At 67.4% G+C, this 57,671-nt stretch carries 45 protein-coding genes and 3 tRNA genes (2 of these 48 running past the window's edge); 28 read left to right on the plus strand and 20 right to left on the minus strand.

What is annotated here, in order from left to right:
* Together VEC57_16285 and VEC57_16290 are read right to left on the minus strand one after the other, a co-directional pair.
* On the minus strand, positions 1 to 1,080 hold the start of the coding sequence (locus tag VEC57_16285; protein HYC00695.1) for a hypothetical protein. 1,431 nt of this gene lie to the left of the window's left edge; 1,080 of the gene's 2,511 nt are visible here — the first part of the coding sequence; its start codon is at positions 1,078 to 1,080; its stop codon lies off the left edge, out of view.
* A 178-nt stretch (positions 1,081 to 1,258) separates the two neighbouring features.
* Positions 1,259 to 2,320 carry a glutathione S-transferase gene (locus VEC57_16290; GenBank protein ID HYC00696.1) on the minus strand — a complete coding sequence of 354 codons (1,062 nt, stop codon included), beginning with the start codon at positions 2,318 to 2,320 and terminating at the stop codon, positions 1,259 to 1,261.
* A gap of 50 nt (positions 2,321 to 2,370) precedes the next feature.
* Between VEC57_16290 and VEC57_16295 the strand changes: the two genes are divergently transcribed.
* Positions 2,371 to 2,460: transfer RNA gene (locus VEC57_16295), tRNA-Ser, on the plus strand.
* Between the two features lie 593 nt (positions 2,461 to 3,053).
* On the opposite strand, the gene VEC57_16300 is transcribed toward VEC57_16295, so the two are convergent.
* Positions 3,054 to 3,857 (minus strand): hypothetical protein, encoded by an 804-nt coding sequence (locus VEC57_16300; protein HYC00697.1) that lies wholly within the window; start codon positions 3,855 to 3,857, stop codon positions 3,054 to 3,056.
* A gap of 298 nt (positions 3,858 to 4,155) precedes the next feature.
* On the opposite strand from VEC57_16300, the gene VEC57_16305 reads away from it, so the two are divergent.
* From VEC57_16305 to VEC57_16340, 8 genes are all read left to right on the plus strand, one after another.
* Positions 4,156 to 4,794: a TetR/AcrR family transcriptional regulator gene (locus tag VEC57_16305; GenBank protein ID HYC00698.1), complete on the plus strand. Its 639-nt coding sequence runs from the start codon at positions 4,156 to 4,158 to the stop codon at positions 4,792 to 4,794.
* 142 nt (positions 4,795 to 4,936) lie between these two features.
* Positions 4,937 to 5,031: transfer RNA gene (locus tag VEC57_16310), tRNA-Ser, on the plus strand.
* Positions 5,032 to 5,085: 54 nt separating this feature from the next.
* Positions 5,086 to 5,907 (plus strand): hypothetical protein, encoded by an 822-nt coding sequence (locus VEC57_16315; GenBank protein ID HYC00699.1) that lies wholly within the window; start codon positions 5,086 to 5,088, stop codon positions 5,905 to 5,907.
* A gap of 111 nt (positions 5,908 to 6,018) precedes the next feature.
* A tRNA-Arg gene (locus VEC57_16320) sits at positions 6,019 to 6,091 on the plus strand.
* Between the two features lie 62 nt (positions 6,092 to 6,153).
* Positions 6,154 to 6,528 (plus strand): hypothetical protein, encoded by a 375-nt coding sequence (locus tag VEC57_16325; protein ID HYC00700.1) that lies wholly within the window; start codon positions 6,154 to 6,156, stop codon positions 6,526 to 6,528.
* A gap of 41 nt (positions 6,529 to 6,569) precedes the next feature.
* Positions 6,570 to 7,142 (plus strand): hypothetical protein, encoded by a 573-nt coding sequence (locus VEC57_16330; protein HYC00701.1) that lies wholly within the window; start codon positions 6,570 to 6,572, stop codon positions 7,140 to 7,142.
* Between the two features lie 87 nt (positions 7,143 to 7,229).
* Positions 7,230 to 8,870, plus strand: coding sequence for a fumarate hydratase (locus VEC57_16335; protein HYC00702.1), 1,641 nt, complete (start codon positions 7,230 to 7,232; stop codon positions 8,868 to 8,870).
* Positions 8,871 to 9,190: 320 nt separating this feature from the next.
* Positions 9,191 to 10,210 (plus strand): bifunctional methionine sulfoxide reductase B/A protein, encoded by a 1,020-nt coding sequence (locus VEC57_16340; protein ID HYC00703.1) that lies wholly within the window; start codon positions 9,191 to 9,193, stop codon positions 10,208 to 10,210.
* Between the two features lie 34 nt (positions 10,211 to 10,244).
* Here the strand turns inward: VEC57_16340 and VEC57_16345 are convergent, their stop codons facing one another.
* Positions 10,245 to 11,492 carry a sugar ABC transporter substrate-binding protein gene (locus VEC57_16345; protein HYC00704.1) on the minus strand — a complete coding sequence of 416 codons (1,248 nt, stop codon included), beginning with the start codon at positions 11,490 to 11,492 and terminating at the stop codon, positions 10,245 to 10,247.
* A gap of 211 nt (positions 11,493 to 11,703) precedes the next feature.
* Between VEC57_16345 and VEC57_16350 the strand changes: the two genes are divergently transcribed.
* The 6 genes from VEC57_16350 to VEC57_16375 all read left to right on the plus strand — a co-directional run bounded on the left by VEC57_16350 (position 11,704) and on the right by VEC57_16375 (position 23,117).
* Entirely contained in the window at positions 11,704 to 12,765 is a 1,062-nt protein-coding gene (locus tag VEC57_16350; protein ID HYC00705.1) for an MBL fold metallo-hydrolase, read from the plus strand.
* Positions 12,766 to 13,056: 291 nt separating this feature from the next.
* Positions 13,057 to 14,190 carry an ATP-binding protein gene (locus VEC57_16355; GenBank protein HYC00706.1) on the plus strand — a complete coding sequence of 378 codons (1,134 nt, stop codon included), beginning with the start codon at positions 13,057 to 13,059 and terminating at the stop codon, positions 14,188 to 14,190.
* Between the two features lie 44 nt (positions 14,191 to 14,234).
* Complete coding sequence (locus tag VEC57_16360; GenBank protein ID HYC00707.1) at positions 14,235 to 15,128, plus strand: sugar ABC transporter permease; 894 nt, start codon at positions 14,235 to 14,237, stop codon at positions 15,126 to 15,128.
* On the plus strand, positions 15,125 to 15,952 hold the full coding sequence (locus VEC57_16365; GenBank protein ID HYC00708.1) for a carbohydrate ABC transporter permease: 828 nt from the start codon (positions 15,125 to 15,127) through the stop codon (positions 15,950 to 15,952). Before VEC57_16360 ends, VEC57_16365 begins: the two co-directional genes overlap by 4 nt.
* Positions 15,953 to 16,014: 62 nt before the next feature.
* The gene (locus VEC57_16370) at positions 16,015 to 19,215 is read left to right on the plus strand and encodes a discoidin domain-containing protein (protein HYC00709.1); all 3,201 of its coding nucleotides are present in this window, start codon (positions 16,015 to 16,017) and stop codon (positions 19,213 to 19,215) included.
* Positions 19,212 to 23,117 carry a hypothetical protein gene (locus VEC57_16375; protein ID HYC00710.1) on the plus strand — a complete coding sequence of 1,302 codons (3,906 nt, stop codon included), beginning with the start codon at positions 19,212 to 19,214 and terminating at the stop codon, positions 23,115 to 23,117. Before VEC57_16370 ends, VEC57_16375 begins: the two co-directional genes overlap by 4 nt.
* Before the next feature lie 66 nt (positions 23,118 to 23,183).
* Here VEC57_16375 and VEC57_16380 read toward each other — a convergent pair whose 3' ends face one another.
* The 3 genes from VEC57_16380 to VEC57_16390 form a co-directional block, all read right to left on the minus strand.
* Complete coding sequence (locus VEC57_16380) at positions 23,184 to 24,917, minus strand: hypothetical protein (GenBank protein ID HYC00711.1); 1,734 nt, start codon at positions 24,915 to 24,917, stop codon at positions 23,184 to 23,186.
* 149 nt (positions 24,918 to 25,066) lie between these two features.
* Complete coding sequence (gene ugpC / locus VEC57_16385) at positions 25,067 to 26,170, minus strand: sn-glycerol-3-phosphate ABC transporter ATP-binding protein UgpC (protein ID HYC00712.1); 1,104 nt, start codon at positions 26,168 to 26,170, stop codon at positions 25,067 to 25,069.
* A gap of 3 nt (positions 26,171 to 26,173) precedes the next feature.
* Complete coding sequence (locus VEC57_16390) at positions 26,174 to 27,913, minus strand: glucoamylase family protein (protein HYC00713.1); 1,740 nt, start codon at positions 27,911 to 27,913, stop codon at positions 26,174 to 26,176.
* A 367-nt stretch (positions 27,914 to 28,280) separates the two neighbouring features.
* Between VEC57_16390 and VEC57_16395 the strand changes: the two genes are divergently transcribed.
* Entirely contained in the window at positions 28,281 to 29,387 is a 1,107-nt protein-coding gene (locus VEC57_16395) for a hypothetical protein (GenBank protein ID HYC00714.1), read from the plus strand.
* A gap of 90 nt (positions 29,388 to 29,477) precedes the next feature.
* Here the strand turns inward: VEC57_16395 and VEC57_16400 are convergent, their stop codons facing one another.
* Positions 29,478 to 30,512: a hypothetical protein gene (locus tag VEC57_16400; GenBank protein HYC00715.1), complete on the minus strand. Its 1,035-nt coding sequence runs from the start codon at positions 30,510 to 30,512 to the stop codon at positions 29,478 to 29,480.
* A gap of 130 nt (positions 30,513 to 30,642) precedes the next feature.
* Between VEC57_16400 and VEC57_16405 the strand changes: the two genes are divergently transcribed.
* Positions 30,643 to 31,071, plus strand: a complete 429-nt coding sequence (locus VEC57_16405; protein HYC00716.1) for an HIT family protein — start codon at positions 30,643 to 30,645, stop codon at positions 31,069 to 31,071.
* On the opposite strand, the gene VEC57_16410 is transcribed toward VEC57_16405, so the two are convergent.
* The 4 genes from VEC57_16410 to VEC57_16425 form a co-directional block, all read right to left on the minus strand.
* Positions 31,072 to 31,728: an HAD family phosphatase gene (locus VEC57_16410; protein HYC00717.1), complete on the minus strand. Its 657-nt coding sequence runs from the start codon at positions 31,726 to 31,728 to the stop codon at positions 31,072 to 31,074. It abuts the gene before it with no gap.
* On the minus strand, positions 31,725 to 32,483 hold the full coding sequence (locus tag VEC57_16415) for an SDR family oxidoreductase (GenBank protein HYC00718.1): 759 nt from the start codon (positions 32,481 to 32,483) through the stop codon (positions 31,725 to 31,727). Before VEC57_16415 ends, VEC57_16410 begins: the two co-directional genes overlap by 4 nt.
* Positions 32,484 to 32,546: 63 nt before the next feature.
* The gene (locus VEC57_16420; protein ID HYC00719.1) at positions 32,547 to 32,987 is read right to left on the minus strand and encodes a hypothetical protein; all 441 of its coding nucleotides are present in this window, start codon (positions 32,985 to 32,987) and stop codon (positions 32,547 to 32,549) included.
* 31 nt (positions 32,988 to 33,018) lie between these two features.
* Positions 33,019 to 33,498, minus strand: a complete 480-nt coding sequence (locus VEC57_16425) for a YkgJ family cysteine cluster protein (protein HYC00720.1) — start codon at positions 33,496 to 33,498, stop codon at positions 33,019 to 33,021.
* Between the two features lie 199 nt (positions 33,499 to 33,697).
* On the opposite strand from VEC57_16425, the gene VEC57_16430 reads away from it, so the two are divergent.
* From VEC57_16430 to VEC57_16465, 8 genes are all read left to right on the plus strand, one after another.
* Complete coding sequence (locus VEC57_16430; GenBank protein ID HYC00721.1) at positions 33,698 to 34,132, plus strand: Zn-ribbon domain-containing OB-fold protein; 435 nt, start codon at positions 33,698 to 33,700, stop codon at positions 34,130 to 34,132.
* Positions 34,133 to 34,144: 12 nt separating this feature from the next.
* Positions 34,145 to 35,287: a beta-ketoacyl synthase N-terminal-like domain-containing protein gene (locus tag VEC57_16435; GenBank protein ID HYC00722.1), complete on the plus strand. Its 1,143-nt coding sequence runs from the start codon at positions 34,145 to 34,147 to the stop codon at positions 35,285 to 35,287.
* Between the two features lie 284 nt (positions 35,288 to 35,571).
* The gene (locus tag VEC57_16440; GenBank protein ID HYC00723.1) at positions 35,572 to 36,645 is read left to right on the plus strand and encodes a glycosyltransferase family 2 protein; all 1,074 of its coding nucleotides are present in this window, start codon (positions 35,572 to 35,574) and stop codon (positions 36,643 to 36,645) included.
* Positions 36,646 to 36,651: 6 nt separating this feature from the next.
* Positions 36,652 to 38,523 carry a sulfatase-like hydrolase/transferase gene (locus VEC57_16445; GenBank protein HYC00724.1) on the plus strand — a complete coding sequence of 624 codons (1,872 nt, stop codon included), beginning with the start codon at positions 36,652 to 36,654 and terminating at the stop codon, positions 38,521 to 38,523.
* Positions 38,524 to 38,688: 165 nt separating this feature from the next.
* A complete protein-coding gene (locus VEC57_16450) occupies positions 38,689 to 41,757 on the plus strand; it encodes a hypothetical protein (GenBank protein ID HYC00725.1) in 3,069 nt (1,022 codons plus the stop codon).
* A 461-nt stretch (positions 41,758 to 42,218) separates the two neighbouring features.
* Positions 42,219 to 43,052 carry an SDR family oxidoreductase gene (locus tag VEC57_16455; GenBank protein HYC00726.1) on the plus strand — a complete coding sequence of 278 codons (834 nt, stop codon included), beginning with the start codon at positions 42,219 to 42,221 and terminating at the stop codon, positions 43,050 to 43,052.
* A gap of 47 nt (positions 43,053 to 43,099) precedes the next feature.
* Complete coding sequence (locus VEC57_16460) at positions 43,100 to 44,074, plus strand: quinone oxidoreductase (protein HYC00727.1); 975 nt, start codon at positions 43,100 to 43,102, stop codon at positions 44,072 to 44,074.
* Positions 44,075 to 44,224: 150 nt separating this feature from the next.
* Positions 44,225 to 44,611, plus strand: a complete 387-nt coding sequence (locus tag VEC57_16465; GenBank protein HYC00728.1) for a cupin domain-containing protein — start codon at positions 44,225 to 44,227, stop codon at positions 44,609 to 44,611.
* A 54-nt stretch (positions 44,612 to 44,665) separates the two neighbouring features.
* Here VEC57_16465 and VEC57_16470 read toward each other — a convergent pair whose 3' ends face one another.
* Positions 44,666 to 46,327, minus strand: a complete 1,662-nt coding sequence (locus VEC57_16470) for a winged helix-turn-helix domain-containing protein (GenBank protein HYC00729.1) — start codon at positions 46,325 to 46,327, stop codon at positions 44,666 to 44,668.
* A 149-nt stretch (positions 46,328 to 46,476) separates the two neighbouring features.
* Here VEC57_16470 and VEC57_16475 point away from each other — a divergent pair, with 149 nt between their 5' ends.
* Together VEC57_16475 and VEC57_16480 are read left to right on the plus strand one after the other, a co-directional pair.
* Entirely contained in the window at positions 46,477 to 46,845 is a 369-nt protein-coding gene (locus tag VEC57_16475) for a hypothetical protein (GenBank protein HYC00730.1), read from the plus strand.
* A 93-nt stretch (positions 46,846 to 46,938) separates the two neighbouring features.
* Complete coding sequence (locus tag VEC57_16480; protein HYC00731.1) at positions 46,939 to 47,163, plus strand: tautomerase family protein; 225 nt, start codon at positions 46,939 to 46,941, stop codon at positions 47,161 to 47,163.
* A 27-nt stretch (positions 47,164 to 47,190) separates the two neighbouring features.
* Here VEC57_16480 and VEC57_16485 read toward each other — a convergent pair whose 3' ends face one another.
* From VEC57_16485 to VEC57_16500, 4 genes are all read right to left on the minus strand, one after another.
* On the minus strand, positions 47,191 to 48,264 hold the full coding sequence (locus VEC57_16485; protein HYC00732.1) for a metal ABC transporter substrate-binding protein: 1,074 nt from the start codon (positions 48,262 to 48,264) through the stop codon (positions 47,191 to 47,193).
* Between the two features lie 11 nt (positions 48,265 to 48,275).
* Positions 48,276 to 49,946 (minus strand): hypothetical protein, encoded by a 1,671-nt coding sequence (locus VEC57_16490; GenBank protein ID HYC00733.1) that lies wholly within the window; start codon positions 49,944 to 49,946, stop codon positions 48,276 to 48,278.
* Between the two features lie 105 nt (positions 49,947 to 50,051).
* Positions 50,052 to 50,435 (minus strand): hypothetical protein, encoded by a 384-nt coding sequence (locus VEC57_16495; protein HYC00734.1) that lies wholly within the window; start codon positions 50,433 to 50,435, stop codon positions 50,052 to 50,054.
* Positions 50,436 to 50,511: 76 nt separating this feature from the next.
* Complete coding sequence (locus VEC57_16500) at positions 50,512 to 51,759, minus strand: LLM class flavin-dependent oxidoreductase (GenBank protein ID HYC00735.1); 1,248 nt, start codon at positions 51,757 to 51,759, stop codon at positions 50,512 to 50,514.
* Between the two features lie 703 nt (positions 51,760 to 52,462).
* Between VEC57_16500 and VEC57_16505 the strand changes: the two genes are divergently transcribed.
* A complete protein-coding gene (locus VEC57_16505; protein HYC00736.1) occupies positions 52,463 to 53,311 on the plus strand; it encodes a PDZ domain-containing protein in 849 nt (282 codons plus the stop codon).
* Between the two features lie 32 nt (positions 53,312 to 53,343).
* On the opposite strand, the gene VEC57_16510 is transcribed toward VEC57_16505, so the two are convergent.
* The 3 genes from VEC57_16510 to VEC57_16520 form a co-directional block, all read right to left on the minus strand.
* Complete coding sequence (locus VEC57_16510; GenBank protein ID HYC00737.1) at positions 53,344 to 55,125, minus strand: DUF3631 domain-containing protein; 1,782 nt, start codon at positions 55,123 to 55,125, stop codon at positions 53,344 to 53,346.
* Positions 55,126 to 55,921: 796 nt separating this feature from the next.
* Positions 55,922 to 56,647: a hypothetical protein gene (locus VEC57_16515; protein HYC00738.1), complete on the minus strand. Its 726-nt coding sequence runs from the start codon at positions 56,645 to 56,647 to the stop codon at positions 55,922 to 55,924.
* Positions 56,644 to 57,671, minus strand: partial view of a tyrosine-type recombinase/integrase gene (locus VEC57_16520; GenBank protein HYC00739.1) — the 3' portion only. Its footprint extends 181 nt past the window's final position; only the last 1,028 of its 1,209 coding nucleotides appear in the window; its start codon lies beyond the right edge, outside the window — the gene reads right to left on this strand; it ends in the stop codon at positions 56,644 to 56,646. Before VEC57_16520 ends, VEC57_16515 begins: the two co-directional genes overlap by 4 nt.

Genomic DNA, 57,671 nt, shown 5'->3' on the forward strand with positions numbered 1-57,671 from the left:
CACGCCGTCGTTGTCGTCGCACTCTTCGCAATCGTCGTCGTTGTGGCAGCGGGGATTGCAGATGCCGTCGTGCGGGCTGCAGCTCTGGTTGCAGTCGTCGTCATCGTCGCAGTCGGGGTTGCAATCGCCGTCGTCGTCGTCGCAGTCCTCGTCGTCGCAATCGTCGTCGTGCGCGCACTGCTCGTCGCAGACGCCGTCGTTCGGATCGCAGGCTGGGTCGCAGTCCGCGTCGTGGTCGCAGTCCTCGTTGCACTCGCCGTCGTTGTCGTCGCAATCCTCGTCGTCGCAGTCGTCGTCGTGCTTGCAGTTCGGATTGCAGTAGCCGTCGTGCGGGTTGCAGCTCCCGTGGCACTCGCGATCGTCTTCGCAGTGCGGATTGCAGTCGCCGTTGTGGCTGTCGCAGTTCTGGTGGCACTGCGCCTCGTTGTCGTTGTCCTCGGTGTCGCCGTCGCAGTCCTCGTCGCCCTGAACCTTGCAGCGGCACTGCTCGGACGTGTCGTTTGCCGCTGCCGCGCCGGCATCATTGCCGCCGTCGACCGGGCAGTCGAAACCCTGCGGATTATCGGCGTCGTTGCCTTCGAAGATGATGAAGTCGCGGTCGTTGATCGGGTTGCCGTCGTTGAACGTCACGACGAGAGAGGCGCCATTGCCCTCGTGCCCCGCCTTCGCCGCAAGCCCGCCGATCGAGTAGCTGCCGTTGCCGTCGACCAGATTCGTCACGTCCGCGAAGTACGCGCGGCTCGAACCGGCGCCCCAGCAGTTGGAGGAAGTGTCGCCGATGGAGGTGCCGACGACCGGCTGTCCTGCGAACAGGATCGTCGCGTTGTCATACACACCGTCGCCGCCTTCCTCGATGAGATCGACGCCGTGCCAGTAGAGGTAGGCCTTGCGAACCGTTCCGCTGACGCCGGTCAGATTGATGCTGGCCGTCTCATTGCCGATGCCGCCTACACCAGCCGAGACGAGGTCGACGGACTGTTCGGTGCGAGCGAATGTGACGGGTGTGGCCGCGGCCACCGTCGCGTAGCTGGTCAAAATTAGGCAAACGAGTGCGCCGAGTCCGTTCTTGAAGCGAACCATCGCGAAATCCTCCTTTCGAGATCGAGGGCGCTCGCGGCGCAGGATGCTGTTCGCGAGTCCCGATGCAGGGCGAGCCTGCTTATGAATCAATGTTGAGCGACGGTAGAAACCTAGCAATAAGGTTCACACGCGTTCGCCACCCGGACGGAGGCCCGGAACGAAGACAAATGTTGCTTTTCTACAAGTGCGCGTGCAGCGACGCCCGATTCGTCACGAGCGGCGAACCGGCGTCGCGAAGCGAAGAAAGCTCCGAGCGAAGTGGTGCGAACAGCACATCGGGGAATTCCGTACCTGCGGCAAATACCCTGTCGAGCAGGTCGAGGTTGTTGCCGAGCAGCTTCGCGTTGTACCGGGCGGGTGCCGCGCGGAAGGAGAGGCCGTCGACCAACTCGGCTTCGACGAGCGTCGCGCCTGCTTCGACGGCCAGCGCATTGGCTACCTGCATGCGAAGGTAGGTTCCCGCCATCTGCCGCAACAGCGGCTCGAGCGACGTGACGTCCGACAACGGCGAAACGACGGGTTCTTCTCCTGCGCACGCCGCCTCGAGTCTTTGCATCCATTCCCGTACGCGTTCAGGCCCACGGTTGATCCAATCGTGCCCCGTCGGGTCCCGTCTGATCTGGTTGAGCTGCCCGTAGAACGCGAAATCGCACTGATGAGGTGAAGCACCGGTGATGAACAGCGATCGCGCGAGCGCGTGATCGAGTGCGTCGAGAATGCGCGGAAAGGTTGCGTACCAGGTCTCCGCGTTCTCCGGCGTAGCCCCCATTTTCGGCAATGTCGCAATGATGCTGGGCGGGAAGTCGCGTGCGGCCGTCTGAAAATCGAGTCCGTAGACACCGTGGGTCATGTTGGCCGCGATGATCGCGGCATTCTGGGCGGCGTCAGCCGGATGGTACCAGCGCGAGCTCAGCATGATCCGAACGAGCCACTCATCGGCGTAGTCCTCGAGCAGCATCGCCAGGCAATCGACGACCGGCTGCTTCCAACGCGTGGGCGGTGTGGGTGCGGCCTCCTCCAGATGGGCAGCAATCGTCGTCGAGTCGTTGATCGCGCGGTCGTCGGGAGTGATGACGACGGGCACCATCGTCTTGCCCGTGCGTGCCTGGAGCACGGTGAAGCGCGTTTCTCCGTTCTCGATGCGCTCGTCGAAAGGGAGACGCTTGTAGCGGAGCAGCGCGCGGATCTTATCCGAGTACGGGCTGTTCTGCATCGTGTAGAGGGTGTAGGTGCCGCTCATCGCGGCCGGTTTTGTAGACCTGCGGCTGCGGGGTTACAACGACGGGAAGCGGAGGGGTGGCCGAGTGGTTGAAGGCGCCGGTCTTGAAAACCGGAGACTCCTGACGGGGTCCGGGGGTTCGAATCCCTCCCCCTCCGCCATCCAAAGCGTGCGTTGTTGCAGGCTCGTGTGGCGCGGACGCGGCTAGCGGCGCCTCCGCTACGTTGGATGGCTCGCCGCTCGCTCTGGCTGGCCTCCAGCCCGCCGCCGCTCGCTTCTCGCCATCCGCCTTGCGGCTGCACCACTATCCGCGCCCGCGGTCGGTGCGGGCAGGGTTGCAGTGGTCTGGGGCGCGGACGCGGCTAGCGGCGCATCCGCTGCGTTGATGGCTCGCCGCTCGCTCTGGCGGGCCTCCAGCCCGCCGCCGCGCTTCTCGCCATCCGCCTTGCGGCTGCACCACTATCCGCGCCCGCGGTCGGTGCGGGCAGGGTTGCAGTGGTCTGGGGCGCGGACCCGCCGGCGAGCGCGGATCGTGAGGCTCCCTGGCTGCTAACAGCAGCGTAAGCGGTTCATCCAATGCGTGGCTGCACGGTTTTGGCGTTCGAGGAAGAGGGTTGCGCGAAGGAAAAAGAAACGGCGGCCTGTGGGGGACTACAGGCCGCCGTAGAAGCTTGCGTGTTGGGGGGACGCAAGCTGTAGCCCGGGCTTCAGGGTGGGGGACCAAAGCCCGGACCGCGGGGACTAGTGCAGGCGGTCAGGCCGCCGTGCCAGCTCTCTCCTCGTAGGCGAGGTCGTCCAGACTGATGTGCTCGACACCATTCCAGTCCTCGCTCTCGTCGCCCGAGGAAAATCCAAGGTCGGAGTCCTGATCCAGGTCCACATCCACGTCGATTTCGGACTCGAGGCCAGTCCGCTCGAGGCCGTCGAGGTCGATCGGCGCGGGGAAGGGGCTGCGGCCGTTCTGACGGCTGGACTTGTCGCCGGTCAGCTCGCGGCGCTTCAGCTCGGCGTCCTTCCAGCCAAGTAGGCGTCCGCGCAGGCATTCGGCGTCGATACCGAGCGTGTCGCAGATGACGCGGAACGAGAACGGATAGTCCCAGCAATCCTCGGCGATCCATTCTTCGGCTTCGGCGCAGATCTTCTTGTACTTGCGGCGAGTCGCGCCCACGTTCTTGTAGAAGCAGCGGATGCCGTCTTTGAGGACGGCGTACATGAGAGCTCGTTCGGGCCCCATGCCGTCATCCGCCTGCTGGCGGAGGAAGTATTGCTCCGGAAGCGTGAGGTCAGGGGCCAGGTAATCCATCAAGGAAGGCGTCAGGATGAAGTTGCCGCCATAGGGGTTGGCCTCGCGACGGTGCGTCGGAGTGGTGGTCTTGATCATCGAGTCGCCGGTCTGATTCTGCATGGGTGTAATCCCTCCGGCCTTGTCAGTAACAAGAAGCGTGCCGGCAGTGTCCGCCCTGGGACATGTCTCAGGTTGAAGCGCCTGCAAGCCGGCTTCGCCGCCTCCATTGCGCCTCACGGTCTTCGTCCGAACCGTCAACAAAGCGTCGATCACGCTGAAATCGTTACTTTTTTATCGGCATCAAAAATGACGGCGAAGTCCGCAGTCTAGCTGCAAAATCCACCATGTTGCGCTCGCTGGGACAGCCGCGGGAGAAGGCCCGGCAAGTCTGGTCCAGCCGTGCGGCCCTGCAATAGGCACCCATTGCATTGCAGACACGCGACTATCCCGGAGCCCGACACCCCCGAGCAGCCGGAGTTTCAACCTTCGTCACCGTCGGCGGTTTGACTCATCTCACGTGGGAAGACTATAGGACGTGCAGCGTCGTTCATTTTTTTGAGTTGGAGGGACCTTGGCGGGAGTCGTTGAAGAGAAGAAGCTCAGCCGCAAGGAACGCGAGCTTCAGTTTCGCCTCAATCTCGTGCTGGATGCGGCGGAGGAGATTTTCGCCGACACGTCCTTTGCGGGCGCTTCGGTCGAGGACATCGCTCAGCGAGCCGAGATCTCGGTCGGCACGCTGTACAATTTGTTTCGCTCCAAAGAGGACTTGTACCGGGCGATGGTCTCACGCGCCCAGAACATGTTCTTCGACCGGATGGTCGAGCGTCTGGACGAAGCGCGGGGACCTCGCGACAAGATCGTCGCGTCGGTCTCGTACTACTTCGAGCACTTCCACCGCTACGCCCGCCATTTCCGCCTCTACATGTCGGCCACCAACGGCTTTCAGTGGGAGCTGCGCAACAAGCTGGTCGGTGAGGCGCTGGAGCGCCAGAACCAGTTCGTCCGCCGCATCACCGATGTCTGCCAGGAGGGGCTCGACAAGGGCATCTTCAAGCGCGGCGTTTCGGCGGAGCTGCTGGCGGCGGTCATCCTCGGTGTACCGCATCCGTTCCTGAACGCCTGGCTGGAGCGAGAGAACATCGACTTGATGAGCCTGCTTCCGCACGCGTTGACCATCGTCGATCGCATTCTCGGCACCGACGAACACTAGAGAGGTCGCCTCCGGCGACGACCCGAGGACGCCGGCGGACCGGCGCCGTCGGGCGCGCGTCCCGCCTCCACGGCCTGCGGACAGGCTGTTACGGCGGGTTGAGGCGGCGCGGCGGACGGGACATCCTAGGCGACCTTTGAACGGAGAGGTGACCGAGAGGCCGAAGGTGCTCGCCTGCTAAGCGAGTGTGGGAGCTTTAAACTTCCACCGAGGGTTCGAATCCCTCCCTCTCCGCCATTAGAATACGGACGGCGCCGCCGCCGGACTCCAATCGAACCGAGGAAAGACGGCTTGAAACAGCGAACCCTCGCCCGTTGGGGCCTTGCCGGTCTTCTGTTGGTGGCGGGCTGTTCAGCGTCCCAGGACCACGAGATGTTGCCGGGTTCGCGCCGTACGGGCACGTCGGACGCTCCGGCCTTCTTCTCCCAATCGACCGACTACGGCTACAGGTACGCGCATAACTGGGTGAACCGTCCCTGCTTCACCATCGACCTGCCGGGACATAACTGGAAGCTGCAGTCGGCCACTCCGGATTTCGTCATGTGGAACCGTGGCGACCACACGCTCAAGGTCTACCTGACCGACAACCGCGTTTCGGCTTTTGCCGTTGCCGGCATGGATGCCGAGCAGGCGCTGCGCGCGTTCATCGGCTTCGAGCTCGACTACATCAAGCCCAAGTTTGATCACGACTACTCGCCGCCGCCGATCATCAACGTCGGCGCCAACGGCATGTATGCGCTGTGGCAATGGGAAGGCCGCGGCGGCCGCCGCGCCGGCGTCGGCCGCGCGCAGCCTGCCGACCAGCGACACACCATCATCAGCCTCTGGATCGATCCGTTTGTGCTCAGCTTCGACTGGGCCACCGCCAACATCACCAAGCCCGACACCAGCATTGAGGTCCAGGAGATCCTGGAGACGCTGCAGTTCTATCCGGAGTGCTTCGCCTCCATGCGCAGCGGCGAGACGTGGGTGGCGCCGCCCGAGGAAGAGCCGGTGATGTCGCCGCCGGATGCGCTGCCGTCGACCGACGATGCCGGCACCGCGCCGCCATCGCTGCCGCCGCCGTCTCCGATGCCGAGCACACCACCGCCGAGCACGTACCAGAACTACTGACGCCCGCATCGGGGTCAGGTCTTGCATCTGAGCATTTGAGACATGGCCGCGCAGGCGGAGCGGAAGTTGCGCCTCTGCTCCTCCGTCGTTATAAACCGGCGTCTTTCTTACGCGCCCGTAGCTCAATGGATAGAGCACCAGACTACGGATCTGGGGGTTACAAGTTCGACTCTTGTCGGGCGCGCTCTCTTTCTTCCCACGAATAATCCCGCAGCTTGGGCGTCTGCTCCTCGACCATCGGGGGCGTTGACAGCGTCGCTGCCGGCGGCACAGTGGAAATGCGGCGTTGACGCGCTGCTGGAGATTTCGAGCATGATTGCACTCCGTCCAAGTGGCGCGACGCTCGCCGTCGCGATGACGTTTCTGATCGCGGGCCTCATCAGCCCGGCGCAGGCCGCCGATCCCAAGCTCGATGCCGCCAACGAGCAGGTCGCGGCCGCCATCGCGAATCTCGAGTCCACCGATCTTCCCGACACAAAGGGACAGCGCTGCCGCAAGCAGGCCGACAAGGCCGTACGGCAGCTGAAAAAAGCTCAGGCGACCATTGCCAAGGCGAAGGCCTGCCAGGACGGCACGGCACCGGCTGAGAAATCGAACAGGAAAGGGCGCCGCGCGCGATAGCCACGCGCCGCGCCGCGAGCCCGCCCGATCAGGAGCCCATCATGCAAAGCATCAACATCTTTCTGACGCTCCTCCCATCGCTTCTCGCGCTGACGCTGGTCGTCGCTCCGGCAAGTGCGGAGAAGGGCGGCAAGGGCGCGGACAAGCACGCCGAGAAGCAGCGTCAGAAGGCTCAGCACGAGCATCAGAAGCGCGAGCAGAAGCTGGATCACGAATACCAGAAGCGCGAGCACAAGGCCGAGCACGAGTATCAGAAACGCGAGCAGAAGGCCGAGCACGAGTACATGAAGCGCGAGCAGAAGGCGGCCAAATTCCGCGACGACCAGCGCTCGCGCGTGGTCAGCTACTACCGCGAGCGCTACGCCGACGGCCGCGACTGCCCGCCAGGCCTGCGCAAGAAGAACAACGGCTGCCAGCCGCCCGGACATGCCAAGCGCTACTCGGTCGGCCGTGCACTCAGCGGCGACGTCTCGCTGTATCCGCTGCCGCAGGATCTGATCGTCGGCCTGTCGCCGCCGCCTCCCGGCTTCGCCTACGGCTTCATCGACGGAGACGTGGTGCTGTACGAGGTGCCGACGCGAGTCGTCGTCGACGTCGTCGTCGTGCCGTTCTGACCCGGCCGGCAGCCGAGGATCCCGCGACGGCGTCCGAGGATCCCGGGACGACGTGCCTTCCCTGACGAGGCTGGTATACACGCGCCGATGAAGGCGCCCGACTTCGTGTACCAGGATCCGTTCCCGCTCGGCCAGGACACCACCGAGTATCGTCTGCTCACGCACGAGTTCGTCTCGCAGTCGCAGCTCGACGGCGAGCCGGTGCTCAAGGTCGAGCCGGAGGCGCTCAGCTACCTTGCGCACCAGGCGCTGCGCGACTGCTCGTTCCTGCTGCGCGAAAAGCACCTCCGACAGGTCGCGGCCATCCTCGAGGACGGGCAGGCCTCCGACAACGACCGCTACGTGGCGCTGACGATGCTGCGCAACGCCGAGGTAGCCGCGGAAGGCATCCTGCCGTTTTGCCAGGACACCGGCACCGCCACGATCATCGGCAAGAAAGGGCAGCGCGTCTGGACCGGCGCCGACGATGCCGAGCATCTGTCGCGCGGCGTCTACCGCACCTACGCGGAGGAAAACCTGCGCTACTCGCAGAACGCGCCGCTCGACATGTTCCAGGAGGTCAACACCGGGACCAATCTGCCGGCGCAGATCGACCTGTATGCCACGCCCGGAGACAGCTACGACTTCCTCTTCGTGGCCAAGGGCGGCGGCTCGGCCAACAAGACGTTCCTGTTCCAGGAGACGCGCGCGCTGCTGACGCCCGAGGGCCTGGCGCGGTTCTTCGAAGACAAGGTTCGCATGCTCGGCACCGCGGCGTGCCCGCCGTACCACCTCGTCTTCGTCATCGGCGGAACCTCGGCGGAGGCGTGTCTGAAGACGGTCAAGCTCGCGTCGGCCAAATACCTCGACTCACTGCCGACCACCGGCAACGAGCATGGCCGCGCCTTCCGCGACCTCGAGGTCGAAAAGCTCGTCCTCGACATCGCGCAGCGCTCGGGCATCGGCGCGCAGTTCGGAGGCAAGTACTTCGCGCTCGACGTGCGCGTGGTGCGTCTGCCGCGTCACGGTGCCTCCTGCCCGGTGGGCGTGGGCGTGTCGTGCTCGGCGGATCGCAACATCAAGGGCCGCATCGACGCGCGAGGCGTCTGGCTCGAGCGTTTGGAGACGAATCCGGGCCGCTTCATCCCCGAGCACCTTCGCGTCATCAAGGAAGAAGGCACCGTCGCCATCGACCTCGACCGGCCGATGAAGGAAGTCCTGGCGCAACTGACCCGCCATCCGGTCACGACGCGCCTGTCGCTCACAGGAACGCTGATCGTCGCGCGCGACATCGCGCACGCCAGGCTCAAGGAGCGGCTCGACCGCGGCGAGGATCTGCCTTCCTACTTCAAAGACCATCCGATCTACTACGCGGGTCCGGCCAAGACGCCCAAGGGTATGCCGTCGGGATCGTTCGGGCCGACCACCGCCGGACGCATGGATTCCTACGTCGATGCGTTCCAGCGCTGCGGCGCCTCGCTGGTCATGCTGGCCAAGGGCAATCGCAGTCCGGCGGTGACCGAGGCGTGCAGGAAGCATGGGGGCTTCTACCTCGGCTCCATCGGCGGCCCGGCCGCCATCCTGGCCAAGGAGAACATCAAGAAGGTGGAGGTGGTCGACTTCGCCGAGCTCGGGATGGAGGCGGTCTGGAAGATCCAGGTCGAGGACTTTCCCGCGTTCATTCTCATCGATGACAAGGGCAACGACTTCTTCCGCTGCCAGCCGCAGGCCGTTCCCAAGCCGTCCTGAAAACCGATTCCGGCCGCGAAGACGGCAACTTTCGCGGCGCGTCGGCGTCTAACCGTGAATCACGCACTGCTCCACCTCGGAAGGGGAGCGGGCAAGGACGATCGGCCGGGGCGCTTGGAGCCAATGGTGCCGGCCCTCGGTTCCTGGCATTCAGGAGGATGTAAGAGGAGATGAAGCGCTGCAGTCGATTCGCGCGCATGGCCGCCGCCGGCATCGCTCTGTTTGCATCGCTGTCGGTCGGTGCCTGCGACCAGACGCGTGCGGAGCCCGCGGCTCGACATGAAGCTGCCGTGGCGGCAGCCGCTCCAAGGACGGACCGCATGAAAGAGTTCAAGAAGCCTTCCGATCAAGAGCTGAAGTCCCAGCTCGACCCGCTTCAGTACAAGGTCACGCAGCACGAAGGCACAGAGCCGCCGTTCCGCAACGAGTATTGGGACAACAAGCAGGACGGGATCTACGTCGACGTGGTTTCGGGCGAACCGCTGTTCAGCTCGCTCGACAAGTTCGATTCGGGCACGGGCTGGCCGAGCTTCACCAAGCCGCTGGAGCCGGCCAACATCACCGAGAACACCGACTACAAGCTGCTCTACCCGCGCACCGAAATCCGCTCCAAGCACGCCGACTCGCATCTCGGCCACGTCTTCAACGACGGGCCTGCGCCCACGGGCCTGCGCTACTGCATGAACTCGGCGGCGCTGCGCTTCATTCCCGTCGAGAAGCTCGAAGAGGAGGGCTACGCCGAGTACCTGCCGCTGTTCGGCAAGACGGCTAGCGCCGGCGCCTCGGCGGCAACCGCCGCGGGTGATGCTGCCCCGGCCGCCTCAGCCGCGGCCAGCGCCGGCGGCAAGAGCGCCGCCTACGACGGCGAGTACGAGATCGCCACGGTCGCCGGCGGATGTTTCTGGGGTGTCGAGGAGCTCGTCCGGGCGCTGCCGGGCGTGGTGGAGACCGACGTCGGCTACACCGGCGGCACCGTTCCCAACGCCACCTATCGCAATCACGAGGGCCACGCCGAGGCGGTGCGGATCAAGTTCGATCCGAACAAGATCAGCTACGAGGAGATTCTGCGCTTCTTCTTCCGCCTGCACGACCCGACCACCAGGAACCGCCAGGGCAACGACATCGGCACCTCCTATCGGTCGGCGATCTTCTACCACGACGAGCGCCAGCGAGAGATCGCCGAGCGCGTCAAGAAGGAAGTGGACGCGTCGGGCAAGTGGAAGAACCCCGTGGTCACGGAGATCACCGCGGCCAGCGACTGGTGGACGGCCGAGGAGTACCACCAGGACTACCTGCAAAAGAACCCGGGCGGATACACCTGCCACTGGGTCAGGGACTGAGCGAGCAGCAACGGCCATGCTCGCCGGCGCGCGATCAACGCGCGCGCCGCTCCATCATCCAGCGTCGTTTCTCCAGCACGGCATCCACGTCGGCATCGAGCTCGGCCAGTCCCTGCTCGAGAGTGACGTCCTTTCGCACCATGCGCTCGGTGTGCAGCGTGATCTTGGAGGCGATGCGCTCCCACTCCGGGATCTTCGGCGTGGGCACCACGTGCTCGAGCTGGCGACGGAACGCGTCGGCCCTGGCATCGCCGGCAAGCACCGGGTCGCTCCATGCGCTGCGCCGTGCGGGCAGGCTGCCGCTGGCACGGTAGAACTGTGCCTGCTGGGCCGGCTCCGCCAGGAACTCGAGCAGCTTCCAGGCCTGCTCCTTGCGCCTGCTGCTTGCGGCGATGCCGAGGCTGGCACCGCCTGCGAGCGAGATTGCGGGGGTGGCCGGATGCGGCGCCGGCATCGGAGCCGTCGACCATGCCTCGCTCAGCGCCGCGGGCAGGCGCTTCTCGAGCTCACGCAGGTTCCAGGGGCCGGTGATGAAGAACGTGAAGTAGCCGGCGGCGAATTCCTGGTACAGGTTGGCGATCTGCGCCGCGGCGCGCTGCGGCGCCAGGCCTTCCTCGTAGAGCGCGAGGTAGAACGCCATCGCGTCCTTCGTCTCGGCGCTGGAGAAGTTGCCGCGGCCGTCGTGGTCGCGCAGCAGGCGGGCACCGCGCTGCAGCGCCAGGATGACGGGCGTCTGCCATTCATCGACGGGAAGGAAGATCGCATAGGAGGAGGCGCCGGCACTGGCCCGCACCCGCCTCATCGCATCGAGCCACTGCCCCCACGTCGCCGGCGGCCCCGATACGCCGGAGCGTTGCAGCAGGTCGCGGCGGTAGAAGAGCAGGCGCGTGTCCACGTACCACGGCAGCGACCACAGCCGGCCCTCCACCACGTTGGTGTCCAGGATCCCGGCAAAGAAATCGTCGCGCGCCACCGACGCCGACGTTGCCGAGCGGTCATCGAGCGGCTCCAGAGCACCGAGCGCGACCATCTCGGGAATCCAGGTGTTCCCGATCTGGAAAACGTCGGGCATCGTGCCGCCGACGTACGCCGTCAGCAGCTTCTCGTGCGCCGCGCTCCAGGGCAGGCGCTGCACGCGCACGTCGATGTCGGGATGGCGCTGCCGGAACGCGGGCAGCATCGCCTCCACGACCTCCCCCTCGCTGCCCATCGCCCACAGCTCGACCGCACCGGCGCGCGAGCCGTCGGCGCAGCCGACGAGGATGGTTGCAGCCGCCGTCACTACGCAGCAAAGGGCGCGGCCGGCGCTGCAGAAGGAGCGACAGGAACGCATGTGCCGATTAGAGCCGCCGGCGGCACGCCGCACAATGTTCCGCCGCACATGGGTACGCTCCCACCGTGTAACGAGCGGCAAGGTCCGCGCCCGCCGACCTGTCGGCCGTTGCGCGTTCGATCCGCCGCGCTGCCCGGCGCACTCTGTCGCGATGCGTCGCGTGATTGCCGTTGTCGTGCTGACCAGTCTCGGCTTCCTTGCCTGCACGATGGCGACGGACCTGAAGCCGCCGCCGCCGGCATCCTCCGACCCCGCTTCGCTGTACGCCGAGCACTACGAGGACGGCGAGTTCTTCAATCCCTGGAACCGCTTCGACTACGATTTCACGCGCTTCGTCCGAATGGTCTTCAGCCGCAACCCGTTCGACGACGGGCACGAGCCGCAGATTCCGTTTCATGCGAACGACGGCGCCGAGCTGTCGGGCGTGCAGAGCTCGACAAAAATCACGTGGGTCGGCCACGCCACTGCCGCCATCCACGATGGCGACGACGTCGTGCTCACCGATCCCAACTGGGCGCCGCGCATGCTCGTGGTGCGGCGGCATCATCCGCCCGGAATTCCGCTCGAAGCCGTGCCAGCGGATGCGATGGCGGTCATCTCGCACAATCACAACGATCACCTCGACGCCGGCACCGTCGACCGACTGCCGGACACGGTGAAATGGTTCGTGCCCATGGGCATGGCCGAGTGGTTCCGCGAGCGCGGCCGAAACAACGTCGTGGAGCTGGACTGGTGGCAGAGCGCGCGCCACGGCCGCTGGACCATGACATGCCTGCCGGCGCAGCACTGGTCGCGGCGGGTCGGACAGGGCTTCAACGAGGCGCTGTGGTGCTCGTGGCTGATGGATTCAGGGACGATGCGCTACTACTTCGGCGGCGATACCGGCTATTTCCACGGCTTTGCCGAATACGGACGGCGCTTCGGTCCCATCGACGTCGCGCTGCTACCCATCGGCGCCTACGAGCCTCGCTGGTTCATGGGCTACCAGCACGTCAACCCGGCCGAGGCATATCGCGCGTTCCGCGATCTGCGCGCGCGTTACATGATTCCAGTCCACTGGGGCACCTTCGATCTGGCGATGGAGGCGCTCGATCAGCCGCCGAAGGAACTGATGACGGCCGTCGCCGAAGACGGAGGCGATCCGCGCCAGATCCGCATCCTCGGGATCGGCGAAGGCTGGCACGTTCCGCCTCGCGGAGCGCCGGACCCCAAACCCGAGTAGGACCGCCAACCAGGCCGGGTCCGCCGATGGTTTCGTGCCGCTGCTGGCGCGATTTCCGCCGTGCTCGCTCCGTACGAAACTGTACGCGCGCGCACCGCCTGGTGCCGGCGCGGTGGTTTCTCTCGCCAATTCTTCCTTAGAAATGCCTAAGCGCAGAAACCGCGGTCGTGGCCCGTGCTTTGCACGATGGGTGTCGACACACCTTCTGGCGTGTCGAATCGTCGGAGAACGAGCGACGTTTTTGCCATGGCTGATCGAATGCGCGAACGAATGGAAACCGCTGCGGCCCCGGTGAGCAAAGCCGCCCGCGGCCTCTCCCTCACGCACACCACGGCGGCGCTGGTCGTCATCTCGCTGACGTTGGGAGGCATGCTCGCGCACCGGCTGTCGCTGTTCACGGACACGTGGAGCCCCGACAGCTTCGGCGTCATCGCACGGCTGTCGGTGTTCCTGTCTTTCCTGTTCGCGGTGTGGTGGCGCGCGCCGTGGCCCGCAATGCTCTCGATTCTGGGGCTGCTCTACGTGCTCGGCGGCGCGGCCGTCGATCCGCTCAGCGTGCCGGCGCTTGCCACGGTGGCGATCGCGGTGATCACCGGCGGCATGCTCGATCGGCTTCAGAAGGCACAGGTGGCCGTGACGGGCGCCGACGGGGTCGATGCGGAAGGTTGGCCGATCCTGCTGTCGGGTGCGCGCCTGGTACAGCTCGAGCGCGAGAACGAGCGCCTGCTCGCGCACAACCGTGAGCTGATCGGCCGCAATCGCGAGCTCGAAGATTTCACCTACACCGCCTCTCATGACCTCAAGTCGCCGCTTCGCGCCATCCACGGCTTCGGCCAGGCGCTGATCGACGAATACGCCGGCGCGCTGGACGCGCACGGCGTCAACTACGTGCAGCGCATGCAGACGGCCGCACACCGCCTCGAGGACACGGTGGATGCGCTGCTCGAGCTGTCGCGTGTGGCGCAGTGCTCGCTTTCGAAAGCCGAGGTCGACGTGGCGCACCTGGCGCGCGAGATCGTCGCCGATCTGTCGGCCGGCGAGCGCGACCGACAGGTGGAGCTGCGCGTGCCCGAGAGTCTGGTCGTGGTCGGAGATCCGGCGCTCATCCGCATCGTGATCACCAACATCCTCGCCAACGCCTGGAAGTTCACGCGGCGGCGCCCCGATGCTCGCATCGAGATCGGCCGCTCGCAGACGGCGCGCGGCCCGGCCATCTATGTCCGCGACAACGGCATCGGCTTCGATTCCAAGCAGGCGGGCGACATCTTCCGCCCCTTCGAGCGCCTGCACGCTTCGCATGAGTTCGAAGGCAGCGGAATCGGCCTGGCCACCGTCGAGCGGATCGTCCTTCGCCACGGCGGCTCGGTCTGGGCCGAGGGCCATCCCGGCCGCGGCGCGGCCATCTTCCTGCAACTGGAGCCGTAGCCGGTCTCGCGCCGAGCGGGTGAGGATGTTAGTCGTCGGCCGGCATGACTGCTGAGCGACGCATCGCCCTGCTCTGGCTGCTCGGTCCGGCGCTTGCCGTCATCCTCCTGTTCTTCGTGGTTCCGGTCCTGGCCTCGCTGGCGCTGAGCCTGACCGACTTCGACATCTACGCTCTGGCCGACGCTTCGGCGCTGCGCCTGGTGTGGCTGCGCAACTACACCGACCTCCTGTCCGACCCTTTGTTCTGGCGCGCATTGCGAAACACCCTCTACTTCGTCGTGGTCGGAGGGCCCCTTTCGATCGCCGTGTCGCTGGCGGCGGCGCTTCTGGTGCACTCGCGGCTGCTCTACGCGAAGGCCTTCTTCCGCACGGTCTTCTTCCTGCCGGTGACGACCACCATCGTCGCCGTCGCGGTGGTGTGGCGTTATCTGTACCACCCCCGCTTCGGGCTGCTGAACCAGGCGCTGGCCGCGATCGGCATCGAGCCGGTGGACTGGCTGGGCGATCCGCGCTGGTCGATGCCGGCCATCATCCTGATGTCGGTGTGGAAGGGCTTCGGCTTCAACATGATCGTGTTCCTGGCCGGGCTGCAAAGCGTGCCCGTGCGGCTCTACGAAGCTGCCAGCCTCGACGGCGCCGGCGCCTGGCGCCAGTTCCGTCACGTGACGCTGCCGATGCTGGCCCCCACCATCGTATTCGTGACGATGCTGACGGCCATCGGATACTTCCAGCTGTTTGCCGAGCCCTACGTGATGACGCAGGGCGGCCCGGCCGGCAGCACGCGCAGCGTGGTGCTGCTGATGTACGAGGAAGGCTTCCGGTGGTGGAACATCGGGCGCGCCGCGGCCATCGCGTTCGTGCTGTTCGGCATCATTCTCGTCGCGACGCTGCTGCAGCTGCGGCTTCGCCGCGCCGCCGATGCAGGAGCGATCGCATGAGCCGACGCTCCTTGCTCTGGCGTGTGGCGTTGCACGCGGCCGCGCTGACGGCGGCGGCGCTGACGCTGCTGCCGCTGGTGTGGATGATCGGCGCTTCGCTGATGCCGGCAGGCGAGGCCACCTCCGTGCCGCCGCGGCTGGTTCCGAGCAAGCCCACCCTGGAGCATTACAGCGTCCTGCTGCAGCGCCTCGACCTCATGCGCTACCTCTTCTCGAGCGCGACCATCGCCGCCGGCGCCACCGCGCTGGCCGTCACGCTCAACTCGATGGCCGGCTATGCGATGGCCAAGCTCCCGTTCCATGGCCGCGAGCGATTGCAGCGCGTGATGCTGGCGGCGCTGGTGATACCGGGACAGGTCGGAATGCTGCCGCTGTTCCTCATGCTGCGCGAGATGGGTCTGATCAACACGTACTGGGGCGTCATGGTGCCGAGCATGGCCAGCATCTTCGGCATCTTCCTGGTGCGCCAGTACGCGCTGTCGATTCCCGATGCGCTGCTGGATGCCGCACGCGTGGACGGCGCGGGGGAGCTGCGGGTATTCTTCAGCATCGCGCTGCCTCTATGCCGGCCGATCCTCGTGACCCTGGCCGTGGCCACGTTCATGGGCGCATGGAACGACTTCCTGTGGCCGCTGATCGTTCTGACCGACGACCGCCGCTACACGCTGCCGGTGGCGCTGGCCAATCTGTTCGGGGAGCACGTGCAGGACACCGAGCTCATGATGGCCGGCGCGGTGGTGACGATCGTGCCGGTGATGCTCGTCTTTCTGGCCCTGCAGCGTTACTACATCGCCGGCATGACGGCCGGCAGCCTCAAGGGCTGATCCGCCCGCGCGGTTCGACTCCGGTGCTGCCTCTCTTGCGACGAACATCCGCAGCGTTGGCGATGGCGTGGGCCGTCGCCTCCACCATCGCTCCCGCCTCGCCGGCCGCGGCCGCGATGGAGCCCGTGGTCGTCGACTCCGGCGAGAACGCCGGGGCCTGGGAGGCCATCGCCTCTCCGGGTGCGCGCGGCGCTCTTCGGGAGGAACACGGTTCGCTGCGCGTCGACTTCGATCTCGGGCACGGGCGCGGGCACGTGATCGCGCGGCGCCGCCTCTCGCTCGATCTGCCCGCCGACTACATGCTGGTCTTTCGCGTGCGCGGCAGCGGCGCGCCGAACAACCTCGAGATCAAGCTGATCTCGGGCGAGAACGTGTGGTGGCGGCGCCTTCCGCTCTATTCGTTGCCGGCCGAAACCAAGGAGCTGCGCGTCGCCAGGTCGCGGCTTCAGTTCGCGTGGGGGCCAGCCGGTGGGGGAACGCCGCAGCGTCTGGATGCCATCGAGCTTGCCGTCACGGCCGGCAAGGGCGGCGCCGGCTCGCTCTTCATCGACGACATCGTGCTCGAGCCTCGCATCGACACCGGCGGAGTGCTGCCGCGCCCGACCATTACGGCCAGCAGCGGCGCCGAGAACGTTCAAGCCATGCTCGATGGCGATGCGGCGACGGCATGGCGCAGCGAGGCGCCGGATGGCTCACCCATGCTCACGCTGGATTTCGGACAGCCCTTCGAGCAGGGCGGCTTCATCCTGGAACAGGACGAACGCGACTTTGCCGCGGCCTACGTCGTCGAGGCTTCACGCGATGCCCGGACGTGGGAGACGGTGCAGCGGCTGACGCGCAGCGACGGCGGCCGCGACTATCTCTACACGCCCGACGTCTATGCGCGCTACGTGCGTTTCCGCTTCACGCCGGGCGCCGCCGGCGTAACCATCGCCGAGATCCGCGTGCAGCCGTTCGAGTTCTCCTCGTCACTGAATGCGTTTTTCGCCGGCGTGGCGGCCGATGCGCCTGCCGGGCACTTCCCGCGCTACTTCTCGCGCGAGCAGAGCTACTGGACCGTGATTGGCGTCCAGGGCGATGCAAGGGAAGCGCTGCTGAACGAGGACGGCGCGCTCGAGGTCGACGCAGGGTCGTTCACGATCGAGCCGTTCCTCTACGACGGGCATCGCCTGCACACCTGGCGCGACGCGCAGCCGGCCGTGAGCCTGGCCGACCAGGAGCTGCCGATCCCGAGCGTGGAGCGGGTCTTCGACGACGTCGCGCTGACGGTTACGGCTTTCGCTCACGGCGAGGCCGGCGCCTCCACCGCCGCCGCCAGGTATCGCGTGCACAATCGCAGCGGCCGCGACTGGTCGGGAAAGCTGTTCCTGGCCGTTCGCCCGTTTCAGGTCCTGCCGCCGTGGCAAAGCCTGAACATGGTCGGCGGCGTGACGCGCATCCGCACTGTCGCCCGGAAGAGCCTGTCGTCGGTCCTGGTCAACGAGGACAAGGTCGTCAAGGTTTCGCCGCCGCCGGCGGCGTTCGGCGCGGCGGCGTTCGAGCAGGGCAGCATCATCGCCGCGTTGGAGCGCGGGCAGGTCCCGCCGCAGGAGGCCGTCGAAGATGGGTTCGAGCATGCCTCCGCCGTCTTCGCGTACGATCTGACGCTGCGGCCTGGTGAGAGCAGCGACGCCTGGCTCGAAGTGCCGTTTCACGCAGCGCCTCCCGAGGTCTTTGCCGACGTCTGGGCCCTTGGCGGCGCCGACAAGCTCGAGCAGGCCGCGCGCGAGTGGGCCTCGGTCCTGCGTCGCGTTTCCATCGAGCTGCCGCGCAAGGCGGGCGATCTGCTCGCCTCGCTGCGCAGCAACCTGGCCTACATCCTGATCAACCGCGACGGCGATGCCATCCAGCCCGGCTCGCGCACGTATCAGCGATCGTGGATCCGCGACGGCGCGATGACGTCGCAGGCGCTGCTCGAGCTGGGCTTCGCCGAGGAGGCGCGCGCGTTCGTCCGCTGGTTCGCCACCTACCAGGGCAGCGACGGCTACGTTCCGTGCTGCGTGGACGCCGGCGGCGCCGACACCGTGCCCGAGCACGACAGCTTCGGGCAGTTCCTGTGGGCAGTGGCCGACGTCTACCGCTACACCGGCGACGTCGCGTTCGTACGCGAGATGTGGCCGCGCGCGGCGGCGGCCGCCGACTGCATGATCCGGCTGCGCGCCACGCGCATGACCGAAGAGTATCGCATGGCGATGCGCGAGGCGTACTTCGGCCTGCTGCCCGAATCGATCAGCCACGAAGGCTACAGCGCGCGTCCCGTGCACTCGTACTGGGACGATGCCTTCGCGCTGCGTGGCCTGATGGACGCCGCGATGATGGCAGCGTTGGTGGGGGACGGGGAGAGGGCGGAGAAGTACGCGGCCGAGCGCGACTCCTTCCGCGTCACGTTCACGCGATCGGTGGAGCTGACCATGCTCGCGCACAAGCTCGAGACCGTGCCGGCATCGGTGGAGCTGGGCGACTTCGACCCGACCTCCACCGCCGTCGCCTTCACGCTCGGCATCGAGGACGTCTATCCGCGCGCGGCGCTGGAGCGAACCTTCGACAAGTACGCGCGCGAGATCGGCGCCCGCCACAGCGAGGCCAGGCAAGGGGTGGGCTACACCGCGTACGAGCTGCGCAACATCAACGCCTTGCTGCTGCTCGGCCGCAAGGCCGAGGCGCTGGACGTGCTGACGTCGATGACGCGCGACCAGCGGCCGCCGGCGTGGAACCAGTGGCCCGAGATCAGCTGGCTCGAGCCGCGCGAGGGGAACTTTCTCGGCGACCTCCCACACACCTGGATCGGCTCCACGTTCGTCCACGCCGTCCGCACCATGCTGGCGCACGAACGCGAGCGCGACCGGTCGCTGCTGGTGGCTGCCGGCATCCCCTACGCGTGGCTCGAAGACGGCGAGGCGGTGGCCGTCCGGGACCTCCCCACGCACTACGGTCCGCTGACCTACCGGCTGCGGCGCCGCGAAGGTGGGGCGGTCGCCGTGGAGATTGCCGCTGGCACGCGTATACCGGAGGGCGGAATCGTCGTTGCGGCGCCTACCTGCTTCCAGAGCGGGGAGGGACGCTGCGGCGCCCGCGTGGTGCAGGCCCGGATCCAAGGGGCCGCGGGCGAAGTACGACACCACGAGCCACGCAAAGGCGAGTTTTTCCAAGCCGAGGCCGTCGTCCGGGCTCTGCCGGCCACGGTCGTCTTCGAATACGCAACGGGAGAGAGGCCCAAACCATGAAAGAGCCCGCGCGCACCTCCGAAGGCGTTCTTGCCGCCACCGCGCCGCCTCTTGCGCGTACCAACGACGTGGCGCCGCACGGTCGCGTGCTCTCCAACGGGCGCTATTGGACGCTGGTGACCGGCGCCGGCACCGGCCTGTCGCAGTGTGGACCCATCGCGGTCACACGCTGGAGCGGCGACCGCACCTGCGACCGCGACGGCGTGGCCATCTACCTGCGCGATCTCGACACCGGCGAGCTGTGGTCGCTCGGGGTGCAGCCGATTCCCGACGCCACCGGCGCCACCACCGCCAAGGCGGGCATCGGCAGCGTCGTCCTGGGGCGGCGCGCCTATGGGATCGACGCGCAGTGCCGCATCGGCGTGGCCACGGGCAGCGATGCCGAGGTTCGGTTGCTGTCGGTCAAGAACCGCTCGCAGCGCATGCGCCGCATCGAGCTCACCGCCTATGCCGAGATCGTCAACGGCTGGCGCGGCGCCGATCTTGCCCATCCGGCCTTCGCCAAGCTGTTCGTGCAGACCGAGTACGAGTCGGCGGCCGAGACGCTGCTGGCGCGGCGCCGTCCGCGCGGCAGCGACGAGGTGCCGACGTGGGTGGGCGGCGCGCTGTTCGGCGCGGGCAACTTCGACTTCGACACCGATCGCAGCCGCTTTCTCGGCCGCGGGGCCAGCCTTGCGGCGCCGGCCATGATCGCCGAGGGCGCCCTGGCCAAGACCACGGGCAGCGTGCTCGATCCGGTCTTCGCGATGCGCCGGCGCATGACGATCCGGCAGGACCAGGAGATCTCTCTCGCGCTGGTGCTGGCCGCCGGCTACGACCGCGCCGCCGTGCTGTCGACGATCGCGGCGCTGCGCACCACGCAGGCGCAGGAGGCCGCGCTCAAGGAAGCCGAGCAGACCGAGCGCGAGCGGCGCAAGCGCAACAACCTGACGCCGGCGCAGGCCGAGATCGCGCAGGCGATCGGCGCGGCCATGCTCTACCAGCATCCCTCGCTCCGCGCCGCGGCCGAGGACCTGTCGCAGGCGCGCGGCGACAAGAGCCCCCTTGCCGCACTGAACGTCGGCGCCGACTCGCTGCTCGTGGTCATGCCCGCGCGCCACGCCGACCTCATGGGACGCGTGCGCGACGTGTCCTCGCGCGTTCGCTATCTGCGCGACCTCGGGCTGCCGGTGACGCTCGTGGTGCTGTGCGAGGACGCGGCATGCTCGGCCGAGGCCTGTCGCCTGGCCGGCGTGCTCGCCAATGCCGCCATCGTGCGCCGTCTGGCCGATCTCGGCGCCGAGGCCGCGCGTGCGCTTCGCGCGAGCGCGCACTGGCTGGCCGACGTCGAGCCGCGCGAGCTGGCGCGCGAAGCGGGGCAGGAAGCTCCGGCAAAGGCCAGGCTCGCGCGCGTTCGTGCCGGCGCGCGCGGCGAAGCGGCGGCGGGCGCGGATACGGCCGATGCCGGAGCGGCACCCAGCAAGCTGCTTTTCGACAACGGCTACGGCGGCTTTTCGGCCGACGGCAGCGAGTATGGGATTCGCGTCGGTGACGGAGCCGGCGCGGGCCTGCCTCCGGCGCCGTGGGTGAACGTCGTGGCCAACGACATGGTCGGCTTCATCGCCAGCGAGAGCGGAGCCGGCTACACCTGGGCGCGCAACAGCCGCCAGAACAAGCTGACGCCGTGGAGCAACGATCCCATCCTCGACCCTCACGGGCAGGCGCTCTACATTCGCGATCACGACAGCGATCGCTACTGGTCGCCGCTGCCGGGGCCGGCAGCCTCGGGCGCGCCGTGCGAGGTGCGCCATGGCTTCGGCTACACGATCTGGCGCCAGCGCTGCGAGAGCATCGATCAGGAGGTGTGCGCGTTCGTTGCGGCCGACGACCCCGTGCGCCTGCTTCGCATCCGGCTCAAGAACCGCGGCACCAAGCCGCGACGCCTGAGCCTGTATTCCTATGATCACCTCGTGCTCGGCGTCTCGCCTTTCGAGCACTCGCGCTTCGTGGTCACCGAGCGGGACGAAGCTACGGGCGCCCTGCTGGCGCGCAATCCCCTCAGCGAGGATCACGGCGTCGCTCTTGCGTTCGGCGCCGTCGTCGTCTCGCCCTCGCCGGCAAGCTGGACGGCCGACCGCCTCGAGTTCCTCGGCCGCAACGGGTCGGTCGCGGCGCCGCGTGCCGTGACGACGGCGCAACCGCTCGCAGCCGCGGCCGGCGCGGGCCTGGACCCATGCTTCGCGTTCGAAACGCACATCAAGCTTGCTGCGCGTGCAGAAGCCGAAGTCGTCGTGGCGCTCGGGCAGGTGCGCGCGCGCGAGCAGGTCGCCGAGCTTCTGGCACGCCTGAACAGCCCGGAGGCCGTCGAGCAGGCTTTCGCCGAGGCGCGGCAGGCCTGGCGCGACATCCTGACGAGCGTGCGCGTGGAGACGCCGTCCAAGCCGATGGATCTGCTGCTCAACGGCTGGCTGCTCTACCAGACGCTGTCTTGCCGGATGCGTGCGCGGGCGGCGTTCTACCAGTGCGGCGGCGCCTACGGGTTCCGCGATCAGCTGCAGGACTCGGCGGCGCTGGTTCATGCGCGGCCGGCGCTGTCGCGTGCGCAGCTGCTGCTGCACGCGGCGCACCAGTTCGCCGAAGGCGACGTCCTGCACTGGTGGCATCCGCCGGCCGATCGCGGCACGCGCACGCGCTTCTCCGACGATCTGCTGTGGCTTCCGTACCTGACGGCCACCTACGTCCACGCCACCGGCGACCGCGCGTTGCTGGACGAGAGCGTCCCGTTCGTGACCGGACACCTGCTGGCGGACGGGCAGGACGAGGCCTATCTGGACGCGGATCGCAGCGACCAGACCGCCTCGGTCTACGATCACTGCGTGCTCGCGCTCGACCGTTCGCTGGTTGTCGGGGCGCACGGCCTTCCGCTCATGGGCACCGGCGACTGGAACGACGGCATGAACCGCGTCGGGCGCGAGGGCCGCGGCGAAAGCGTGTGGATGGGATTCTTCCTGTCGGTGATCCTGCAGGCCTTCGCGCCGATCTGCCGCGCGCGCGGCGACGAGGAGCGCGCGGCGCGCTACGAGTCGCACCGCCAACATCTTGCCGACGCGCTCAACGACGGCGGCTGGGACGGAAGCTGGTACCGGCGCGCCTACTATGACGACGGCTCACCGCTCGGCTCGGCCGCCGACGAGGAGTGCCGCATCGACGTGCTCGCGCAGGCGTGGGCCGTGCTTTCCAAAGTCGCTCCTCCCGAGCGCGCACAATCCGCCATCGCCGCAGCCGAAGAGATGCTCGTGGACCGCAACGCCGGCATCATCCGCCTGCTCACCCCGCCTTTCGACAAGACGGCGCGCGATCCCGGCTACATCAAGGGATACGTGCCCGGTATCCGCGAGAACGGCGGGCAGTACACACACGGCGCACTGTGGCTCGTGCGCGCGCTGGCCGAGATGGGCCGGCGCGAAACGGCGCTCGAGCTGTTCGAGATGATCTCGCCGGTGGCGCACGCTGCCAGCGCCGAGGCGGCCCGCCTTTACAAGGTGGAGCCATACGTCGTAGCCGCCGACATCTACGGAGTCGCTCCGCATCTCGGGCGCGGCGGCTGGACCTGGTACACCGGGTCCGCCGGCTGGATGTACCGCATCGGCCTGGAGACGATCCTCGGACTTACCATCGAAGGCGGTGATACCCTGGTTCTGCGGCCGGCGGTGCCGGATTCGTGGCCGGGCTACAAGATCAGCTACCGCACCGTCGGCGCCGGCTCACGCTACGAGATCGAGGTGGATGCGTCCTCGGGCAGCGCCGCCGCGGTCGTGTCGGTGACCGCCGACGGGCGCGAGCTCGCGCCGCAGGACGGCGCCGCGCGCATTCCGCTCAAGCAGGATGGGAAGCGGCACAAGGTGAAAGTCGTGCTGGGGTGAGAACGAGGGATGGGGTCGGGCACCGGTTTCACGGAAAGGCCGTGAAAACGTGCCAGACCCCGATGCCTACTCCTCGATCTGGCAGGGATCGAGCGTGGGGTCGAGGATTCGCACCGCCTTCGGCGAGACGTTGCCCATCAGGCGCGGCTTCTTGTCGTCGCTGCGATAGGTGATCTCGTTGACGCCCTTGTCGGTGCGGATGAGGCCGCCGGAGGCCAGCGTCATCTGCTCACGCACCTTGAAGAGGTTGTCTCCGCCGACCGAGTTGTTGTCGATCTCGGCGTCAGGCCCGATTTTCAGGTTGCACGTCCGGAAGTCGAAAGTGGTGTTGTTGCCGGGCTCGTTGCCGCGGCTCTGAATCAGGCCGTTCAGCTCGAGATCGGCTTCCACGTCCATGATCAGGCGCCCGCCCGCGCTCTCGGCCGTTCCGGAGACGTCGATCTCCGAATCGTCGGTGAACAGCGTCGGACCGTCTCCGAACAGGAAGAACCCGCCGCCGGTGACCTGGAAGGCCTGGTGTCCGGAGACGCGCGCGCTGACGGTGCCTTCGAACAGCGTCTGGCCGCGCACGCCGAACTCCACGACCCCGCCGTTGCCGTTGGGGCCGCCGTTGGCGACGAAGTGGGCGCTCTCCTGCACGTTCAGGTTGCGTCGCGTCTCATAGGTCTGGCGGCCGCCGAAGCCGGAGAAGTTGTTGTTGTCGAGGATGCCCGTCGTTTCGATCTGCGGACCGTCGCCGGGGCCGCTGATGCGAAGGTCGCGCTTGGCCACCATGTGCACGTAGCCGCCGAAGCGGGCGCCCTCCATGCCGTTGACCTGGATGGTTCCATCGACGTCGATGTCGCGCCCGCTTCGCACGGTGACGCCTCGCATGCTGGAGGTGATGCCGGTGGCGGTCGTGGCGATGTCGATGAGGCCGCCGCCGCAGTCGATGTGCCCGCCGAGGTCCACGTCGAGCCGTGAACGCAGCTGCACCCGGCCGCCCGGCGTGCCGGTGCAGACCACGTCCGACTCGAAGTCGATGCCGCCGGCGCGCGAGCGCAGGCTCAGCGTTCCTCCGCCGGTGCGTCCGGTGCTGTGCAGGTCGACGTCGCCGGTGAACGTGATGTCGCCGTAGGCTTCCATGCGCACGACTGCCGGCTTGTCGGAGCTGCCGGCGATCTCGCCGTTCATGACGATGACGCCCTCGCCGACCGAGCAGGAGCCGAGCTGGCAGTCGGCGTTCTCGTCGCAATAGAAAGGCTCATCGCCGCTGCCCTCGCAGGTGAAGCCGGGAGCGCAGGTGTCGGCATTGCAGTCGGCGTCACTGTCGCAGCGCTGTTCGAGGTTGAGCGAGCAGCGGTGGTGGTTGCAGGTGCCGTTGCTGCAGTCGCCATCGGCTTCGCAAAGGCGAAGCGGGTTGGCGGCACAGCGGCGCGAGCCGCAGTCGCCGAGGTCGCAGCCTGCGTCGCCCATGCACTGGCGCTCGCCCAGCTCGCACTCACGGAACGCACGGATGTTGACGGTCCCGCTGCGCGAGTGGCTGGCCCCGCGGCCGCGCGAATGGATCGCCGGCCCGTCGCCGGCGTCGACGATGAAGGAGCCGCTCTCGATGGTGGCCTCGCCCAGCCCGAAGGCGAACTGGCCGGCGCCGGTGACGTGAACCGTGCGGGTGCCGAAGTCGAGCTTGCTGCCGCGCGCCACCTCGACCCTCTCGTCGACCACGCACGGATCGGCGGAGATCGGACAGACGTCGTCGGCCGAGTTGGCCAGGATGTCGGCTGCGGATGCTCGAGGAGCGGCGGCGGGTGCCGCAGCCACCAGAGCAATGAGACAGAAACGAGCCAGATTCCCCTTCGCGCGCGTCAGCATGCCGCACGCTACTACTCGGTTCGCCAGGGCGTCAAGCGTGCAAGCACGTGCACGCGCAAAGAAACGCACGTCGTGCAGCGATGCCAGCTCGCACGAAGCTAGCGGATGGCCGTTCCGTCCTCGCCGAAGAAGTGCAGCGCATCCTGCTGCATCGCCAGACCGACTCGCTGCCCGTGCCCCGGTGCGTGCGCTCCGGACATCCGTGCGATCACGCGAAATGGCGGTTTTCCCCTGGAATCCGCAGCGATCGCTGCATGCACGAGAGTCTCGTGTCCGAGCAGCTCGACGTGCTCGACCACCGCTTCGACGGGCGCGCCAGCGGCGTCGACGACTTCGAGCGCTTCGGGACGCACGCCCAAAGTTTTCGTACGTCTTAAATCTTCAGCGACGGGGCGGCCACCGCCATCGAGCGTGAATGCGCAGCCGCCGACCTGCACGCGCAGGCTGCCGCCGTCGGCGCCGACGGCGGCCGGCAGCAGGTTCATCGGCGGATTGCCGATGAAGCCGGCGACGAAGGCGTTGGCCGGCTTCTCGTACAGCTCGGCCGGCGGCGCCACCTGCTGGACGCGGCCGCGGTCGAGCACGCACACGCGATGGCCGAGCGTCATCGCCTCGACCTGATCGTGCGTGACGTAGACCATGGTGGTGGCGGTGCGCTTCTGCAGCTCGCCGATCTCGGCGCGCACCTGCACGCGCAGCTTGGCGTCCAGGTTCGAGAGCGGCTCGTCCAGCAGCGAGACGCTGGGCTCACGAACCAGCGCCCGCCCCATCGCCACGCGCTGGCGCTGGCCGCCCGAGAGCTGGCGCGGCAGGCGGTCCATGAGCTGGCCGAGACCGAGCAGCTCGGCGATGCGGTCGACGCGCTCGGTCATCTCCGTCCTGTCCATGCGTCGCATCCGAAGCGGGAACTCGAGGTTACGCCTCACCGTCATGTGCGGGTACAGCGCGTAGTCCTGGAAGACCATCGCCACGTTGCGCTCCTGCGGCGACAGGCGCCCGACGTCGCGTCCGCCGATGACCACGCTTCCGCTGGTGGCCTGCTCCAGGCCGGCGATCACGCGCAGCAGCGTGGACTTGCCGCACCCCGAGGGCCCCACCAGCACCATCAGCTCGCCGTCCTCGATGGTCAGGCTGACATCGTCGAGGCCGCGAACCGAGTCCGCGTACTCCTTGACCAGATTTGCGCAGGCGACGTCGGCCACCGCCTACTCGAAGAATCGCTCCTCGCCGAGCAGGGCCAGCGCGGGCTTGATGTAGGGATCGGCCGCGAACAGGCGCGGAACGGCGTTCTGGGAGAGATGGTTGGCGACGGACAGGAACAGCATGGCCTGGTCGAGCTGGAGCAGGGAATATCCGACCTGACCATTGCCGGGGTCGACGGCGTCGTAGAAGCCGTATTCGCCGTAGATGTCGTAGCGGCGGGCCATGTCCATGAGGTTGTCGGCAGCATCGTCCGGAGCAACCGCAAGCGCCAGCGCCGCGGCGTGCGGAGTGACGATGCCCGCGGCATACCCGTGGGAGCCGAGCACCGGCACGCCGAACTCGCCGTAGCGCCCATCGCTCGGCGTCGACGACGGGGACATTCCCCAGACCGGAAAGCCGAGGACCTCGCGCGCGTACTCCTGCTGGATCATCGCGTGCGCCTCGCCGTTGGGACCGAGGCTCCTGGGCGCGTAGCGCTCTTCGTCGAGGACGAGGCGCGGCATGAGGGCCTCGAACATGCTGCCGCCCCAGGAAGGCACGTACTGTCGCCCCTGCCAGCGGAAGGTCGTCACGCGCATGGTCCGCCCGTCGCGCGCTGTGTAGGCCAGCTCGTGCGTGGTGGGGCAGTTGCCGTCGCTGCAGCGCGGCTTCATCGCCCGCTTCATGGCGTACCAGTGGTTGACCGGGGCATCGCCCTTGCCGATGGCGATGAGGCTGCCCAGGCGCGCCTCCGTATAAAAGGCGCCGTAGGTGTAGACCGACAGGACACCCTTGTTGACGTAGTAGCCGTGCGACATCTGCCGGGTGGTGCGGTCGTAGAAGTAGCCGAGGTCGATGCTGTCCAGGATCTCGTTGACGACCGGCGCCAGCTCCGGAAAGGCCTGCCGCGTCACGATGAGGCCCGCGACGAGCCAGGCCGTGTCGACGAAGGAGAGGAACGTGCTGGTCGCCTCGAGCGAGGTCGTGTCGTAGTAGTTGTAGAACTGGCCTTCGTGGCGCTCGAGGTGCCCGAGGGTGTCGAGGATCTTGGCGGCCTCGAACTGTGCGGCTTCGGTGCCGATCAGGTCGATGGCGCGCGCCGCGGCGATGCACGCCAGCTGCAGCCCGATCGAAGTCACGTTGACGTAGTCGCCGATGTGCGCGGCCAGCGGAGGCAGCGGCGAGCCCTCGAAGCGCACGTGATCGACGGGAAGCCCGCTCTCGTAGTCGGTCAAAGCCATCAGGCCGCGCCAGGTGTCTTCGGCAGTGCGGCGCAGGAACGCGCGCATCTGTCGCGGCAGGCCGCTGCGCGGCACGAGCAGGCGAGTCGGGTAGTCGCGCAGCCGTCGCTGGATGGCCAGGCGCGAGGCCGTGAAGCCGCCGTTCTGCTGTTCCCAGATCTTCTTCTGCGTCGGCTCCTGCTCGGTCAGCAGCCGTGGCGCGTTCGTGTCGATGATCTCGTGCGCGTCCGGACGCGCCGGGACCGTGGTGGAGGGCGTGGCGTTGGCGTCGTCGGGTACGTCGTCGGCCGAAACGGCCGAGGGATCCGCAGGCGCCTCCTCCTGCGCCTGTGTCGGTTCAGCCGGCGCAGGCTCGGCTGCCGCACCGATGGCCGGCTCCGCCTTCGGCGACGCCGGATCGATGGCTGGCTCGGAGGGCGCGAGCGGCTGGCTCTCGGCGATGCGGAGGAAATCGATGGCAAGCTGACGGGAGGCCTGGGCGGGCCGCGCCGCGACACCGGCAGCAAGCGAGCGAGGTACCACTGCCGACGCCGTCACGGTGTCGGCGGCCCCTGCCCTCGACGCACCGGCGCATACCAGTGCGATGGCAAGAATCCACTGCCTGATCATCCCGATGGACCGGCATGCGGTCCTCGTTTCTGATGCCCCCCGCACCGACGGTGTCCCCACCGACCGCAACCCGAACGATCCCGCCATGGCCACTCCATGAGGAGATGGCGAGATATCGGATAGGTGACACAGCGAGCCGCGCCGCGCAATGGACGAAAACCCCTGCCACGCCGCTCATGTGCGGAGCTGGGGCACATGAGGTGCCGCGCAGCGCGGCATTCGCCGCGCCATCGCCGCGCTGCCTGCTTCCGCAGCCTCGTCAGGGGTGTTATGCGAGGCCATGGGGCTGGAGCACGCGACCGTTCACGAAGACGCCGCACGCATCGCGCTGCGGCTTCCGCTGGGCGACGAACTGGCGCGTCTTCATCCAGGCGGATGCTTTCCGCTGATCGAGGACCCGTCGGCATCCAGCCGTTCCATCATCATCGGAATGTTCGTCCTGCGACCGGCGCGTCGCGGCTGGACCGCGCCGCTTCTGGAAGATGGCGAGCCGCGCAGCATGTACGAGGTCGAGGACTGGACGTTCAACGTCCGCGGCGTCGATGGCGGCTGGCTGATCGCGGGCGGCAATCCTTTGGACGCGTTTCGTCTGGCGCTGCAGTACGGGCTCGCGGATGCGGTCATCGTCGGCAGCAACACCGTCAGCAAGGAAGGCGTAGACCACGGACCGTATCGCGGCTACCTGTGGCAGCCCTACGGGCCGGTCCGGTGGCCGCAGGTTGCCAGAGCCGATCCGCACGTGCTCGACAAGATCCTCCGGCTGCGGCGGCTGTGGCAGGAGCGCGGCGTGCTGTCGCGGCGGCCGTACCCGGCGCAGATCGTCGTCTCCCAATCGGGCGAGCACAAGATGGGAACCGCCGACATCTTCGACGCACGCATCTTTCACGACCGCCATCCCGACGGCAGCGCCATCGAGGTGCTGGTGCTGACGAGCGAGGCAGGTGCCGAGAAGATGGCGGCGCGTGCACGCGGGCGCGGCCTCGGCGGCCGCTGCCACGACATGTTCGTTGCAGTCTCTCCCGAGGGCCGGCCTGCGGAGCTGGACATTGCCGCCGCCGCGCAGGTTCTGCGCTCACGCCACGACATCCGAATCGCCAACCACGACGGAGGCGCCACCGTGCTGTCGAAGTTCAGCGAAGCGGGCGTCCTGCCGCAGATGAACCTGACGTTGATGCGCGGCCGCTCGGTCTACGACGTCCTTTCCACCACCGACCGCCTTCCGCTGAACGAGCGCGAGCGATTCGCTGCCGAGTTCGATCAGCGGCGCCAGCTGTTCTGGTCGGGCGATCACAAGCTGCCGGCTGCGCTTCGTCCGGCGTATGTGGTCACCGACGGCGGGGACGCGGCGGTGGTGACGTTCGACGCGCGCGCCATCCGCGGCCTCTGAGGCGGCGCCGCGCTTCGCCGGCGCGTTGCGCCGGCACGCCGCAGCGCTGCCGCGTCGCCCGAGCCGGCAGCCGGCGCACGGCCGCAGGCGTCAGCTCCCGGCCCACACCGGGTCGTTGCGCATCGAGGCCATGAGGTCGACAAAGCACGCCTCGAGCACGCGCGCGAGGTCGGCTTCGCTCGGTGTGCCGCCGAGCTTCATCGTCTTGCTGCAAGCGTGCCGCTCGGGCTTTCGGCGCTTGGCGCCGGCGGGCGGTGCCACTTCGAAATCCACTTCGATGCGAGCCGTGACGTTCCATCCGGTCGACGTCTGCGAAGCATCGATCCAGAACGTTTCGAGTTCCGTGCCCACCAGGCGTCCGTCCATCGCCGGAACGATGACGTGCCCGACCGCGCGTAGCTCGTCGCCGATCGCTTCGGTCAGGTAGTCGGTGGGCCGTCTGGTCATACGGATCGGAAACGCCTTGCCGTCGCGGGAGGTCATCACGCCGACGCGGGCCGTGTCGGCGCGCGTGTCGCTGACGACGGGGACGTGGAAGGCCTGCGGCGCCGAGACGCGCTCGAGCCTGGCATCGTGCGCCGCCCAGGACGGCAGGCTGATGACCGCCGAGTCACCGCGCGAGCGGATCGACAGCTCGCGCACGAGATCGGTCGCCAGCTGATCGGCCACGCGCATCCAGGTTGCCGTCGACATGTCGCCGGTGACGGCAACGGTGCGCTGGTGGACCATCGAGCCTGCGCCGGCGCCGTCGCGCACCGACGAGACCAGTTCCACCACGCGAATGGGCATGCCGGCCGATGCATGACGGAAGGCCGGGGCCGGAGCGCGCAGCGTCGCGCGCACGTCGAGGGTGGCGCAGCCGGCGGTGCCCGCGGTGCACGACAGCTTCGCCGCGGCGATGGAATCGCGCAGCGCCTCGTTCAGGATTTCCCTGGCGTCGCCCTGCACGCGGAAGTCGGCGTCCACGCGCGCGAGCGACAGCTTGCTTCCGCTGATGGCCGGCGGCGGGCCGGTGACGGTGGCCGTCTTCTGCGGCGCGCACGCGGCAGCCGCCGCCATGACGACGAGCACCGCCGCGGCCCCTCGCAGGTGGCCGGCGTGTTCCCTTGCGGTCGGTCCCATCATCCTCGCTGCCTCCTCTCCGAACGTAAGAGAACTCCGGTTTTGTGCCCGCGAGCCGCGGCGTGCAAACTCCGCGTCTGCACAACGTCGCCGCTGCCGCGGCAGCAGAGCCGCGCTCGGAGGAGCCCCGACCATGGCCGACTACGACGACACCATCTTCGGCAAGATCATCCGCGGCGAGGTCCCGTGTCACCGGGTCTACGAGGACGACCACGTCCTGTCGTTCCTCGACGTCAACCCGATCTCCTTCGGGCACACGCTGGTGATTCCGAAGGAGGCCAAGCCGTTCCTGCACGAGCTCGGGGATGAATCGGCCGCCGCCATCGGCCGCGTGCTGCCGCGCCTCTGCCGCGCGGTGATGAAGGCGACCGGGGCGATGGCCTACAACATCCTGCAGAACAACGGGCACATGGCGCACCAGGCCGTCATGCACGTGCACTTCCACATCATTCCGCGCTACGAGGAAGCCGGGCTCGGCATCGGCTGGTCGCCGAGCAAGCTGTCGGCCGAAAAAGCAGGAGAGCTGGTCGCTGCGCTCAGCGCGGCGCTTGCCGCCGAGTGATCAGGCGCCGAGGGTGACGAGGACCTGATCGAGCTCCGCCAGCGCGGCCGCCGGATCGGGCTCGACCAGATGCGCGCGAATACCGAGCTCGCGCGCCGCGCGCACATTGCCCTCGAAGTCGTCGAAGAACATCGCTTGATGCGGCTCGATGCCGAGCCTCTCGAGCGCATGGCGGAAGATGCGCGGGTCGGGCTTGCGATAGCCGACGAACGAGGAGTCGACGACGAAGTCGAACAACTCATCGACCGGCACCATCGCCCGCCACGCGTCCTGGAACTCGCGGGCGTTGTTGGTGATGACGGCGGTGGGAATGCCGGCGGCGCGCAGCCGCCGGGCGCGGGACGAGAACGTTTCGCGCGGCCCCGTCTTGCTCCCCAGCGCCGCGAGCACCTTGAACAGATCGGCCTCGAAACCGTGCTGCTGGCCGAGATCGAGAATCTGGCTGCGTGCGTCGGTCAGCAGGATCTCGCCGCGCTCGAGCCTGTGCCAGGGATGGTCGGTGTCCTGATCGTAGGGACCGAAGACCGTGGTGAGCATCAGGTGCGGGTCCACACCGATCTCGCGTCCGAACTCGCGCGCGGCCTCGAACGGCGATTCGGTGAAGACGCCGCCGAAGTCGAACAGCACGGCCCTGGTCTGCGGTGCCGCGTCGGTCACGTGTTCATCCCGCCGTCGACCACCAGAGTCGAGCCCGTAGTGTAGGGCGACAGATCGCTGACGAGGTACAGCACGGATCCGACGATCTCTTCGGGCTCGGAGATGCGCTTCATCGCCGTGGCCTCGCTCATCAGGCGATGGAAGTCGGTGCCCTCGGTGGCCTTGACCATGTCGGTGTTGACCGGCCCGGGCGCCAGCGCGTTGACGCGCACGCCGAGCGGCGCCCACTCCAGCGCCATCACCCGAGTCAGCGCATGCAGCGCCGACTTGCTCGAGCAGTACAGGCCGATGGTGGGACCGGGACGGAACGCGCCGACCGAGACGACGTTGACGATCGCCCCACCGCCGTGGTCGGCCATCCACGCAGCCGCCCGGCAGGCCAGATGCAGCGGGCCGCGCACGTTGATGGCGTAGATGCGGTCGAACAACTCGGGCGTGCCGGCAATGAGCGGGCGCGCGGCGGGACTCGTCGCGGCGTTGTTGATGACGATGTCGACGCGGCCAAGCTCGGCGATGGTCCGCTCGAACAGCGCGTCGATCTCTTCGGTCCGGCCCATGTGGCAGGACGCGGCCAGCGCACGGCGGCCGAGGCTGCGAACGTCGCGCGCCGCGTCCTCGCAGCTCTCGATCTTGCGCCCGGCCAGCGCGACGTCGGCGCCCGCACGCGCCAGCCCCAGCGCAATCGAACGGCCGAGCCCGCGGCCGCCCCCGGTGACGATGGCGACCCTGCCGGAAAGATCGATGCCGATGCTCATGGGTTCTTCCACGGTCGCCGCCGCCGCCGGCCCGACAGAGCAGGCCGGCGGCGTGCGCAGCGATCAGGGAACCAGCCCCGGCTCGCTGGCGCAGTCCACGACGGTGACGACGCAGTCGCTGCCGACGTCGAAGCTGCCGTAGTTGGCGTCACCGGTGTGCACCGATCCCAGCGTCGCCGCCGTTTCCGGGTTCAGCGTCGCGTTGATGTTGCCGTTGGTCGCATCGCAGTTGAAGGTTGCATGGATGTTGATCACGGTGCCTTCGGCGTTGACGGCGGCTGCGCCCTGGACGACGCCGGTGCCGCAGGCACGGCCATGCAGGCCTTCGGACTTCTTGGCCTTCTTCGGCAGCTTGCCGCTGAAGCGGAAGAATCCGAGGTCACCGGAGAGGTCGCACGATCCGCCCGAGAACTGCAGGCAGAAGTCGCCGGCCAACGCGGAGGCCGGAGCGAGGACGGCCGCGCTGAGCGCGGCCGAGGCCACGACGGAGAGAATTTTTTTCATGATGTTTCCCCAAGCTTGAATGTCGCGGGCATTACCCGCGCGCTGGCTTCCTAGCCTTCGGCTGTCTCTGCCGCAACGCGATGACTGCACCGTCCCTTAACGCTCGTGTAAGGGGACGGGATCCGCGCGCGTCGCTGCCCAGCTCTTCGTCGAGCTGAGCGAGGCGACGCAAACTGTCGCGCAATTCACGGGCCGGAACGGCGCCGCCGGCCGCACGGCAGAAGTGCGTGCGGCAGCCGAACGGCCGCGCATCGTAGACCGTGCACGTCGTCTCGTCGGCGGCCAGGAACGGGCACGCACCATCGCTGCGATGAGGCGGGATGCGCCGGCCGCTTGCAGCCACGTGCTCGAGGAGCAGGTCGAGCTCCGCCTGCGTCACGTGCGGCTCACGGCCCGTCAGCGAGAACCGACAGCAGCCGGTCGAGCGCGTGCAGTCGCGCGGCGGCAGCGACCGCTCGGCTTGCGCGTAGATCGCCAGCAGCTCGTCGCGTCGCTCGCGGGCGGTCCTCATGCGCGTGCCGGGACGGAGCGCAACAACGGTGTCATCGGCGATTTCATGGCCCTGGTTTGGCGATGACGGGCGCTGTGAGCAACCGCACGGCGCGCCGGTGGCAGCTGCGGCCTTGCGGCAGCGTTGACACCGCGAAGCGGCGGCGAAACAAACGCCCGCGGCCGCACCGGTCCCACACGCGGCCTCCAGGAGCGCGCTCATGAGCGAGGTCCCAGCGTCCGGACACCCCCTGCCTGTCGTCGAGTTCCTCAAGCTCGGCAAAGGCGGCGAGCCGTATCTGGAGGGCCAGCGCTGCGGGGCATGCGGCGCCGTCTTCCTCGGCACGCGCACCGTATGCTCGAAGTGCGGAGCGCGCGGGAAGCTGGAAGCCAGACGGCTTGCGGAGCGGGGCACGCTCTACGCCTACTCCATCGTCCACCGCTCCTTCCCCGGAGTCGCCGTTCCCTACGTCTCGGCCATCGTCGATCTGGAAGGAGGCGGCACCGTCAAGGGCAACCTGGTCGATGTCGAGCCCGACCCGTCCAGGATCCGCTTCGGAATGCCGGTCAAGGTCGTCTTCCGCGACGCGCTCGGCCGCAAGGACAAGGATGGCAATTCGTATCTGAGCTACTTCTTCGTTCCCGATGCGGCCTGAAGGGGAAACACGATGAGCGACGTCTACGTAATCGGCACCGACATGATCCGCTTCGGCCGCTATCCCGAGCGCAGCGTTCCCGAGCTCGGCGCCGAGGCGGCCCTGCTTGCGCTCGACGATGCCGGGCTGACCATCCAGGACATGCAGGCGCTGTATTGCGGCAACCTCTATCAGGCCAACGCGATGGTCGGGCAGCGCATTCTCCAGCAGATCGGCCAGACCGGCATTCCCGTCGTCAACTGCGCCAACGCTTGCGCCACCGGCGCGACGGCATTTCGCGAGGCGTGGATGTCGATCAAGGCCGGTCTTCACGACGCCGTCCTGGCCGTAGGCGTCGAGCAGATGGGAAAGGGCCTTCTCGGCGGCGGAGGCGGCGGCAGCGGCATCTCCAAGGAAGGCCTGCTCGGCTCGGGCACGATGCCGGCCGTCTTTGCCGAGGCCGGCATGGAGCACGCGCGCAAGTACGGCACGACTTTCGAGCAGTTCGCCAAGGTCTCGGTCAAGAACCATCACCACTCCACGCTCAATCCCAAGGCGATGTATCAGATGGAAACGCCGCTCGAGCAGGTGATGAACGCGGAAATGATCGCCTATCCGAACACCAAGCTGATGTGCTCGGTCAACGTCGACGGCGCCGCCGCCGCGGTTCTGGTCTCGGAGAAGAAGGCGCGCGAGCTCGGCATGAAGCGGGCGGTGCGGGTGCGTGCGTCGGCGCTGACCAGCGACCCGTGGAGCGAGCGCGACCTGGTCATGCCCGACGTCAACACGTGCACGCGTCTCGCTGCCAGGACCGCCTACGAGATGGCCGGCGTCGGGCCGCAGGACATCGACCTGGTGGAGCTGCACGACTGCTTCGCCACCGCCGAGATCCTTCACTACGAGAACCTCGGCCTCTGCGGCGAGGGCGAGGCCGGCCGCATGATCGACAGCGGCGAGACCGCCAACGGTGGCCGCATTCCGGTCAATGTCTCGGGCGGCCTGCTCTCCAAGGGCCATCCACTCGGCGCCACCGGCATCGCCAACATCTACGAGGTGACCACGCATCTTCGCGGCGAGGCCGGAGCGCGGCAGGTGCAGGGCGCACGGCTCGGCATGACGCACGTCATCGGTCTGGGCAGCGCCTGCGCGATCCACATCCTGGAGAAGGTGGGCTAGCTCCGGGCGCGCACGCGCTGGTCGTGGAGAATGCCGCGCCGGAACAGGAGCCGCTTCGGAACAGGAGGTGTGCGTCCCCAGCACGCTCGCCGAGCAGGCGCCGCCCGGGCAGGTCAGGACGTGGCTGCCGCCCATGAGCGCCATTCCGGACCTGACGCGGCCAATCTTCGGGATGACAAGCGGGACCTGCTCGGTTATCTTTCGCCGGCTTCGAGGATGTTCCGCTGCGGCTGGGGAGCTTTGGCGGCGGACCATCAACTACCCGCGAAAGAGGGCTGCAGGAGATGGGGACGCCGTCGGTCTCGGTACTGATACCGGTTTACAATGGAGAGCGCACGATCGCCGGCTGCATCGACTCGGTGCTGGCCCAGCAGTATCCGCGCCTCGAAGTGGTCGTCGTCAACGACTGCTCCACCGACCGAACCGCGGAGATCCTGCGCCGCTACGAAGGGCGCGTTCGCGTCTTCACCAATGCCAGGAACTCCGGCATCGCCGCCACCTACAATCGCGCCATCCGGGAGGCGAGCGGCGACATCGTCCTGACCGTCGCCAGCGACTGCATCCTCCTGTCCCCCGACTACGTCGAGCGCATGGTCCGGCATTTCGACGACCCGACCGTCGGCGCCGTGGTGGGAAAGTCGATGATGCCCGAATGGGACCGCGCGCCCTGGCTCGAGCGCGTGTTCACGCGCCTGAACATCCTGGACACGAACTGCCCGGATACCGGCGCGCACGAAGTCAACTTCGTCGAGCTGCGCTGTGACGGCTACCGGCGCCAGCTCCTGATCGACGTCGGCGGCCTGAACGAAGACCTGTTCCGATCCAACGAGGACCAGGATCTTTCGATCCGCATCGCCAGGCGCGGTGCGCGCCTGCTTCAGGACAACTCGCTCGAGTTCGAGCTCGGCTTCGGCGGCACCGAGGACACGCTCGGCAAGCTGCTGAGCAAGCAGACGCAGTATGCGCGCGGTCAGGCCTACATCGCCGTGAACTACGGCGTCGGCTCGCGCAACGGGCTCTGGACCAACGAGAACCGCCGGATGCGCGCCGTCCACCGCATGTCGCAGGTGGCCACGCTGCCGATCCTGGTGGCGACGGCGCTTGTGGCTCTGGCCTGGCCTGGGGCGGCGGCGGCAGTGCTGGCGATGCTTCTTGTGACCAGGCTGTGGTGGTACGCGCGGCTCGCGCGCGACCTGAAACCGGCCGAGCGCCTCGCGGCGCTGGCATTGGGACCGGTCTGCGACGTTCTCTATTCCTTCTCGTTCTGGACCAGTGCCGTCGGCTGGATCGCCAGCGGCAAGGCGGCTTTCAATCGCCGCCAGGTAGGTCACCTGGAGATCGCAAGGCCAAGGGCGTAGCGCGCTTTGGAATCCTCGCAGCGACTTCGGGAAGTCGCGTGGTTCCTCGCGGCCGCGCTGTCATGGGCGGCCGTGGATGTCGGGCAGGCGGCGGCGACCAGCGGCGGCATCGGCATCACGCGTCTGGCGGCGCTGACCCTGCTGCTCTACGCGCTGCTCGGTCTGGCGGCCGCTGCCGTGGCGGTTCCGCTGCTGTCGCGAGTCTTCCGGCCTCATGCCTTTCCGGCTGCGGCGCTCGCCACGGCCGTCTTCGGCATCGGCGCCCTGCTCGTGCTCGGCTACGTCAACGTCGCCTTCCTGCCATCGATCACCAATCCGATCTCCATCGCCGCCAATCTGGCGCTCGTTGCCGTGATCGCCGCCGGCTGGCTCGCGGCCGCGCGAGCGCGACCGCTGGCGCGCGTGCAAGGCAGCGCGGCAGTGGCCGCCGTGGTCGGCGCCATCGCCGTGGCGGCGACGTTCGTCGTGGCGATGCCGGCGGCGGGCGTGGCCGGAAGCGCGCTCGGCGCGCGCAGCACCGCCTCCCCGAGCATGCCCAGCGTCTTCGTCATCGTGCTGGACTCGCTGCGCGCCGACCGCACCTCGCTGTTCGGACGCACGGACCGCCTGCTGCCCAGGCTCGAAGCCTTGATCGAGCAGTCCGCCGGCTACTCGCGCGCCTACGTGCAGTCGTCCTGGACCAAGCCATCGGTCGGCTCGCTGTTCACTTCGCTGTTTCCGAGCTCGCACGGTGCGACGCTGCGCACCGGGCGCCTGGCATCGGGAGCCACGACGCTGCCCGAGCTATTCGCGCGCGGCGGCTATGCCACCGCCGTCTTCTCGTCCAATCCGTGGGTGTCGCCGGCCTTCGGCTTTCACGAGGGCGTGGGGCATTTCGTGGAGTCCGAGCGCGAAAGCTTCACCCGGCTGATCACGCTTCACCGGTTGCTCAAGATGGCCGACAAGGCGCTGCCCGGCGATGCGATCCGTCTTTCCCTGCAGAAGCTCGAGCGCGGCTTCGGTGTCAGCGAGGCGCACCGTTCCAACTGCCTGCGAGATGCGTGGCTGGTCGATCAACTCGAGCCATGGCTCGAACAGGCCGGGCCTGGACCGTACTTTGCCTACTTCCATCTGATGAGCCCGCACATTCCCTACGATCCGCCGGGCGTGGCGCATGAAGACTTCCCCGACGACGAGCAGGTGGCTTTGCAGCGCGTGACGACGCCGCTTCCCGAGCCGCGCCGCCGGCGCCTGATCGAGCTGTATGAGCAGGCCAGCGTGCACGGTGACCAGATGCTCGGCCGCATTCTCGACATCCTGGAGGCGCGCGGGATGGCGGCCAACTCGGTCGTGGTCGTCACCGCCGATCACGGCGAGGAGTTCCACGAGCACGGCGCCTGGGGTCACGGCAACTCGCTCTACGACGAAACGATCCACGTGCCGCTGGTCATCCGATCGCCCGGCCTTTCGCCGCGCCGCATTGATGCGCCGGTGATGCTGGTGGACGTTCTGCCGACCCTGTCGGTCCTTACCGATGCGCAGACCATGCCGGCTCCCGCCGAGGCGCAAGGCGCCGACATCCGCGCGCCTGACGCGGCGCGTCCGGCGTACGCCGAGCTGACGCGCGAGGGCGGTCTGGAGTCGCACGCGCTGATCCGCGCCAGCCAGAAATACATCGAGACGGTGAAAAGCCTCGGCGAGCCGCTTCAGCACGAGCTGTACGACCTGGCGCGCGATCCTGCGGAGAAAAGCAGCCTCGGCAGCGCTGCGCAGGCCGACTGGGCCCAGTCACTGGCAGCGCTTCGGCGGCAGGCGCAGGCGACACGCTTCGAGAGCGACGCCGCCGAGATCGACGAGGATGCCGAAGAGCGCCTGAGGGGTCTCGGCTACCTCAACTGACACGATCCGAGGCGGGCAGCCGGGTAATCGCCTTGACCCAAGGTCGGGCGGCAACGTACAAGCAGCGCGGGCTCGCCCCGCGCCTGTCCAAGAAGCTCACGTAGCCACCGATACGGCGTCGCCGGTCGTCTCCACGACCGCAGGCGAGAAGGGAGGAGGAACCACATGCATGCATTCGAGTTGCGCGCGGCGCTGATGGCCGCAGCCGTGGCCCTGTTCGCACAGGCACAGACTGCCGGCGCGGTGGTCTTCACCTCTCAGGAAGCAAAGTGCGCGGCGACGCTGGCTAAGTCGATCGAGAAGTATAACGCCGCGATTCTCAAGGAAGTCTCGCGCTGCCGCGCCGACGACATCTCGGGCAAGGTCGACGACGACGACGCATGCGCGACGCTGTCGCAGAAGAGCATCGACAAGCTCTCCAGCGCCGAAGCCAAGATGATCGCGTCGGTTGCCAAGGCGTGTCGGAGCGTCTGCAGCATCTCCACCGACAAGCCCTGCATCAACGACGTGACCTGCCCGCCGAACAACGACAACGCCGAGCGCTGCTCGGGCAACGGCGGCACCAACCGCTTCAACGTCAGCAAGCTCGGGTTCCCCGGTCCCTACTGCGGCTCCATCCTCGAGGAGGCGCTGGGGCGGCGGTCGCTGCAGCTTCCCACCGACATCGGTCTCTGCACGGCCGACCTCACCGAGAGGCTCGCCGATGACGTCGTCGAGAATCTTTACGGGGATCTGGACGAGACCTCCGGCGTCTCCGCCGACGCGCAGAAATGTCTGTCCGCCATCAGCAAGGCCACCAGCAAGGCCCTCGGCAAGGTCCACGCAGCCGCTGCCCGATGCCGCAATTCGCGTCAGGCAAACCCCGTCTGCGACGGCGGTAGCAACGACGGTGAGGCCTGCGCGAACGACAGCGGATGTCCGGGCGGAGGAAGCTGCGGCCTCGACCCCGACGATTGCCTCGCGGATGCCACGGTCGCTGCGGCTCTCCAGAAGGAGCGGGACACGCTGAGCGGCGCCATCGCCAAGTCCTGCACGGACGGTCACATCGTCGAGCTCGAGGGCCTCTGCTCGAGCGGCGGCACCATTCCGGCCGACGTCAGCGATGCGCAGGATTGCGTGTACGAAATGGTGCTCGAGGTCGCGGCCCAGCAGTTCGGGCCCTACAAGCACGTGTACACGACGTTCGGCATGACCGACGTCTCTCACCCCGCGTCGGCTTTCGGCTACTGCGGCGACGGCCTCGTCGACCAGGAGCGTAACGAGAGCAACCGCATCGGCGAGGAGTGCGACGGTGACAACGACGACGCCTGCGGCGGCGCAGCCTGTCTGCCTCCGGGCGATCTGTTCGAGTGCACCTGCGACAACGTCTCGCGCTATCGCATGGTCGTCGACGGCGAGGCGGTCGACAGCGACGCCGGCTGGACCGGCGATTCCCACGATGCCACGCACAACGACGGCTTCGGCTACACCGCCGATCTGACCGACTGCGACTGCTCGTCCTTCGACCAGGCCACCTGCGTCGGCTCCAGCACCGACCCCGTCTGCAACTTCAGCGCCGACATCGGCCCGCGCTGCACCAACAACAGGAGCAGCGAGGAGACCTGCGACGAGATCGGCGACGGCGACGGCGAGCCCGAAGATGCCGACTGCTTCGTCTGCGACGACAACAGTCTGAATCCCGGAACCTACTGCGCCGACGAAGATGAGAACGCCGACGAGACGGTGTGCCTTTCACAGTGCTTCAGCGACGCGACCGGGCTGCCGGTGGATCCGGTCCAGCCGTGCAACCGCCAGAGCGACTGCGACGATGGCGAGACCTGCAAAGGCCGCTGCGACGATACGCCCACGTGCGATGCGGAGCTGGAAGGAACGCCGTTGCCGCAGGTGGCGGCCGCGATCTCGGTCTGTATCGGCCTCGAGTACACCAGCGACCTGACCGGCACCAAGAACATGGTCACCGGCGAGTCCGAGCTGTTCTATACTTCGCGTTCGGTCGTGCATCTCGGTGAGGACACGACGCGGCCGTGCCCGATCTGTGCCGGCTCCTGCGTCGGCGGCGACAACGACGGCCTGTCCTGCTTCGGGCGCTGCAACGCCAGCGGCGACGAGTGCCTGCTCGACAGCGACTGCACGGGCCCCGGCGACTCCGAATGCATGGAGGCCGCCGACGACTGCCCCTCCGGCTCCTGTTCGCTCGATCTGCGCTGCTCCAGCGGGGACAACGCGGGCAGGTTCTGCCGACCCATGTCCACCACGCCGCTCGGCATCGTCTCGGCGGATTGTCCGCCGAGCCAGTCGTCCAACCTCTCGGGCGTGGGCGTGCAGCAGCCGTTCGGTGCCGTGACCACCGAACCGGTTTCGTTCCCTGCCGGCAGCGCGTGCTCGGATCCGGCGTGGTCCAACTTCACGTGTCCGTGCCCCGACGGCGGCTCGGCCACCAAGACCAAGCCGAACATCTGCGCGGCCACCTGCGATTCGGGCGTCAATGAAGGTCAGGCGTGCGCAGTCGTCTCCAACGGCAGCGGCACGATGACCAAGTGCGCCGGCGGTACCGAGGCCGGCGCCGTGTGCGACGAGGACGCGGACTGCGCCGGCGGCGGCACGTGCAGCGCCAATCCCACACAATGCACCGCCGGCGGCTCCTCTACGCTCGGCACGCCCTGCACGACCAACTCGCAGTGCGACACGAGCTCGGGCAGCGGCGACGGCGTATGCGGGGACGCATGTCCGGGCGGCCGTTGCCTGCCGCTTTGCTATCCACAGGGCCAGTGCGTCGGCGGCACTCGCGCAGGGCTGGAGTGCGCGCAGGACAAGGAATGCACCGGCGGCGGTGCCTGCGTGGTCAACGACAGCGAGGACGGCCTGTGTGCCAACGGCCCGATGAAGTGGCGCTGCACGGGCGCGGGCTTCACCACGCTGCCCTGCTCGCTCTTCGACGAGCACACGCAGAAAGGGTGCGAGGCCGGCGCCGACGGCGTGCTCGGCAATGACGACGACATCGTCGGCGCAGGCTTCTGCGAGCGACGTCCGCTCGACTGCTACGTCAACAACGGTGCTGCCGAAGGCTGGGACACGCTCAACGGCGGCGGCGACGCCAGCCAGGTCAAGCTGGTGTCGACGTTCTGTACGCCGCCCGCGAGCAATCCGGCGGTGAATTCGATCTCGGGGTTTGGGGGGCCGTCGAGGACGAGGAGAGTGGGGCAGGGGTACGTCAACGTCCCCTCGATCCCTTGACGGCGTAGCTTGGCGTTGCCGATTCAAGAGGCGCGGGGGGAGCGTCGCGATTCAAGAGGCGAAGGCCGTTCATAAACGGCCGATCGCTGCGTTGGACGCGGCGCCGTACGCTCCGACGTACAGGAAGTACGCCTCCGCGTCCGGCGCCGCGTCCGCCTTGCGCTAGGCCGTTTCTGAACGGCCCGTCTCAAGGGCCCTCGTTTCTTCCCGTCGTTGGGGTGCGAAGGGCGCTTCGCTGCTGCGCCTGACTTGGGCGCTCACCTTCATTCCCAACCGTCTTGGCTTTGGCTTGGCGAAGGTCGCTTCGCTGCTTCGCCTGACTTCGGCGGCTCACCTTCATTCCCAACTGTCTTGGCTTTGGCTTTGGCTTGGGCGAAGCGCGCTCGGCTGCTTTTCGTGGTGCTTTGGATTCTCGGCGGTGCGGGACTAGTAGCTGGGCAGACTCGTTGGCGAGGGGATGTATGCGGTTCCAAGGCAGGACGGTTGTCGTTACGGGGGCGTCGAGCGGGATCGGTGAGGCCGCAGCCGAGCTGTTTGCGCGCGAAGGGGCCAATGTGGTTCTGGCGGCGCGGAGTGCGGAGGCGCTGGAGGCGGTGGCCGCGCGGATTGCGGCTGCGGGCGGCGTGGCCATGGCGGTGCCCACCGATGTCAGCGATGCCAGCGCCTGCGCGGCGCTGCTGAGCACCGCCGAAAGCCGCTTTGGTGCGGTCCACATCCTCGTCAACAACGCGGGCTACAACTACCGCGGCTGTGTGGAAGAGGCGCCGGTGGAAGAGCTCGCTCGCATCGTCGACGTCAACCTCAGGGCTCCCATCGTGCTGACGCGCCTGGCGCTGCCGTATCTTCGGCGCGCCGGTCGCGCGGCGATCGTCAACGTCGCTTCGCTGGCGGGGCGCATTCCGCTTCCGGAGGAAGCGACGTACTCGGCAACCAAGTTCGGTCTGCGCGGGTTCACGTTCGCGCTGGCGGAGGAGCTCGCGGGCACCGGCATCACCGTCTCGGCCGTGTCGCCGGGGCCGGTGGAGACCGGCTTCATCCTCGACGGCCTCGAGCAGGTCCCCGACATCGTCTTCTCCCAGCCGATGAGCACCGCCGAGGACGTGGCCAAACTCATCCTGGACAGCGCCCATGACGGCGCCGCCGAGCGCACCTGTCCGCAACTGTCGGGCTATCTGGCCACGCTCGGCTATCTGATACCGCAGGTGCCGCGCCTCCTGCGCCCGTTGCTGACGTATCAGGGACGCGCCACCAAGGAGCGATACATCCGCGAGCGCCGCGCCGCCGGCGCGCGCTGAACGCGCTGCGATAGCGACTGCACTGCTCGAGCACGACGAGGTCTTCGATGCCCAAAGCCGTCAGAATCCACGAAACCGGTGGCCCGGAAGTGCTTCGTTTCGAAGACTTCGATCCCGGCGAGCCGGGGCCGGGGTGGGTGCGCATCCGTCACACCGCCATCGGCATCAATTTCATCGACACCTACCATCGCAGCGGGCTGTACCCGCTTCCGCTGCCGTGCGGGCTGGGGCTCGAAGCGGCCGGTGTCGTCGAGCAGGTCGGTGAGGGCGTCGAGACGTTGCGCGTCGGCGATCGCGTCGCCTATGGCACCGGGCCCATCGGGGCGTACTCGCAGGTGACGGTGGCGCCGGCCAACCGCATCGTCCCCATTCCCGCCTCCGTCAGCGACGAAACCGCGGCGGCGATGATGCTCAAGGGAATGACGGCCTGGTTCCTCCTGCGGCGCACGTACGAGGTGAAGGAAGGCGACACGATCCTCTTTCACGCGGCAGCCGGCGGCGTGGGCCTGATCGCCTGCCAGTGGGCGAAGCATCTGGGCGCGACGGTCATCGGTACTGCGGGCAGCGAAGAGAAGGCAGCGCTGGCACGCGAGCACGGCGCCGATCACGTCATTCTGTACTCCACCGAGGATTTTCCACGGCGCGTGCGCGAGCGGACGGGCGGGCGCGGGGTGCCGGTGGTCTACGACGGCGTGGGCAAGGCGACGTTCGAAGGATCGCTGGACTGTCTGGCGCCGCGCGGGCTGATGGTGAGCTTCGGCAACGCGTCGGGACCGCCTGCGCCGCTGGAACTGGGAATGCTCGCGCTCAAAGGCTCGCTGTACGTGACGCGGCCGACGCTGATGACGTACACGGCCGAGGATGCCGATCTTCAGGAGGCGGCGCGCGCGCTCTTCGACGTCGTCGGCCGCGGCCTCGTTCGAGTCGCGGTCAACCAGCGCTATCCGCTGTCCGAAGCGGCAGCCGCGCACCGCGACCTCGAGGCGCGCAAGACCACCGGTGCAAGCGTTCTGATTCCGTAGCCGCAGCGGCCGGCGCGTCGGTCTTCGGCGGCGCGCGGTGCAGCCGTTTTGCTCGCGACGTCTGTCGCGGCCACTGTGTCGGCGCGGGCCGCGGCCGCTGTGGCGGCCAGCTCTGCATCACTGCAACCAGAGCCCACGAGGAGCGCATCGATGGCAGGCTATATCGTCGATATCGAAGAGAAGACGCTGAAGAACGAGTTCTTCCGCCAGGTGCTGTTCACCGGGCCCAACAGTCAGCTCGTGGTCATGACGCTGCAGCCGGGCGAGGAGATCGGCATGGAGCATCACGACGGCATCGATCAGTTCATCCGCGTCGAGGCGGGGCAGGGCAAGGCGATCCTGGACGGACAGGAGACTTCGCTCAGCGACGGGTCTGCGGTGGTGATTCCCGCCGGCACCGAGCACAACATCGTCAACACCTCCACGGACGAGCCGCTGCGGCTCTACACGATCTATACGCCGCCCGAACATCCCGACGGCACGGTGCACCGGACCAAGGCCGAAGCGGACGAATACGAGAAGCACCACCACCACTGACGACGGGGCTCGAAGGACGGTCGCCGAGGGGGATTCCCGAGTACGCCGGCCGTCTCAGAAGCCGCGGCGCTCCAGCGCGTGCGCTACCCGCTCTCTGGCGGCTTCATGCTGCATTGGAAACGCGCGGAAGAAATCCGCGCGCGTCAATGCCGCGTTGCGGGCGCGCACGTCGCCGGCCCAGTACGCCGCGCGTGCGTCGTTGCCCGCCAGGCCGTGCGCTGCCACGGCGATCATCGGGATCAGCACGTGCGCGCCGGGAGCGCGGGCAGCGCGCTCGGCCCACGTCGCCGCTTCCGCATCCTCGCCGCGCACCATGTGGCTGAACGATCGGGTGCCGAGCATCGCGTAGAAGAGCGGATCGAGCGGGCTCAGCCGCATGGCCATGTCGACGTGTGCGCGGCCTTCGAGCCCGTGCCCTGCAAGCGAATCCGTCCACCCGAGCGCATAGATGCCCTGGGCATAGTTGGGGCTCATCGCCACGGCCCGCTCCAGCCAGCCGCGGCTGCGGTCGAGATCGCCGTCGAGCCAGTACGTGCGTCCCATCGTGAAGTTGACGAACGGGTCGAGCGGATCGAGCTCGACGGCGCGCTCGGCGAACTGGCGTGCCAGCGCCCGCTCGCCTTCCAGGTTCTCCGTATGGCGCAGGAACGCCGTCTGGAAATGCACGAACGACAGACCGCCGTGGGCGCGCGCAAAGCCGGGATCACGCGTGATGGCCTGCGCGAACAGCGCGGCAGCGATCTGGTTGTCGCGCTTGTTGAAGCGATACATGTGCTGCAGACCCAGGTGATAGGACAACCAGGCATCGAGATGCTCGCTGACGGCCAGGCGCGCCTTCTCGGCCTCGTGCAGCGGAATGCGGATCTCCAGCGCAGTCACCACACAGGAGGCGAGTCGTGCCCGCATCGCATGGACGTCATCGAGCGGGGCCAGCAGCTCCTCGGCCCAGACGACGCCGCCATCGACGGTATCGGTGAGCTCCACACGCACGGCCAGATGCGCGCGGCGGGCCAGCTCCAGCGTTCCCGACAGCACGTAGCGTGCACCGAGCAGGCGGCGGATCTCGCCGGCGTCCTCGTTGCCGCGCAGCCGGAACGACGACGCGCGCGCAATGACGAAGAGCCATCGCATGCGAGACAACTCGGCGATCAGCTCGTGCGGGATCGCCTCCGCCAGCGGCTCGTAAGCGCCCGGCGATCCGAGGAAACGAAAGGGAAGCACCGCAATCGACGGCCGCGATGCGTGTGCGGTCGCAGGCGAATCGCCGGTTGCCGCTTCGTCCGTGCTGGCTGCGCTCGCTACTGCACGGGCGCCTGCTGCCAACGCGTCGCCAGCGGCCGTCGCAGCGGCGGTTGAGGCGACGCCGGCTGTCGCGTCGGCGACCGCGTCCACCGATCCGCCCTGCCTCTCCGCGCGCACATCGCCGACGAAGCGGAACCCGCGCCCGTGCAGCGTCTTGATGAGTCGCTGCGCCTTGCCGTCGTCGCCGAGGGCGCGGCGCGCCGACTTGATGCGACTGGATAGGGCGGCATCCGAGATCGCCCGCCCGTCCCAGACCTTCTCGATCAGCTCGTCCTTGGAAACCATTCGTTCATGGTTCTCCAGGAGGAGGGCGAGCAGACGGAAGACCTGCGGCTCCAGCGGCCGCGCCTGTCCGGCGGCGCGCAACTCGACGGCGGCGGTGTCGAGCTCGAACTGGCCGAAGCGGTAGATCATGCGCGACGATACCGCATCCTCTGCGCCGCTCCCACGAATCTCCAGGCTTTCTCCAGGACCTCTCCAAGCTTGAACGGACGCTGTTCGGCTACACCGATACCACGGTGCCGGAGCGGTTCCGGCGCGACAGCCAGGAAGAGGAGCGCATCGTGAAACAGGAACGAACCGAGCTGCCGACGCGTCTGGGTGCGGGAGGGGTCTGCATCCAGGCGCAGGATTGGGCCGACTGGAACGTGGCGCGCATCCGTTTCCCGAAGGGAGCCGATGCGACGCCTCTGCTCGAGGGAATGCCGCAGGACCTCTGTCAGTGTCCGCACTGGGGAACGGTTCTGCAGGGTTCGATCCATGTCCGCTACGCCGACGGCACGCGCGAGCACGTGCGGGCCGGCGACGTCTACTACTGGCCGCCGGGCCACACGGTCTGGGTCGAAGAGGATTACGAGGCCGTCGAGTTCAGCCCGAGCGGGCCGATGGGCGCAGTGATCGATCATCTCAATGCCAAGCTCGCGGCGGTGTAGCGCGCTGCGAATCCTTCATCCGATCCGCCACCGCTGGTGGCCCCAACCACGTCGCCGATCGCCGGCGACGGCAACGCAAAGGAGCTGCAGACAATGCCACTGGTTACCATTGACGTGATCAAGGACGTTTTCACCGACAGCCAGAAGCGCGACCTCATCGACAAGGTCACCGAAGCGATGATCGCCGTCGAAGGCGAGAGCATGCGCCCCGTGACGTGGGTGCGCATCCAGGAGTTCGAAGGCGGCGACTGGGCCATCGGCGGCAAGGCGCTTCGCGCAGCCGACGTGCACGCCATGGCGGCCGGCAAAGCCGCCTGAACCGGAACGGCGGCGGGTGCTGCGACGTCAATCGACCGACGTCGCGGCACCTGACCACGAAGCCGCCAGTGCCTCGGCAATCGTGCGCACGTTGTAGTCGAGCATGGAGACGTAGTCGCCGGTGCCGTCGCGGCTGCCGGTCTGATGCGCGAGCGGCACGATGCGCGCGCCGGTAGCGCCGGAGACGACCGTGGCATGGCGCGGATCGTAGTACGGCGACGCGAAGATCAGCCGAATGCGATGTTCCTTCATGCGGTCGATGACCTTTCGCAGGTGCGTCGTCGTCGGCGGAATGCCCGGCTTCGGCTCCAGATGATCGACGACAACCAGGCCGAAGCGGCGCGCGAAGTACGTCCACATCGCGTGATCGTCGACGACCTTGGTGCCGTGGAACGGCAGCAGCGCCCCCAGCCACCCGGAGAGCGACGCGCGGTCGCCCTGCTGGGCCAGGAAATCGCCGAGCGCGCCGCGCTCGTGCAGCACCGCCAGCTTGAAGGCATCGTACTTGGCCGCCAGCGTCTCGCCCACCAGCGCCGTCGCCAGACGCTGGCGCAGGCGCCCGAGCCGCTCCTGGAAGTAGGCCTGATCCTCGGGCCGCTGCTCGCTCAGCTTGCGCGCGAGCAGGGACGCGACCTCGAGCCCACGCACCGGGTCGAGCAGATAGTGCGGGCTTCCGGCCACGTGCACGTCGCCCATGGAGCGGTCCACGTCGGAGGTGGCGATGTCGAGCGGCACGATGGCCGTGGAGGCATCGACGAAGCCGGGCGCGCCGGGAAGGACGCGTGCATTGCGCGCGTTCTGCAGCAGCACCGGGACGTAGCCGACCTCGAGGTCGAGCCCGACCTGCACGAACAGATCCGCCTCCGAAAGCAGCTTGATGAAGCTCGGCCGCGCTTCGGCGAAGTGGGCGTCGTCGCGGCCGCGCACCATTTCGGAGACGGTGACGCGGTCGCCGCCGACCTGGCGCGTGAGGTCGCCAAGGTCCGTGGTGGTGACGAAGACGCGCACGGGCGGCGCGGCCGAGGCCGTGGCTGAAACGAGCACCGATGCCAGGACCGCGATCGCGGCGCGGCAGGAGGTGGAGCGTGCCTGTCGTTGCATGGCGCTCCTCCTCAGTACTTGTGCGCCGCGTGCTTGCCGTAGAGCACTTCGGCGCCGATCCAGATCGTGTGCGCGTCGCCGTCCTGGAGATGGTCGGCGCGGTCGTAGTTGTACTGCAGGCGAAGGCGCGAAAACTCCGTTGGATGCCAGACCAGCAGCGGAGAGATGCGGTGGCGGTCGTCGCGCAGGGGATCCTGACCGCGGTCGGCGAACATCCCTTCGGCGATGCTGGCGCCGCTGCCGCCGGCCCACTCGTAGCGAAGGCCGGCCGCCCAGCCGTAGCGGAACCCGTAGAGGAGCTGCGTGTACAGGGCGGTGTCGCGCAGCGTCGAGGCATGCAGATCGTTCGGGAACGGCTCCTCGTGCTCCTCCTCTTCGCCATGGCCGTGACCGTCGCCGTCGTCGCCGCCGACATCGGTGCCGGCCAGGAACGGATCGGCGTGGTAGTGGCGGCGGACGATCTCGGTCTGCCACAGGAAGAACGGCCAGCCCCGGAAGTTGTCCGGCGCGCGCCAGCGCACCTTGGCATCGGCGCCGTAAATCCAGGTATGGCCGTCGGGGCCGGTGGCATTGGGCCCGTACAGCGTGCTGGCGCCGAGCAGCAGCGCGCTCGTCTGCGACAGATCCCAGGAGGTGTTCCAGCGCGCCAGCCACAGCATGTCGTCGAGGCCGTCGACGTCGCGCTTGACGTGCGGCCGGCCCCCGATGCCTTCCTCGCCGATGAAGCTGGGCGTGAATTCGCCTTCGTCGGCGTTCTGGATGCCCACGTGCAGCTCGGAGAAGAACGGCGTCGGCATCAGCCATCCCAGCCTCAGGCCCGGAGCGCGCTGACCTTCGCCGCCGAACATGCGCGTCATCGCCACCGGCTGGTCCATCCAGTCCCAGGCGTGCGCGTGCGTCGGATTGATGAGGCCGAACTCGGTGAGGGAGTAGCCGGCCTCGAGCTGCAGGCCGAGCGGCAGGCCGGTCGTCACGAGGAAGGCCTCCTCCAGCTCGACGCCGTGGGTGGAGGCGACGATGTGCGCCTCGCCGGCGAAGTACGGATCGACGGCGCCGGTCAGGGAGAGCTCGGCCTGCTGCAGCGTAAAGCCGTTCTGGTTTGGATCGTGGGCGCCGCCCTGCAGCACTTCGAGCGCATGATCGCCGACGGAGGAGCCGCCGCCGGCCACCAGCGTCGACAGCGCGATGTCGATCAGACGCGCGCGCGCTGCAGTGCCGACGCCTGCCGAGGCGACATCGCCCGGCGGCGCCGGCGCATCCACGACGGTCGGCTCGCGAGCCGAGAGCGGCGCTGCCTGCGGTGCGGTTGCAGGCCGGGCGAGGCCACCGGTTTCCGCGAGGGCTCGATCCAGCGCCTGAGCCGCAGCAGGAGCGGCAGGCTCGCTCGCCTCCGAGGCGACTGCCGCATCGTCCGCCGTCCCCGATGCACGACCTGCCGCCGCGGCCGGCGTGCGGCCGTCCATGAGGACGCGCAGCATCCGTTCCAGCTCGGCCATGCGCTGGCGATTCTCTTCGTCGCGACGGCGAAGCGTGTCTACCTCCTGCCGCAGCCGTTGCAGCTCCGCGCGCGGGTCGTCACCGGCCGTCGCAAGGCCGGCGACGGAACAAAGGAGGATGATGGAAAGCAGCGATGAGACGGGACGCGCCACGCGGCGCCGACCCATCGAAAGCGGGCGAATCATGAAACACTCCTGATCGAACGAAGGGGCCGAACCCCGGCCAGCCGCGTGCAGCGCGCGCAGCGCGATCAGGCTCGGCCGATGTGCAAAAAAGCGGACGAGTTCGTGTCAGGCGTGGAAGGGCGGGGCGCGGGGAGTTCCGCAGCGTGCCGCGATCTGCGAGCGCGCGCTGCGGCTGACGTGTCGCAGCGTCTGCGAAGCGACGTGCGGCACTGGCGTCGAGGTGCACGTCGGTGCGCCGAGCGACTTCGAGTGGGCGGAGATGCGGCAGACGGCGCACGATCCGTCGTCGTGTCGTGAGCCATGCTCGGTCGCGGCGTGGTGCGCCTGCCATGCGCCGGCGGCGTCGGTGGAGGCCGCAGCCGGAGCCGAATGTCGTTGATGCTCGACGTGAAGCGCAGGAAGACCGGCCTGCACCGTCATCGCGAGCAGGCCGAGGGAGGCGGCAAGCTGTCGCAGGCGGCGTGAGAAGCTGGTGCGCAGGACCGTCATGTGCGGGACCGGGGGATAAGAGCAGCGCTCACGGCATCGGTCAAATGCGCGAGCCGCGCCCTGGCCGGTGCGCTCGTCAGCGCTCCAGCACGGCCTGATTGACCTCCGCTCTGGCTCGCGAGGCCTTCACGACCGGGATCTCGTCTTCCGCGAGCGGCTCCATCCACTTCTTGCGGCGCAGTGCCCCGTCGATGAAGGGGGCGAGATCCTGGCGCTTCCTGGCCTCGCGCCCGGGCGCCTGACGCTGGAACTCTTCGAGAACCTCGGCCGCGAAGAGCTCGAGCGACTGGCAGATGTGCTCGTGGCGGTTGTGGCCGGCCTGCTGCAGGAAGATCACCTGATCGACGCCGGCTTCCTGATATTCGCGCAGATGGCGGCGCATGTCGTCCGGCGTGCCGATGCCCGAGCCGTGGTACCCCGGATCCTCGGCCGCCGCGATCAACTGCTCGGTGCGGTCGCCGCGCATTTCGCGAAAGCTGTCCCACAGCCGCGAGCGCCCCGGAAGTGCGTCCTGCGCCACGAGCGCATTGACGGCATAGAAGAAGAACTCGAACCCTTCCTGCCCGCGCCGGATCGCTTCGGCGCGGTCATGGTGGATGGAGAAGGCCGAGACCATCGCGAGGTTGGCATTGACGCTGTGCCCGAGCGGCACGCATTCGTCGCTGCGGATGATGTCGTAGTAGATCGAGCTCCACGTGCGCGCTTCCTCGGGGTCCACGAAGGCGAAGGCGAGCGCGCCGAGGCCGTTGCGGGCGGCCACGCGGATCGTGTCGCGGTTCGTGCATGCCATCCACATCGGCGGATGCGGTTTCTGCACGGGCTTGGGCAGCACGTTGCGGCACGGCATCTGGAAGTACTGCCCCTCGAACCCCGGATACGGCGAGAGCACCATCATGTTGGCGATCTGCTCGGCCGCCTCCAGCGCCATCGCGCGCTTTTCCTTGGCCGGAATGAGGAAGCCGCCGAGCTCCAGCCGCGTCGCGCCCTCCCCGATGCCGAAGTCGAGGCGTCCGCCCGAGATGAGATCGAGCATGCCGAGCCCTTCGGCGGTGCGCGCGGGATGATTGTAGTTGGGAATGACCTGACGAATGCCGTGGCCGAGGCGGATGTTCCTGGTCCGGGCTGCAGCGGCGGCCAGGAAGACCTCCGGCGCCGAGCAGTGGGAGTACTCGTCGAGGAAGTGATGCTCGACGCACCAGGCGTAGTCGAAGCCGAGCCGGTCGGCGAGCTCCACCTGCTCGAGCGCCTCGGTGACGATGCGCCGCTCGGACTGCTCGTCCCAGGGCTTGGGGATCTGGAGCTCGTAGAAGACGCCGAATCTCATGGTTAGTCCTTCTGGTGGCGACGAAAAACAAGCACAATCAGCTACTTTGGACCACGAGGCGTATTCTGCGAGAGAACCCGAAGGGCGGAGTTACACTCGGAGTCACACTCCCGTGCTTGGCAAGGGCTTTGGACGTCGCGCTCGCCAGGAGCATTGCGGAGTCGTTTACCTCGCGCCAATGGAACATGCCCGCCACGGACGATGAGGCGGGGGCCGGTCGGCCTTGCAGACCTCTGGCTGACTCCGACCATCCGCAGTTGGCTATCGTGGAGTCCCCGCGAGTCGGAACCCACCCAGGGCCTACCCTCCCTGATGGACCAACCCGAGCACCGAAATTTTTTCAGAACAGGGCAGGCAGCGCGACGGCTAGGTTCAAGACGTTCAACCGTGCATAACGCGCTCGGTCGCTCGGCCGAACCGACTGCCCTACGTCGCGCGCAGGCCCATGGTTCGGAGGTCACAGCCGGAGGGGCAAAAGGCGGTGGGTTGTCGCGAAATCGTAGGGCAGCCTAGGACGCGGGTGCTGAGGCCGTGCGTCGGCGAGCCAGCCCGATGCCGGAGCGGCACTGAGAGGGTCTCGAACCCTCAACACTGCCGACAAAAGCGTTCGACGAATGTGACCGACCTAACCGCTTCCCGGTGCCCTCGGGGGGCGTTAATGCTGGAGCACGGTTAGGGTTGAGGCTCGCTACCTTAGTAGGGCATGAAAGCAACGGTGGGAAAACGCATGAACTGTCACCTCCGATATTTCGCCTTGATGGTCTCGATGCTGCTGGCGTCGTGTACCAACCCATACAAGAAGTTTTACCAAGGCCTGGACCGGGAGCAGATCTTGTCGGGGCCGGTCGCAGCGGCTCCGAAGGAACCGGTAGTCCTCTCCGGATCTGGGTTGACTCCCGAAGCTATCGAGTCAGACCGCCTGGCTCTCATCGAGGCTGGGTACTGGCAGGTCGGTCACTCCTCGTTCAATGCCGGTTCCGTGAGCACGCGTGGCGCGCTCAGTGTCGCGAAGAGTATCGGAGCGCACCTCGTTGTTCTGTATTCGCAGTATAGCCACACGGTCAACGGCGTGGTCCCATTGGTACAACGCCTTCCACAGAGATCGACGACCAACCACAGGGGAAGCTTTCAAACTGGTCCCTACGGTTATGGACTATCTGGACACTACAGCGGGACGTCACAGACCTACGGTTCCGCTACCGTCGTAACGGCTATTCCTTACGCAGCTCCTCGCTACGAGTACGGTGCGACCTATTGGACCAAGATGCGCCCCCCGCGACTCGGCGTGCTCGTTGTAGACATCCCGTCGGACCAAACCGCTGCTCTCGGTCGGTCATCCGGTGCGATGGTGCAGTTCGTATTGAATGACAGTCCCGCCCGTGCTGCGAACTTGGTGCGCGGGGACGTTATCATTCGTCTCGGCGATCGTGAGGTCACCGGACAACGTAGCTTCACTGAGGCTCTTGCCGCCAATACGGGTAGCGAGGTCGATCTTCGCTATGTCCGTCGTGGCGAGGAGCATTTGGTTCGAGCGAAACTTCGTCAACAGTGAAGCTGTAGGAGGGTTAGGGAGCTCCGGTAGTTTCACCAGGCGTCCTCGTCGCCCACGCCAACCTGAGTGCCGTCCGCGGAAAGGCCCGCGTTTGTCACCCTATTCTCAGCCGTCACAGGGTCCCAGCGGCCGTAAACGTTGCTATTCAATGGGACGCCGTGGTTCATGGGACGGGTCTCCGTAGCCCTGCCGTCCCGCTCGTCTCCCACGATTGATGCCGTTGGGACGTTGGGACGGTCGGACGGAGGCGTTGCTCGCGTAACCGCATACCGCTCGACCGCGTCTTGAAGGTCCGCGAATTCGTATCCCTTCCCCTGTTCCCCTAACGTCGGAACGTTGCGCGAGGAAACGCCGTATTGCTTGAGAAGCTTTGCCAGTCCCCGTTCGTCGATCGGCTTACTCCTTCGCCAGTCGCGCCAGGGCCGTTCGGCAAAGTCCGCCGATAGTAGACGCTCGACAATCTGTGATGATCGCAGAGCTTTCGTTCCCGGCCCTGCTTCTGCGAAGATCGCCGCAAGATCGCGTAGGAGCATCGGTCCGGCTGATTCGGGCTCGGGCTCGGAACCCGACAGCTGGCTTGCTGCCGTTCGCGCACGACGCACCCAGCCACCACCGGCCAATTCTGCGATCGCCAGCAGCGGCCGCCAGTTGTCCCGCGCACGGTCTCCTGAAATGCCCGCCAGGCCCTCGTCGTCGTCGTCTCGTTCGTCGATCTCACGTAGCAGCGACATGGAGTCCATAGCCCAGCGTGCGGCCTTCGCGGCGAGCGCACGTGCCTCCGATTCATGGCGCCGCCCGAAGCGTTCAACATTTCGGCCTTGCGGCTTCCGCCCCATCTGCAGGACGATGCAGCGATCAAGCGTGGTCTCCGGCATCTTCCCAGCGATTCCACCGAAGATGTATGTTGCCCACGTTGAGAAGGATTTTGGGTCGAAGTTCTCCCCGACAATTTTCCACGAGTAGGCACCGCTGCGGCGATGTCCGCTATTCAGGATTCCTGCCAAGCCTTCGCGTTCGCGCAGGTTGTAGGTGTCGATCTCGTCGAGGATCACGGTTGGTGCGAATCGTTCGATGATGCGCGGCAGTAACGCGTCCGTCACCTGGGCCGCGAGAAGCGGACGTTGACTTAGGCTTGCGATTACTTCTAACAGCAACGATTTCCCGCAACGTTTCTCAGGAGAAGTGACGAACAGGCGCGGCGCGATCGTGAAGGCGTCGAGGGCGTGCCCGAACATGAGATGAAGGGCCACGGTGTCGTGATAGTGGGCTGGGGCATCAACGAAGCGGCTCAAGAAGTCGGCAAGCTGAGCGAGCAGCTCCGCACCGTCCACAGTCGTTTCGCACGGTTCGACGTTGATTAGGCCGGAGGGGGTAGCTTCCGCCTCGGCCTTGTTGCCCAAGACTTCCAGATCCAGCGTAGCTACTCGCACTCCGGCGGCTTTGGCGAGGGCGAGGCGTTTTTGATCGTAGGCGAGTCGCGACAACGTTTTGGAACGTTCGATGAGACTCGGAAGGAGTGCCGGCGCGGTTACGCACCGCGCCGCGAGCAGGACCAACGGATCGTCCCCTGCGGCGCTCTTCGCATCGATGGCTGACGGGTCGGCACTCGACGACTCCCCGCATACATTGCTGCCTCGGCGCGTGCTCTCGTGGCTCTGCCCCCGGGACTGGACGGGTGGCTCCATAGCGGGCCTACGCGCGTCGCTTCCTGCAAGATTGGGCGGAATGTTGCCGTGGAGTTCGGCTCGGTTGCCTGTCTTCGGGCTGTCCTGCGTGTCCTGTTTCCGTTCGTGACAAACGGTGCCGGTGCTCATCGCGTCCTCGCGAAATGCCGCTGCAACGCCCAAATCGCGCTCCGAACGGCTCTGAGCATTGCGGCATCCAGATCCGCGGCTCGAACTGCGGCCCCGATCACCGTGACAGCAGCCACCAACGATGGAAGCGGCGAGCCCACCACCTTGACGCCAGCGGACTGTCGGCGGCGGCGTGGCCTCGCGCGGTCTGCTTTGCGGGCACAAGCGCGGCACTCTGAGGCCAAGCCGTCGGAATGGTGGCTCTTAGGGCCGAAGTCGGCTCGCGACTTAGGGATGTGGCAACGCGAGCACACTTTCGGCGCTACAGGGGATGAACTGCTATCGGTCATGATCGACTCCTCTGGGGTCGGAGCCGTCGTTGGAGTTGCCGCAAACCGCCGTTTCGTTACGCTGTCCGTGGAACAGAGGCAGACGTGACGTCATGGCAAGAGGCTCTCCGGCGACGGTGGGCCTCTTGCGTTTTCAGTCCTTGGCGAGCGAATCCAGCCAGACCAGTACGTCAGCGACACGGAATCGCACGGAGCGGCCGAACCTGAGTGACCGGGGTGCCCGCCCTCGGCATACTTCGTTGCGGAACGACCCGCGGGGTCGGCGCAGCGTGTCCGCGGGCTCGACCAGCGAAATGGTCGCGTCCATCGGTAGACTGCGCAGATCGACAGCGTGGGGGAATTGCGGATGCATCGGACACACCTCCAGTCAGTCTTGATGACCTAGAGTGCGGCCGGATCGTCCGGAGTGCCAAAGGGGATTTGCTGTCGTCGTTGCAGCCGGGGCCCCCTTTGCAGGCCCGGCATTTTCAGAAGTGATGGGCGAGTCGATCGCGGATGCGAAGGCCGACACGCATGGTCTCCCAGAAGTCGTCGCCTTCCCCGCGGAGAGGCTTGAGGGTGTCGCGCACGAACTCCGCGTTCACCTGGGCGCGCTGGGCTTCAAGGAAGTTGAACGCAAAGGCGTTGAACCCAGTTCGGCCCGTAGTGGCTTTCCCGTCAGTAGACGTTGTGAATGTGGGTGCTTTGCCTTTGACGTCTTTCCAAAGCACCGCCAGCCTGTACACGGCGAAGCGCTCAGCGACGAACCCCTTGCTGGTACCGCGGCGCTCGTTGTGTTCAGCAGCGAGAAAGCGCGCGCTTTCCACGATCTCCCGAAGGACACCGAGCGCATGCTCAAACTCATTGCCCGGCCGGACACGAAGATCTGCATTCTCGTGCCGGGCGGTCGTGCGAACGATCCAATCTAATATCCTGTCCCTGGTCTCGCAGCATTCCTGTTCGCGTACGAACATCGCCCCAGCCAAGTAGTACCGTGGCAGCGGGTCATCGAACAGGGCGCGAAGCTCATCCAACCGTTTCAACGCCAGTACGAGAGGATCGGTACGCCGAGGTTTTTGCGGTAGACAGAAAAGCGCCTTCTCCCGCTCGTACGCCATTGCGAAGAAGCAGAGTTGCTCGCTCCTCGTAGTCGAGCCATCCGTATCATCGATTCCGGCCGCCGCGAGAATTTGTTGGCCTTCCTCAAGCGTCATTTGACCATCCGCAGTCCGTCAGCAGCCGCGATGATCTCGCCAAGCCGTGCCCCCACGATGTCGGCCGCACCGCGAGCAACTTGCGCACTGACATGGCTGTAGCGCAGCGTCGTCTGCGCCTGCCGGTGTCCCAGCAACTCGCCGATCTGCACGAGCGACAACCCCGCCGCGACTCCGGCGGCGGCGAAGCTGTGCCGAAGGTCGTGAACGTGAACCCCGTCGAGCTTCGCGGCGGCACGCGCCCGCAGCCATGCCGTCTCGATACTGGCGCGGGGGCCGTCGCTGGTGTCGTTGGGAAAGACCCAAGCGCACCGACGTTCGGAGAGTCGCCCCGCGAGGACAGCGGCGGCCTCAGCCGCCAGCGGTATCATCCGGCGTCCGGTCTTGCTGTCGGCGAGATTTAGGCACGCGCCATCGACGTCAACCTCGGCCCACGCGAGCGAAACGATCTCGGATTTCCGGCACCCCGTCAGGACGAGCAGCTTGAGCGCCTGCGCACTATCGCGGTACTTCCCTCCCTCCATCTCGCACAGTACGCGCCATAGCGCGGCGTGCTCGGGCGGGGAGAGGAATCGCTTCCTTGCGATCTCGGGATACCTATCGACTCCTCTCGCAGGATTCGGAGACCCCATTGGTCGATAGCCAGTCTTCTCGGCCTGCGAGCAGAGATGGCTGATCAGCGCGAGAACCCGGTTGGCCCGATACGGGATCTCGGCCATCGAGGCGTGGAGTCGGGCGACGTCGGCACGGCTCAGGTCCGCAATCCGAACATCGCCAAGTTTCGGAATCACGTGCTTGCTGAGGATGTTCTCGTCGGCGCGTTGGCTGCCGGGCTTTTTCCGCTTGCCGGCAGTTGCCTTGTAGACCTTGATGTACTCGGCCACGGTGAGAAGGCGCGCAGCAGCAGCCTCCGCGGCTCGTGCTGCTGCCTCGCGGGCTACCTCGGCCGCTCGTTCGGCCAATGGGTCGATGCCCGCCGCCAGGTCGCCGCGGACACCGAGCGCCAGGCGCCGAGCCTGTGTCA

Source organism: Candidatus Limnocylindrales bacterium (assembly GCA_035626395.1).
In the GTDB taxonomy this organism is placed as follows: domain Bacteria; phylum Desulfobacterota; class Binatia; order UBA1149; family CAITLU01; genus DASPNH01.

Excerpts from the sequence above, each read along its gene's own strand:
- VEC57_16500 (HYC00735.1), bottom strand. The coding sequence starts at position 51,759 with ATGAGATTCGGCGTCTTCTACGAGCTCCAGATCCCCAAGCCCTGGGAC.
- VEC57_16425 (HYC00720.1), bottom strand. The coding sequence starts at position 33,498 with ATGAGGACCGCCCGCGAGCGACGCGACGAGCTGCTGGCGATCTACGCG.
- VEC57_16375 (HYC00710.1), top strand. The coding sequence starts at position 19,212 with ATGAAAGAGCCCGCGCGCACCTCCGAAGGCGTTCTTGCCGCCACCGCG.
- VEC57_16330 (HYC00701.1), top strand. The coding sequence starts at position 6,570 with ATGCAAAGCATCAACATCTTTCTGACGCTCCTCCCATCGCTTCTCGCG.
- VEC57_16505 (HYC00736.1), top strand. The coding sequence starts at position 52,463 with ATGAAAGCAACGGTGGGAAAACGCATGAACTGTCACCTCCGATATTTC.
- VEC57_16395 (HYC00714.1), top strand. The coding sequence starts at position 28,281 with ATGGGGCTGGAGCACGCGACCGTTCACGAAGACGCCGCACGCATCGCG.
- VEC57_16335 (HYC00702.1), top strand. The coding sequence starts at position 7,230 with ATGAAGGCGCCCGACTTCGTGTACCAGGATCCGTTCCCGCTCGGCCAG.
- VEC57_16420 (HYC00719.1), bottom strand. The coding sequence starts at position 32,987 with ATGAAAAAAATTCTCTCCGTCGTGGCCTCGGCCGCGCTCAGCGCGGCC.
- VEC57_16430 (HYC00721.1), top strand. The coding sequence starts at position 33,698 with ATGAGCGAGGTCCCAGCGTCCGGACACCCCCTGCCTGTCGTCGAGTTC.
- VEC57_16435 (HYC00722.1), top strand. The coding sequence starts at position 34,145 with ATGAGCGACGTCTACGTAATCGGCACCGACATGATCCGCTTCGGCCGC.
- VEC57_16405 (HYC00716.1), top strand. The coding sequence starts at position 30,643 with ATGGCCGACTACGACGACACCATCTTCGGCAAGATCATCCGCGGCGAG.
- VEC57_16470 (HYC00729.1), bottom strand. The coding sequence starts at position 46,327 with ATGATCTACCGCTTCGGCCAGTTCGAGCTCGACACCGCCGCCGTCGAG.
- VEC57_16465 (HYC00728.1), top strand. The coding sequence starts at position 44,225 with ATGGCAGGCTATATCGTCGATATCGAAGAGAAGACGCTGAAGAACGAG.
- VEC57_16480 (HYC00731.1), top strand. The coding sequence starts at position 46,939 with ATGCCACTGGTTACCATTGACGTGATCAAGGACGTTTTCACCGACAGC.
- VEC57_16290 (HYC00696.1), bottom strand. The coding sequence starts at position 2,320 with ATGAGCGGCACCTACACCCTCTACACGATGCAGAACAGCCCGTACTCG.
- VEC57_16340 (HYC00703.1), top strand. The coding sequence starts at position 9,191 with ATGAAAGAGTTCAAGAAGCCTTCCGATCAAGAGCTGAAGTCCCAGCTC.
- VEC57_16495 (HYC00734.1), bottom strand. The coding sequence starts at position 50,435 with ATGACGGTCCTGCGCACCAGCTTCTCACGCCGCCTGCGACAGCTTGCC.
- VEC57_16485 (HYC00732.1), bottom strand. The coding sequence starts at position 48,264 with ATGCAACGACAGGCACGCTCCACCTCCTGCCGCGCCGCGATCGCGGTC.
- VEC57_16460 (HYC00727.1), top strand. The coding sequence starts at position 43,100 with ATGCCCAAAGCCGTCAGAATCCACGAAACCGGTGGCCCGGAAGTGCTT.
- VEC57_16415 (HYC00718.1), bottom strand. The coding sequence starts at position 32,483 with ATGAGCATCGGCATCGATCTTTCCGGCAGGGTCGCCATCGTCACCGGG.
- VEC57_16510 (HYC00737.1), bottom strand. The coding sequence starts at position 55,125 with ATGAGCACCGGCACCGTTTGTCACGAACGGAAACAGGACACGCAGGAC.
- VEC57_16365 (HYC00708.1), top strand. The coding sequence starts at position 15,125 with ATGAGCCGACGCTCCTTGCTCTGGCGTGTGGCGTTGCACGCGGCCGCG.
- VEC57_16360 (HYC00707.1), top strand. The coding sequence starts at position 14,235 with ATGACTGCTGAGCGACGCATCGCCCTGCTCTGGCTGCTCGGTCCGGCG.
- VEC57_16490 (HYC00733.1), bottom strand. The coding sequence starts at position 49,946 with ATGATTCGCCCGCTTTCGATGGGTCGGCGCCGCGTGGCGCGTCCCGTC.
- VEC57_16440 (HYC00723.1), top strand. The coding sequence starts at position 35,572 with ATGGGGACGCCGTCGGTCTCGGTACTGATACCGGTTTACAATGGAGAG.
- VEC57_16515 (HYC00738.1), bottom strand. The coding sequence starts at position 56,647 with ATGACGCTTGAGGAAGGCCAACAAATTCTCGCGGCGGCCGGAATCGAT.
- VEC57_16370 (HYC00709.1), top strand. The coding sequence starts at position 16,015 with ATGGCGTGGGCCGTCGCCTCCACCATCGCTCCCGCCTCGCCGGCCGCG.
- VEC57_16455 (HYC00726.1), top strand. The coding sequence starts at position 42,219 with ATGCGGTTCCAAGGCAGGACGGTTGTCGTTACGGGGGCGTCGAGCGGG.
- VEC57_16400 (HYC00715.1), bottom strand. The coding sequence starts at position 30,512 with ATGATGGGACCGACCGCAAGGGAACACGCCGGCCACCTGCGAGGGGCC.
- VEC57_16450 (HYC00725.1), top strand. The coding sequence starts at position 38,689 with ATGCATGCATTCGAGTTGCGCGCGGCGCTGATGGCCGCAGCCGTGGCC.